This window comes from Virgibacillus chiguensis, assembly GCF_900129865.1.
GTDB lineage: Bacteria > Bacillota > Bacilli > Bacillales > Amphibacillaceae > Virgibacillus > Virgibacillus chiguensis.
In genome coordinates this window covers 1-57,671 of record NZ_FQXD01000002.1, presented here as the reverse complement: position 1 = coordinate 57,671, position 57,671 = coordinate 1, and the positions used below count along the sequence as shown (strand labels likewise).

58 protein-coding genes (1 of these 58 running past the window's edge) are annotated in these 57,671 nt (G+C 36.1%); 54 read left to right on the top strand and 4 right to left on the bottom strand.

The features are described from left to right. The 44 genes from BUB45_RS02745 to glnA all read left to right on the top strand — a co-directional run. Positions 1-928, top strand: partial view of a bifunctional riboflavin kinase/FAD synthetase gene (locus BUB45_RS02745; protein ID WP_073004996.1) — the 3' portion only. 38 nt of this gene lie to the left of the window's left edge; the window shows 928 of its 966 coding nt (coding positions 39-966); its start codon lies beyond the left edge, outside the window; the stop codon is at positions 926-928. Positions 929-1,128: 200 nt separating this feature from the next. Beyond that, positions 1,129-1,398: a 30S ribosomal protein S15 gene (gene rpsO / locus BUB45_RS02740; RefSeq protein ID WP_073004994.1), complete on the top strand. Its 270-nt coding sequence runs from the start codon at positions 1,129-1,131 to the stop codon at positions 1,396-1,398. Between the two features lie 370 nt (positions 1,399-1,768). After that, positions 1,769-3,883 carry a polyribonucleotide nucleotidyltransferase gene (pnp, locus tag BUB45_RS02735; RefSeq protein WP_073004992.1) on the top strand — a complete coding sequence of 705 codons (2,115 nt, stop codon included), beginning with the start codon at positions 1,769-1,771 and terminating at the stop codon, positions 3,881-3,883. A gap of 518 nt (positions 3,884-4,401) precedes the next feature. After that, the gene (locus BUB45_RS02730; RefSeq protein WP_073004990.1) at positions 4,402-5,349 is read left to right on the top strand and encodes a polysaccharide deacetylase family protein; all 948 of its coding nucleotides are present in this window, start codon (positions 4,402-4,404) and stop codon (positions 5,347-5,349) included. A gap of 33 nt (positions 5,350-5,382) precedes the next feature. Continuing rightward, positions 5,383-6,603 carry a M16 family metallopeptidase gene (locus tag BUB45_RS02725; RefSeq protein WP_073004988.1) on the top strand — a complete coding sequence of 407 codons (1,221 nt, stop codon included), beginning with the start codon at positions 5,383-5,385 and terminating at the stop codon, positions 6,601-6,603. Positions 6,604-6,758: 155 nt separating this feature from the next. Beyond that, a complete protein-coding gene (locus BUB45_RS02720; RefSeq protein ID WP_073004986.1) occupies positions 6,759-7,001 on the top strand; it encodes a YlmC/YmxH family sporulation protein in 243 nt (80 codons plus the stop codon). An 806-nt stretch (positions 7,002-7,807) separates the two neighbouring features. Next, entirely contained in the window at positions 7,808-8,686 is an 879-nt protein-coding gene (gene dpaA, locus BUB45_RS02715) for a dipicolinic acid synthetase subunit A (protein WP_073004984.1), read from the top strand. Positions 8,687-8,830: 144 nt separating this feature from the next. Beyond that, positions 8,831-9,421 carry a dipicolinate synthase subunit B gene (gene dpaB, locus BUB45_RS02710; RefSeq protein WP_073004982.1) on the top strand — a complete coding sequence of 197 codons (591 nt, stop codon included), beginning with the start codon at positions 8,831-8,833 and terminating at the stop codon, positions 9,419-9,421. Between the two features lie 62 nt (positions 9,422-9,483). Continuing rightward, positions 9,484-10,536: an aspartate-semialdehyde dehydrogenase gene (asd, locus tag BUB45_RS02705; RefSeq protein ID WP_073004980.1), complete on the top strand. Its 1,053-nt coding sequence runs from the start codon at positions 9,484-9,486 to the stop codon at positions 10,534-10,536. Between the two features lie 10 nt (positions 10,537-10,546). Then, positions 10,547-11,773 carry an aspartate kinase gene (gene dapG / locus BUB45_RS02700; protein WP_073004979.1) on the top strand — a complete coding sequence of 409 codons (1,227 nt, stop codon included), beginning with the start codon at positions 10,547-10,549 and terminating at the stop codon, positions 11,771-11,773. Positions 11,774-11,791: 18 nt separating this feature from the next. Next, positions 11,792-12,667, top strand: coding sequence for a 4-hydroxy-tetrahydrodipicolinate synthase (gene dapA, locus BUB45_RS02695; RefSeq protein WP_073004977.1), 876 nt, complete (start codon positions 11,792-11,794; stop codon positions 12,665-12,667). Positions 12,668-12,993: 326 nt separating this feature from the next. Next, positions 12,994-13,722: a ClpP family protease gene (locus tag BUB45_RS02690; protein WP_073004975.1), complete on the top strand. Its 729-nt coding sequence runs from the start codon at positions 12,994-12,996 to the stop codon at positions 13,720-13,722. Next, entirely contained in the window at positions 13,719-13,937 is a 219-nt protein-coding gene (locus tag BUB45_RS02685; protein ID WP_073004973.1) for a YlzJ-like family protein, read from the top strand. Before BUB45_RS02690 ends, BUB45_RS02685 begins: the two co-directional genes overlap by 4 nt. Before the next feature lie 605 nt (positions 13,938-14,542). Further along, positions 14,543-16,813: an FtsK/SpoIIIE family DNA translocase gene (locus BUB45_RS02680; RefSeq protein ID WP_073004971.1), complete on the top strand. Its 2,271-nt coding sequence runs from the start codon at positions 14,543-14,545 to the stop codon at positions 16,811-16,813. 450 nt (positions 16,814-17,263) lie between these two features. Then, on the top strand, positions 17,264-17,989 hold the full coding sequence (locus BUB45_RS02675) for a GntR family transcriptional regulator (protein ID WP_073004969.1): 726 nt from the start codon (positions 17,264-17,266) through the stop codon (positions 17,987-17,989). A gap of 114 nt (positions 17,990-18,103) precedes the next feature. Next, positions 18,104-19,216 carry a BMP family lipoprotein gene (locus BUB45_RS02670; RefSeq protein ID WP_073004967.1) on the top strand — a complete coding sequence of 371 codons (1,113 nt, stop codon included), beginning with the start codon at positions 18,104-18,106 and terminating at the stop codon, positions 19,214-19,216. A 167-nt stretch (positions 19,217-19,383) separates the two neighbouring features. After that, positions 19,384-20,895 (top strand): ABC transporter ATP-binding protein, encoded by a 1,512-nt coding sequence (locus BUB45_RS02665; RefSeq protein ID WP_073005700.1) that lies wholly within the window; start codon positions 19,384-19,386, stop codon positions 20,893-20,895. Beyond that, positions 20,892-21,938 (top strand): ABC transporter permease, encoded by a 1,047-nt coding sequence (locus BUB45_RS02660; protein ID WP_280157303.1) that lies wholly within the window; start codon positions 20,892-20,894, stop codon positions 21,936-21,938. Before BUB45_RS02665 ends, BUB45_RS02660 begins: the two co-directional genes overlap by 4 nt. A gap of 9 nt (positions 21,939-21,947) precedes the next feature. Further along, positions 21,948-22,898 carry an ABC transporter permease gene (locus tag BUB45_RS02655; protein WP_073005698.1) on the top strand — a complete coding sequence of 317 codons (951 nt, stop codon included), beginning with the start codon at positions 21,948-21,950 and terminating at the stop codon, positions 22,896-22,898. A gap of 378 nt (positions 22,899-23,276) precedes the next feature. Further along, the gene (yfmF, locus tag BUB45_RS02650) at positions 23,277-24,581 is read left to right on the top strand and encodes an EF-P 5-aminopentanol modification-associated protein YfmF (RefSeq protein ID WP_073004954.1); all 1,305 of its coding nucleotides are present in this window, start codon (positions 23,277-23,279) and stop codon (positions 24,579-24,581) included. Then, the gene (yfmH, locus tag BUB45_RS02645) at positions 24,574-25,857 is read left to right on the top strand and encodes an EF-P 5-aminopentanol modification-associated protein YfmH (RefSeq protein ID WP_073004952.1); all 1,284 of its coding nucleotides are present in this window, start codon (positions 24,574-24,576) and stop codon (positions 25,855-25,857) included. Before yfmF ends, yfmH begins: the two co-directional genes overlap by 8 nt. Positions 25,858-25,863: 6 nt before the next feature. After that, positions 25,864-26,577, top strand: a complete 714-nt coding sequence (gene ymfI / locus BUB45_RS02640) for an elongation factor P 5-aminopentanone reductase (RefSeq protein WP_073004950.1) — start codon at positions 25,864-25,866, stop codon at positions 26,575-26,577. A 78-nt stretch (positions 26,578-26,655) separates the two neighbouring features. After that, positions 26,656-26,910, top strand: coding sequence for a DUF3243 domain-containing protein (locus BUB45_RS02635; protein WP_073004948.1), 255 nt, complete (start codon positions 26,656-26,658; stop codon positions 26,908-26,910). Positions 26,911-27,870: 960 nt separating this feature from the next. Next, the gene (locus BUB45_RS02630) at positions 27,871-28,662 is read left to right on the top strand and encodes a YmfK family protein (RefSeq protein WP_073004946.1); all 792 of its coding nucleotides are present in this window, start codon (positions 27,871-27,873) and stop codon (positions 28,660-28,662) included. 5 nt (positions 28,663-28,667) lie between these two features. Then, complete coding sequence (locus BUB45_RS02625) at positions 28,668-29,591, top strand: helix-turn-helix domain-containing protein (protein WP_244527644.1); 924 nt, start codon at positions 28,668-28,670, stop codon at positions 29,589-29,591. A 148-nt stretch (positions 29,592-29,739) separates the two neighbouring features. After that, positions 29,740-30,318 carry a CDP-diacylglycerol--glycerol-3-phosphate 3-phosphatidyltransferase gene (gene pgsA, locus BUB45_RS02620; protein ID WP_073004943.1) on the top strand — a complete coding sequence of 193 codons (579 nt, stop codon included), beginning with the start codon at positions 29,740-29,742 and terminating at the stop codon, positions 30,316-30,318. Then, the gene (locus tag BUB45_RS02615; RefSeq protein WP_073004941.1) at positions 30,315-31,562 is read left to right on the top strand and encodes a competence/damage-inducible protein A; all 1,248 of its coding nucleotides are present in this window, start codon (positions 30,315-30,317) and stop codon (positions 31,560-31,562) included. Before pgsA ends, BUB45_RS02615 begins: the two co-directional genes overlap by 4 nt. A gap of 175 nt (positions 31,563-31,737) precedes the next feature. Then, positions 31,738-32,778 (top strand): recombinase RecA, encoded by a 1,041-nt coding sequence (gene recA, locus BUB45_RS02610; RefSeq protein ID WP_073004940.1) that lies wholly within the window; start codon positions 31,738-31,740, stop codon positions 32,776-32,778. A gap of 420 nt (positions 32,779-33,198) precedes the next feature. Beyond that, the gene (gene rny / locus BUB45_RS02605; RefSeq protein WP_073004938.1) at positions 33,199-34,761 is read left to right on the top strand and encodes a ribonuclease Y; all 1,563 of its coding nucleotides are present in this window, start codon (positions 33,199-33,201) and stop codon (positions 34,759-34,761) included. A gap of 90 nt (positions 34,762-34,851) precedes the next feature. After that, complete coding sequence (locus BUB45_RS02600; RefSeq protein WP_073004936.1) at positions 34,852-35,646, top strand: TIGR00282 family metallophosphoesterase; 795 nt, start codon at positions 34,852-34,854, stop codon at positions 35,644-35,646. Between the two features lie 227 nt (positions 35,647-35,873). After that, positions 35,874-36,134, top strand: a complete 261-nt coding sequence (locus BUB45_RS02595; protein WP_073004934.1) for a stage V sporulation protein S — start codon at positions 35,874-35,876, stop codon at positions 36,132-36,134. A gap of 353 nt (positions 36,135-36,487) precedes the next feature. Then, positions 36,488-38,065, top strand: coding sequence for a tRNA (N6-isopentenyl adenosine(37)-C2)-methylthiotransferase MiaB (gene miaB, locus BUB45_RS02590; protein ID WP_073004932.1), 1,578 nt, complete (start codon positions 36,488-36,490; stop codon positions 38,063-38,065). Positions 38,066-38,067: 2 nt separating this feature from the next. Further along, positions 38,068-38,496, top strand: coding sequence for a YlbF/YmcA family competence regulator (locus tag BUB45_RS02585; RefSeq protein ID WP_073004930.1), 429 nt, complete (start codon positions 38,068-38,070; stop codon positions 38,494-38,496). Between the two features lie 247 nt (positions 38,497-38,743). Continuing rightward, entirely contained in the window at positions 38,744-39,307 is a 564-nt protein-coding gene (locus BUB45_RS02580; RefSeq protein ID WP_073004920.1) for an outer spore coat protein CotE, read from the top strand. Between the two features lie 245 nt (positions 39,308-39,552). After that, positions 39,553-42,144: a DNA mismatch repair protein MutS gene (gene mutS, locus BUB45_RS02575; RefSeq protein WP_073004918.1), complete on the top strand. Its 2,592-nt coding sequence runs from the start codon at positions 39,553-39,555 to the stop codon at positions 42,142-42,144. Between the two features lie 88 nt (positions 42,145-42,232). Further along, entirely contained in the window at positions 42,233-44,131 is a 1,899-nt protein-coding gene (gene mutL, locus BUB45_RS02570; protein ID WP_073004916.1) for a DNA mismatch repair endonuclease MutL, read from the top strand. A 59-nt stretch (positions 44,132-44,190) separates the two neighbouring features. Beyond that, positions 44,191-44,637, top strand: a complete 447-nt coding sequence (locus BUB45_RS02565; RefSeq protein WP_073005696.1) for a Dps family protein — start codon at positions 44,191-44,193, stop codon at positions 44,635-44,637. A gap of 23 nt (positions 44,638-44,660) precedes the next feature. After that, entirely contained in the window at positions 44,661-45,593 is a 933-nt protein-coding gene (gene miaA, locus BUB45_RS02560) for a tRNA (adenosine(37)-N6)-dimethylallyltransferase MiaA (protein ID WP_073004914.1), read from the top strand. Positions 45,594-45,636: 43 nt separating this feature from the next. Continuing rightward, complete coding sequence (gene hfq, locus BUB45_RS02555) at positions 45,637-45,861, top strand: RNA chaperone Hfq (RefSeq protein WP_073004912.1); 225 nt, start codon at positions 45,637-45,639, stop codon at positions 45,859-45,861. A 210-nt stretch (positions 45,862-46,071) separates the two neighbouring features. Next, positions 46,072-46,998 (top strand): AAA family ATPase, encoded by a 927-nt coding sequence (locus BUB45_RS02550; protein ID WP_073004910.1) that lies wholly within the window; start codon positions 46,072-46,074, stop codon positions 46,996-46,998. 332 nt (positions 46,999-47,330) lie between these two features. Then, positions 47,331-48,563, top strand: a complete 1,233-nt coding sequence (hflX, locus tag BUB45_RS02545; protein WP_073004908.1) for a GTPase HflX — start codon at positions 47,331-47,333, stop codon at positions 48,561-48,563. 4 nt (positions 48,564-48,567) lie between these two features. Continuing rightward, entirely contained in the window at positions 48,568-49,806 is a 1,239-nt protein-coding gene (locus tag BUB45_RS02540) for a methionine gamma-lyase family protein (protein WP_073004907.1), read from the top strand. 259 nt (positions 49,807-50,065) lie between these two features. Beyond that, on the top strand, positions 50,066-50,437 hold the full coding sequence (locus BUB45_RS02535) for a MerR family transcriptional regulator (RefSeq protein ID WP_371413738.1): 372 nt from the start codon (positions 50,066-50,068) through the stop codon (positions 50,435-50,437). Positions 50,438-50,788: 351 nt separating this feature from the next. Then, entirely contained in the window at positions 50,789-52,126 is a 1,338-nt protein-coding gene (gene glnA / locus BUB45_RS02530) for a type I glutamate--ammonia ligase (protein WP_073004903.1), read from the top strand. Between the two features lie 113 nt (positions 52,127-52,239). On the opposite strand, the gene BUB45_RS02525 is transcribed toward glnA, so the two are convergent. From BUB45_RS02525 to BUB45_RS02515, 3 genes are read right to left on the bottom strand one after another with little or no spacing between them, the layout of a single operon-like run. Continuing rightward, positions 52,240-53,388: a tyrosine-type recombinase/integrase gene (locus BUB45_RS02525; RefSeq protein ID WP_073004901.1), complete on the bottom strand. Its 1,149-nt coding sequence runs from the start codon at positions 53,386-53,388 to the stop codon at positions 52,240-52,242. A 29-nt stretch (positions 53,389-53,417) separates the two neighbouring features. Then, positions 53,418-53,876, bottom strand: coding sequence for an ImmA/IrrE family metallo-endopeptidase (locus BUB45_RS02520; protein WP_073004899.1), 459 nt, complete (start codon positions 53,874-53,876; stop codon positions 53,418-53,420). An 11-nt stretch (positions 53,877-53,887) separates the two neighbouring features. Next, on the bottom strand, positions 53,888-54,220 hold the full coding sequence (locus BUB45_RS02515; RefSeq protein ID WP_073004897.1) for a helix-turn-helix transcriptional regulator: 333 nt from the start codon (positions 54,218-54,220) through the stop codon (positions 53,888-53,890). Between the two features lie 194 nt (positions 54,221-54,414). Here BUB45_RS02515 and BUB45_RS02510 point away from each other — a divergent pair, with 194 nt between their 5' ends. The 4 genes from BUB45_RS02510 to BUB45_RS02495 all read left to right on the top strand — a co-directional run bounded on the left by BUB45_RS02510 (position 54,415) and on the right by BUB45_RS02495 (position 55,522). Then, entirely contained in the window at positions 54,415-54,627 is a 213-nt protein-coding gene (locus tag BUB45_RS02510) for a helix-turn-helix transcriptional regulator (protein WP_073004895.1), read from the top strand. A gap of 28 nt (positions 54,628-54,655) precedes the next feature. After that, the gene (locus tag BUB45_RS02505; protein ID WP_073004883.1) at positions 54,656-54,919 is read left to right on the top strand and encodes a group-specific protein; all 264 of its coding nucleotides are present in this window, start codon (positions 54,656-54,658) and stop codon (positions 54,917-54,919) included. Between the two features lie 6 nt (positions 54,920-54,925). Beyond that, positions 54,926-55,147: a hypothetical protein gene (locus tag BUB45_RS02500; RefSeq protein ID WP_073004881.1), complete on the top strand. Its 222-nt coding sequence runs from the start codon at positions 54,926-54,928 to the stop codon at positions 55,145-55,147. Positions 55,148-55,282: 135 nt separating this feature from the next. Then, positions 55,283-55,522 (top strand): hypothetical protein, encoded by a 240-nt coding sequence (locus BUB45_RS02495; protein WP_073004879.1) that lies wholly within the window; start codon positions 55,283-55,285, stop codon positions 55,520-55,522. Here the strand turns inward: BUB45_RS02495 and BUB45_RS02490 are convergent. Next, the gene (locus BUB45_RS02490; RefSeq protein ID WP_073004877.1) at positions 55,519-56,013 is read right to left on the bottom strand and encodes a hypothetical protein; all 495 of its coding nucleotides are present in this window, start codon (positions 56,011-56,013) and stop codon (positions 55,519-55,521) included. The genes BUB45_RS02495 and BUB45_RS02490 overlap by 4 nt on opposite strands. A gap of 62 nt (positions 56,014-56,075) precedes the next feature. Here BUB45_RS02490 and BUB45_RS02485 point away from each other — a divergent pair, with 62 nt between their 5' ends. From BUB45_RS02485 to BUB45_RS02470, 6 genes are all read left to right on the top strand, one after another. Beyond that, a complete protein-coding gene (locus tag BUB45_RS02485) occupies positions 56,076-56,336 on the top strand; it encodes a hypothetical protein (RefSeq protein WP_073004875.1) in 261 nt (86 codons plus the stop codon). A gap of 102 nt (positions 56,337-56,438) precedes the next feature. Continuing rightward, positions 56,439-56,612: a hypothetical protein gene (locus tag BUB45_RS19730; protein ID WP_170861693.1), complete on the top strand. Its 174-nt coding sequence runs from the start codon at positions 56,439-56,441 to the stop codon at positions 56,610-56,612. Next, positions 56,593-56,751 carry a hypothetical protein gene (locus BUB45_RS19725; RefSeq protein WP_170861692.1) on the top strand — a complete coding sequence of 53 codons (159 nt, stop codon included), beginning with the start codon at positions 56,593-56,595 and terminating at the stop codon, positions 56,749-56,751. Before BUB45_RS19730 ends, BUB45_RS19725 begins: the two co-directional genes overlap by 20 nt. Positions 56,752-56,763: 12 nt before the next feature. Next, on the top strand, positions 56,764-57,027 hold the full coding sequence (locus BUB45_RS02480) for a hypothetical protein (RefSeq protein ID WP_073004873.1): 264 nt from the start codon (positions 56,764-56,766) through the stop codon (positions 57,025-57,027). Next, entirely contained in the window at positions 57,024-57,221 is a 198-nt protein-coding gene (locus BUB45_RS02475; RefSeq protein WP_073004872.1) for a DUF7167 family protein, read from the top strand. Before BUB45_RS02480 ends, BUB45_RS02475 begins: the two co-directional genes overlap by 4 nt. Continuing rightward, positions 57,221-57,586, top strand: a complete 366-nt coding sequence (locus BUB45_RS02470) for a hypothetical protein (protein WP_073004870.1) — start codon at positions 57,221-57,223, stop codon at positions 57,584-57,586. Before BUB45_RS02475 ends, BUB45_RS02470 begins: the two co-directional genes overlap by 1 nt. Positions 57,587-57,671: the final 85 nt, after the last annotated feature.

Here is a 57,671-nt window from a genome sequence, read left to right as displayed (position 1 = left end):
ATTAGAAGAACTTCCCGAAACAGTTGCAGCCATTGGTTTTTTTGATGGAATACATAAAGGACATCAACATGTTATTAAAACAGCTATAAACGAAGCGAAGAATAGAAATATGGAAAGTGCGGTTATTACGTTTTATCCTCATCCCTCTGTCGTATTACGAAAAGAGAAGCAGCAAGTTAAATACATTACACCACTACGCGAAAAACAAGAAATTTTAAAACGATTAGGTGTAGATAAATTATACATTATTACTTTTAATTCCGAGTTAGCTGCACTTCAACCAGAAGCATTTATTAACCACTTTATAAAAGGGCTCCATATAAAGCATCTTGTTGCTGGATTTGATTTTTCTTATGGTCATAAAGGGAGCGGGAATATAGATACAATACACGACCATGCAAGAGGGGCCTTCACTTTTACGAAGGTAGATAAAGTCCAATGTGATAATGAAAAAATTAGTTCAACAAGAATTCGTAAGTTACTTTCTTCGGGTGAAGTTGAAAAAGCAAATATATTACTCGGTAGACCGTTACTTGTTGATGGACTTGTTGTGAAAGGTGCACAACGTGGGAAGCAAATGGAGTACCCAACTGCTAATGTGATGACAAACCAAGAGGCTTTACTACCCAAACCGGGGATTTACGCAGTCAAAATATTTTATAAACAGGAAAAATATGAGGGAATGGCAAGCCTAGGATTTAATCCTACTTTTGAAGATAACTTGAAAGAACCGATTCTTGAAGTTCACATATTTGATTATAATAATGAGCTTTATGGAGAGGAGCTATTAATTGAGTTTCATTCTTTTGTTCGTGATGAAATAAAGTTTGATGGAATGAACGATTTAAAAGTTCAAATTGCTCAGGACGAAAAACAAATTCGGCAATTATTCGCCAACCATCATAATGATTTGTCTAAATGTGAATAACAAGGATACAATGATAAGTTACTCTATTTCATAGTTATAAATGCCTGACGATTAAATACTATAAGTAAAGTATTATTTTTTACTTGCTTTTTCAAAGAAAGAAATGTAAGATGAAAATATTGAACCATTGCTTGGCAAAACGTAACTCCGACGTTTGCTAGGGAATTGGGGATTTCAAATGTAATTAGGAGGTGAACCAATTGGCTATTTCACAAGAACGTAAAAATGAAATTATTAATGAATACAAGGTTCATGACAGCGATACTGGTTCTCCAGAAGTACAAATTGCTGTACTAACGGAAGAAATCACTACGTTAAACGAACATCTACGTGTTCATAAAAAAGACCATCATTCACGTCGTGGATTATTGAAAATGGTTGGTAAACGCCGTAACTTATTAAATTACCTACGTAATAAAGATGTTACACGTTACCGTGAATTAATTAAAAAGCTCGGTTTACGCCGATAAGAAAAAAGCAGGAGAGATCCTGCTTTTTTCTGTGGCTATGACATTGCGAAAACTTTTTTACTATAGGAAAGTATATGTTTTTTCGATTTTTCGCCATAAAACGTGGCGACAGGCAAAGTCTTTCTAATATTGAAAGCGAAGGCAAGAGATACTATTGAATATAATGAAATTAAGATAATTACGGAAGCATGTAATGGCTTGTACTTTTCTTACTAGTATTCGATGTATATAATAGAACCGAGATGGTTGTTTATGGTATATGTACATAAAAATTGGTCAACCCTTGATTTAGGCTACATAAAATTTACAATCATGCTTTTAAACTATAAAATGGATAGTATCATGCAATTTGAAAGGAGAACATGAACTAATGGCAGAAGAAAAACAACAATTCTCTATAGAGGTAGCTGGCAAAACATTTACCGTCGAAACTGGAGAATTAGCAAAACAAGCAAGTGGTGCTTGTATGATTCATTATGGAGATACAGCTGTTTTATCTGTAGCAACAGCTTCAAGTGAACCTAAGGATCTTCCGTTTTTTCCTTTGACAGTTAACTATGAAGAACGGTTATACGCAGTAGGTAAAATACCAGGAGGGTTTATTAAAAGAGAAGGTAGGCCAAGTGAAAAAGCCATTCTATCTTCACGTCTTATTGACCGACCGATTCGACCTTTATTTCCTGATGGGTATCGAAATGAAGTTCAAGTGATTAGTACGGTAATGAGTGTTGATCAAGATTGTCCTTCAGAAATAGCAGCAATGATTGGTTCTTCAATTGCTTTATGCATTTCTGACATTCCATTTGCCGAACCAATTGCAGGAGTGAACGTAGGTCGAGTAGATGGGAAATTTATCATTAACCCTACGGTAGAGCAAGAGGAAAAAAGTGACATTGAATTAACCGTTGCTGGAACAAAAGACGCCATTAATATGGTAGAAGCAGGTGCTGATGAAGTTCCTGAAGAAGTCATGTTAGAAGCAATTATGTTTGGACATCAGGAAATCATCCGATTAGTAGAGTTCCAAGAGCAAATTATGAGAACAGTAGGAAAGAAAAAACAAGCACCTACTTTATTTGATGTAGATCAAGCATTAAGTTCAGAAGTGGAGGCAAAAGCAAAAGATAAGTTAGTAAAGGCTATTCAGGTTAAAGAGAAGCATGCTCGGGAAGAAGCGATTTCTGCGGTTAAAGAAGACGTGCTAGCTGCTTATGAAGAAGATGACGACACAAGCAAGCAAGTAAAAACGATTCTTGATCAAATAGTAAAAGCTGAGGTACGTCGGTTAATTACGAAAGAAAAAATTCGTCCTGATGGTAGACAAATTGATGAGATACGCCCGTTATCATCCCGAATACATGTATTGCCACGTACGCACGGATCCGGTTTATTTACTAGAGGTCAAACGCAAGCATTAAGCGTTTGTACACTTGGAGCTTTAGGGGATGTGCAAATTTTAGACGGTCTTGATTTAGAGGAATCTAAACGTTTTATGCATCATTATAATTTCCCTGCATATAGTGTGGGAGAAACAGGGCCAATGAGAGGACCTGGTCGAAGAGAAATTGGTCATGGAGCATTAGGAGAACGAGCATTAGAGAAAGTAGTTCCATCTGAAAAAGATTTCCCATATACCATTCGCCTAGTATCAGAAGTGTTAGAATCAAATGGATCAACTTCACAAGCAAGTATTTGTGCTAGCACGCTTGCGATGATGGACGCTGGTGTTCCGATTAAAGCACCTGTAGCAGGTATTGCGATGGGGCTTGTTAAATCAGGAGACGATTATTCCATTCTTTCTGATATTCAAGGTATGGAGGATGCTCTTGGCGATATGGACTTTAAAGTTGCTGGAACGGCTAAAGGTGTTACTGCATTGCAAATGGACATTAAGATAGATGGCTTATCTAAAGAAATTTTAGAAGAAGCATTACACCAAGCGAAAAAAGGAAGAATGCATATTCTTGAATCGATGCTTGCTACAATTGAAAAGCCGAAAGACAATCTTTCAGAATACGCACCAAAAATTTTAACGATGGAAATTAATCCAGACAAAATTCGTGACGTCATTGGTCCAAGCGGAAAGCAAATTAATCAAATCATTGATGAAACAGGTGTAAAAATCGATATTGAGCAAGATGGAAGTGTGTTTATTTCATCTACCGAAGCAGCGATGAATGAAAAAGCGAAGAAAATCATTGAGGACTTAGTACGTGAAGTTGAAGTTGGACAATTATATTTAGGAAAAGTAAAACGAATTGAAAAATTCGGCGCATTCGTTGAATTATTTAAAGGTAAAGACGGTTTGGTTCACATTTCTGAATTGGCTGAAGAACGTACAAATAAAGTAGAAGATGTCGTTTCTATTGGTGATGAAATTTTAGTAAAAGTAAAAGAAATTGACAATCAAGGAAGAGTAAACTTGTCTCGAAAAGCAGTTTTAAAAGAAGAACGGGAAAGAAAAGAAGCTGCAAAAAATCAGTAGTTCCATGCAGTAAACAAGAAGCTGGCAACCCAGTTTCTTTTTTTATAGTAGGCTCTAAAATAGATGTTGGGGTTTTGGAACATGATCTAAAAATACCCCAACAACCCAAACATTGTTAGGGCACAGTGGTGAAAAAACGCAGCTGATCGCCAAGACTTTATAACGCAGGCTGAGCTTTTCTAATTTATTTTACATAAACAAAGCGACGTTGTTTTATATAATCAATCTATAAAGCAAAACGAAGGTTTATCACCATGCTGTAAGCCTTTTTTTGCTTATACGATAAATGCCAATTTTTTGCTTTTTATTATATTGATGAATAAAACGTTTTTCGCCCCTTCCCCTTCCCCTTCCCCTTTTACATTACCTTACCGTTCATGACGAAAAATAGGGGAGAAGTGGATCGATGATAGGAATACTTGAATAAACCTAGCAAAAATGGAAGTAATCAAAAGTCGCTATCATAACTTGTCCCTTACTATCATATAAGTAAGGATATAAGGGAGGGGTACGTAAGGATGCGGCGATATCGAAATTTACTTCATGTTGTTGTGTTTATTATTATAGTAGGGCTTACCTTTGATATGAATAAAAATCCATTTACTCCAGTCGAATCACCTGTTATAGTTCAAACTGCCAAAACAACTGACTCACTATACGAAGAAATTAAACAAAAAGCAAAAGAATATGATGAGCCTGCACAAAATGCATATATTGACAAAGTTTGGAAAAAGACACCTGGGAGAAATGGTTTAACTGTAAATGTAGAAAAATCATATACAAAAATGAAACGTAAAGATGAAGGTTTTCAAGAATCGCTGTTAGTATTCGATCAAATTACTCCCGAAGTTGGTTTAAAAGATTTACCTGCATCTCCAATTTATCGAGGGCATCCCGAAAAAAAAATGGTGTCATTTTTAATTAATGTATCGTGGGGAGAAGAATATATCCCTAACATCCTTTCGATTTTAAAAGACAATGGGGTAAAAGCATCTTTCTTTATTGAAGGGAAATGGGCAAAAAACAATGCTGAATTAGTCAAAATGATTGCAGAACAAGGTCATCTTATTGGAAATCATGCATATAATCATCCAGATATGGCGAAGTTATCCAATCAAAACATCGTCGATCAGATCGTACAAACAAACGATATTATAAAAGCGATAACTGGTTCAACTCCAAAGTGGTTTGCACCTCCAAGTGGTAGCTATAATAATCACGTAGTGGAAGTTAGCCATCATCTTAAAATGGAAACAGTACTATGGACGGTTGATACAATTGATTGGAAGAACCCCTCTGTTTCTGTTATGCTTAACCGAGTGAATGAAAGAATTCACCCTGGAGCCACAATTTTAATGCACCCTACAGAAGCAACTGAAAGAGGATTGCAGCAATTAATATCGTCTATTAAAGAAAAAGACTATAAATTAAATACGATAGAAAAATTGGTAGAAACGAAGCGATAATTTGTGTCGCTTTATATTTTAGGAGGATATGCTTTGATAGAAAAACACACTTGTAAAAATGGTTTACGTGTTGTACTAGAGAAAGTTCCTGCAGTTCGTTCTGTCACGATAGGGATATGGATCCTAACGGGTTCACGTCATGAACATGCTGAAATAAACGGTATCTCCCATTTCTTAGAACATATGTTTTTTAAAGGTACGAAAACGCGAACTGCACAGGATATTGCAGAAGAATTTGATGCGATTGGTGGCCAAGTAAATGCATTTACATCAAAAGAATACACATGCTTATATGCCAAAGTTGTTGATACATATAAGTATAAAGCATTAGATATTTTAGCAGATATGTATTTCCACTCCCAATTTCAAGAAGAAGAAATGGAAAAAGAAAAAAAAGTCGTCTACGAGGAAATTAAAATGTATGAAGATACTCCAGATGATTTAGTGCATGATCTGCTTGCTCAGGCAGCATATGGTAGCCATCCATTAGGGTTACCCATTCTAGGGACGGAAGAAAAGTTAGCTACGTTCACATCTAAAATGTTAGAAGATTATATACATTTAAGGTATACACCAGATAATGTGGTTATCTCAGTTGCAGGTAATGTAGATACTTCTTTTATTCAAACAGTTGAAACGTATTTTGGGAGCTACACATTTACAAAGTCATCTAAAACCCTTGCTAAACCAACCTTTCTTGGTGAAAAGATGGAGCGTTATAAAGATACGGAGCAGGTTCATTTGTGTTTAGGATACAACGGATTAGCAGTCCATGAAGCCGCTATTTATAGCTTGATCATTATGAATAATGTGTTAGGCGGAAGCATGAGTTCTAGATTGTTTCAAGATGTTAGAGAGAAAAAAGGATTAGCCTATTCCGTTTTCTCTTATCATTCTTCTTTTATGGATAGCGGACTACTAACCATATACGCCGGCACCGCAAAAAATCAATCGGAGCAATTACTTCACGTCATACAAGAAACAATTGATAAATTTATTACGAAGGGTTTATCTGATAAAGAATTACAAAGTAGTAAGGAGCAATTAAAAGGAAGTTTGCTTTTAAGTCTGGAAAGTACAACTAGTCGCATGAGCAGAAATGGGAAAAACGAGTTGATTTTAAAAGAACATTATACATTAGATGAATTAGTAGAAATGATTGATGATGTGAACCATACTGAAATTCAGCAGGTTATGGATATTGTTTTTCAACAACCACCATCTATTGCATTAATATCTCCAAAAGGAAATTAGGGTTATCTTTTCACACGAGCAAACAGGAAAGTATATTACTATATATTTGTAGCTTATTCTATAAAAATTTATCCTGCCCTATTGTGTAAAAACCTATGAAATCATAGGTTTTTTGCATATAGACTTTACAAATAATAAAAGTAGGAGGGAATGAATTGAGGTATAAAGAAATAAGTGGAAAAGAAATTGTAAACGTACAAGAAGGAGCAAGGTTAGGTGTATTGGGACAAACAGATTTAGAAATTAATGAAACTACTGGTCAAATTGAAGCTTTTATTATTCCAAATTACAAATGGTTTGGTTTAAAAAAGGAAGCGGAAGAAACCAAAATTCGCTGGAATGCAATTAAAAAAGTGGGCGAGGATATGATTATTATCGATACAGAGAAAAGTATATGACACTTTACCAATACTACAAGTTGAGGAATTGGAAGATACGGTCTGACAAGTATAAGCGAGATATCACAGCAGCTAAATCCTCATCTTTGTAAGAGACCTTTAGGTCGTATCCCCTTGCTATACTAAAACATGATTTAGGATGAAAACTTCTTCCACATTGATTTTTTTAAACAGTGCTAAATCAAACGTTGCTGCCTTCCAAATTGGAAGCGGCTTTTTTATTTGCACAGGAAATTATAACGTAAGGTGCTTATGGATAACGAAATAACCGAATAGTCACTTCGTCCAGCAATGAGGTGATTTCACGCAATCGCTCTAGATAAGTCCTCATCGATTCGTCGCTAAGAGGAAGGCTGACTAGAAACAGACTTGCCGCCCGACGTGGGCATACTCTTGTTTTAGTGGCATGGTGCCTAAATTTTTAGTTGATTTGTTCCACTCGCTACGTTGCTAAACGGGCGCCCCGATCCTTTGTTCTTTACCACACAATTGAAATCCATCTTGGTTACTATTTGCGCCAATACAAAGTGCTGTAAGATTCTACCTCAGAAATACAGCATACCTTTTTTGTAAAGCTCTTCTTGTATTATTCATATGTATTTATAATACATGCTTAGAAAATGTATTGATTTTCCATAAAATGGTGGTATTAACTTTTATATAGTAGTCTTTCCTAAATAGGATTTTGCTTCTTAAATTTGTGTATAGTAATTCTTTTCATAAAATGTAATCACTAACTCGATCTCCATACATAAGCTATAAAGAAATGTGAATGAAAATGGTACGTTTGGAGGGTCTTTACAAACATGAACCGAACAATTGCAATAGTCGGCGGAGACGCCCGTTATTTAGAATTAATTCGCCAACTCCAAGCATTAACAGATACAACACTTTTGCTTATTGGGTTTGATAAATTAGAGCAAGGATTCACAGGCTTAAAACAATTGGCTATTGATGAAGTCACACCAAGCGAATTAGACGCGGTTATCTTACCTATAACTGGTACGGATTCTAATGGGATAGTAGAACCTGTTTTTTCAGAAAAAAAAATCCATCTCTCTACAAATTGGTTCCAACAATTAAAAAAATCGACAATTGTATTTTCTGGAATAGCCAATGCCTATTTGAAAAATGCGATAAAAAAAGCAAATATAAAGTTAGTTCCTCTGTTAGACCGAGATGATGTTGCTATATATAACTCCATTCCAACGGCAGAAGGTACGATTATGATGGCCATTGAACATACAGATTTCACGATCCATTCCTCCTGTGTCGTTGTAGTTGGGTTTGGCAGAGTGGGACATACGGTTGCAAATAAATTTTCTTCTTTAGGTGCAAAAGTATCTGTTAGCGCCACCCACATGAAAGATTTAGCAAGAGTAACTGAAATGGGTTTAACAGCAATCCCACTAGATCAATTAGCGCTTCATATGCAAGCATGCGATTTACTCATTAACACTATCCCGGCTCCTGTCATTGGAAAAGAGGAGATGAAGCATCTTCCATCGCATGCAGTTATCATTGACCTGGCTTCAAATCCTGGAGGAACTGATTTTACGTATGCAAAACAGCGTGGTATTAAAGCCATGTTGGCGCGCAGTTTACCAAGTATAGTTGCACCTAAAACTGCAGGGAAAATATTAGCAAATGTTATAAAACAAGAAATCATTCAAAATCCGTATTAAACAATTAACTGTTTGAGTTTTTGAAAGTAATTTCAGTGCTAGATAAAACGAGGGAAAAGATTCATTTACCAGCTTTAATGGCAATCTTTTGTAAAGATAGAAATCATGCCCAATAAATATTAATTTTCATAGGAGGTACGATTAATGCGTTTAAAAGGTAAGAGAATTGGTTTTGGCTTAACAGGTTCCCATTGCACATATGATCAAGTTTTTCCACAAATGGAGAAATTAATGGCGCTTGGTGCTGAAGTTGTTCCAATTGTAACATACACAGTAAGAACGACCGACACGAAGTTCGGTGATGCACAGGACCATATCGAAAAAATTCAAACCATTACTGGGAAAGAAATTATAACTACGATGCCTGAGGCAGAACCGCTGGGGCCTAAAATGCCATTAGATTGTATGGTCATTGCTCCGTTAACCGGAAATTCCTTGAGCAAACTTGCCAATGCTTTAACAGACTCCCCCGTTTTAATGGCAGCTAAGGCAACAATGCGTAATCAACAACCTGTAGTAGTGGGCGTTTCTACAAATGATGCACTTGGTTTAAATGGAGTTAATCTAATGCGTTTAATGGCTAGTAAGTTTATTTACTTTGTTCCGTATGGGCAAGATGATCCTTATTTAAAGCCAAACTCACTTGTTGCAAAAATGGAATTAATACCAGAGACTATTGAATCTGCGCTTGAATTTAAACAACTACAACCAGTTATTGTTCCTCATCGAAGCTAATCTGTGATAAAATGATAAGCTAGAAGTCTAATAATCTAGTTTTGGAAAGGAGCAATAAATTCATGTCGCAAAAATCAGCCTATAATGTAGCTGTGGTTGGAGCAACAGGCGCAGTTGGTCATAAAATACTTGAATTATTACAAGAGAAAGATTTTCCAATAAATAAATTGAAGCTTTTATCTTCCAAACGATCTGCTGGTTCTAAACAGGTTTTTAACCAAGAGGAAATCATTGTTGAAGAAGCAGTACCTGAAAGCTTTGAAGGCGTTGATATTGCTTTGTTTTCAGCTGGTGGTTCAGTTTCTAAAAAGCTCGCTCCAGAAGCTGTAAAACGCGGTGCAGTAGTAATTGATAACACGAGCGCCTTTCGTATGGATGAGTCTGTGCCACTTGTAGTTCCTGAAGTCAACAAAGAAGACTTAAGAGATCACCAAGGAATTATTGCCAATCCAAATTGCTCTACCATTCAAATGGTGGCAGCGTTAGAGCCACTAAAAGCTAAATTTGGTTTAAGACGTATTATCGTATCCACTTATCAAGCTGTTTCAGGTGCTGGTAATGAAGCATGCGATGAGTTAGCGAATCAGTCAAAAACTTATTTGTCTAATGAAGAAATGAAAGCAACTATTCTCCCTGTTAAGGGAGATGAAAAGCATTTTCCAATTGCATTTAATGCACTACCGCAAATTGATCTTTTTCAAGAGAATGGTTATACTCTTGAAGAATTAAAAATGATTAATGAAACGAAAAAAATTATGCATGCACCAGACCTTTCAGTAGCTGCAACTTGTGTACGCTTGCCATTTTTTACGTCTCATGCAGAAAGTGTATATATCGAAGTTGAGAGAGAAGATGTAATGGTAAAAGACATTTGGGAAGTGTTACAGCATGCAGAGGGGGTCGTGTTGCAGGATAATCCAAAAGAGCAGATTTATCCAACACCTTTAGCTGCAGAGGGTAAACAAGATGTATTTGTTGGTAGAGTTCGCAAGGATTTAGACAATAGACACGGGTTCCATCTATGGATTGTATCTGATAATTTATTAAAAGGTGCAGCTTGGAATACGGTACAAATCGCCCAAGAATTAATTCAAAATAATTGGTTGCAACGATAGAGGTGTACGAATGGAAATACTCATTCAAAAATTCGGTGGTACTTCGGTACAATCACAAGAAAACCGAGACCATGTAATTAAACATATAAAAGATGCTTTAGTAAAAGAATATAAACTTGTAGTTGTCGTTTCTGCATTAGGCAGAAAACCTGATCCTTATGCTACAGATACGCTACTCAGTCTGGTGGATTTTCCGGCGAATAAAAATGCTTCACGAGAATTGGATATGCTCATGTCGTGCGGTGAGATTATTTCATCCGTTGTACTTTCTAATGAATTACAAAAGCAACATATTGCTGCAACGGCTCTAACTGGCTCACAAGCAGGATTCATTACAACAGATGACTTTACAGAAGCAAAAATCAAAGAAGTAAAGCCAGAACGAATTTTGCAAGAATTAGAAACGCATGATGTGGTAGTTGTCGCAGGTTTTCAAGGAACTACAACATCTGGTGACATTACGACAATAGGACGTGGTGGAAGTGATACAACAGCTTCAGCATTAGGTGTTGCTTTATCAGCTGAGCGGATTGAAATATTCACAGATGTAAATGGTATTATGACTGCTGATCCACGGGTGGTTGAAACAGCAAGACCACTTGATGTAGTTACGTATTCTGAAATTTGTAATTTGGCATATCAAGGAGCAAAGGTCATTCATCCCCGAGCAGTAGAAATTGCTATGCAAGGAAAAATTCCCATGCGTGTGCGTTCTACCTACTCCAAAGATGAAGGAACGCTTGTTACGTCTTCACGTGTAGAAGGGATGGACATTATTGATCGATTAATTACTGGCATTGCACATATGGATGCTATAACCCAGATTCAAGTACAAACGAAAGAGGCAGCATTTGGGATGCAGTCAGATGTATTTAAAGCAATGGCTGAAGCGGGGATTTCTGTTGATTTTATTACTATTTCACCTACAGGGGTGATCTATACTGTACCAAATGCTTACACAGAAAAGGCTGTACACATATTAAACACGCTTGGATTTGAACATGAAATTACTGAGAACTGTGCAAAGGTTTCAGCTGTAGGAGCGGGCATGACTGGTGTTCCTGGTGTTGCTGCAAAAATTGTGCAAGCATTGACTGATGCGAATGTGCAAATTCTGCAGTCTGCAGACAGCCATACAACCATTTGGGTACTCGTACATGAAAAAGATTTAAAAGCCGCAGTAAATGCATTGCATGAAGCTTTTGAATTGAGTCACGTATTTAACTCCGCACATTGAATAGAAAAGGTGATTAGAATGAACTTTGGTAAAGTGTTAACTGCAATGGTCACACCCTTTGATTTAAATGGAAATATTGATTATACGCAGACAGATGCACTTATTGAACACTTGTTGCAAAATGGTACACAGGGTTTAGTCATTGCAGGAACAACAGGTGAATCACCAACTTTAACTACCGAAGAAAAAGTGAGCCTGTTTAAACATGTCGTTGGTCAAGTAAATAAACGCGTTCCTGTTATTGCAGGGACTGGAGGGAATAATACGCAAGCTTCGATAGATTTAACCAAGGAAGCAGAACGTTGTGGTGTGGATGCGGTGATGCTTGTAGCGCCGTATTACAATAAACCAGATCAACGTAGTCTATTTGCACATTTCAAAACTGTAGCTCAAAGCACATCGCTACCTGTGATGCTCTATAATATACCAGGAAGATCGATTGTAAATTTAACCACGGAGACAACTGTAGCGTTAAGTAAAATCGATAATATTGTTTCTGTTAAGGAAGCTAGTGGAGATCTTGATCAAGTGTCTCAAATAATTGAGCTAACAGATGATTCGTTCTCTGTATATAGTGGTGACGATAGTATGACATTACCAATATTGTCTGTTGGAGGCACAGGTGTTATTTCGGTAGCTTCTCATCTGATAGGAAATGAAATGAAGCAAATGATTCAATTGTTTGAAGAAGGAAGTACAGGTCAAGCAGCTAAGCTTCATCGTCAATTGTTGCCTGTTATGAAAGGGTTATTTATGGCTCCTTCTCCTTCCCCTGTAAAAGCTGCCCTTCGCATAAAAGGAATAGAAGTTGGTGGTTTGCGTTTGCCACTACTTGAACTATCGCAGCAGGATAAAGATGAATTAACAACGATCTTAGAAAATACCGGTATATAATGCCGGTATTTTTTTATACTATATAGGAAAGTATACAGTTTTAAGGTTTAAAACTATAGCCCCTGTCATAAAAGATTTGTCGGTAAGCCAAGTTTTTTCTAAGATAGCATAAATAATACCCATAGTTATGAAATTGGTTGGTAAATAAATGTTCACCTATTTCATTTAATAAACTGTCCTCAAGTGTTTATTTTGTCTAACTGGTAAGGTGAAAAAATTTTTAATGGAATAAGAACATAGTAATATTTCCTTCTTCCTGCATGATTATCGGATGTTACGATCATACTATGAGAGGAATAACTTGTTAATGAGGAGTGTGTAAGTAAATGGATAAACAGCCAGAAAAAAAGGGCGATCAAACGCAAGATAATAATTCCTCTGCTTTAGTCCAAAAAATTCAACAACTAGGACAATCTAATGTACCACAAGCGCCAGATTCAAATATACATGTGCTTTCCATTATCGGACAAGTAGAAGGACATGTACAACTCCCACCACAAAACAAAACAACAAAATATGAGCATTTATTGCCACAATTAGTTGCTATTGAACAGAATCCGAAAATTGAAGGTTTAGTTATTTTATTAAATACGGTTGGTGGTGATGTCGAAGCGGGATTAGCCTTATCTGAAATGATTACTTCTATATCTAAACCTACAGTCTCGATTGTGCTCGGAGGAGGCCACTCCATTGGGGTGCCTATAGCTGTTGCTACGGATTATTCTTTCATTGCACCGACTGCTACGATGACGATACATCCAATTCGTTTAACAGGTTTAGTTATCGGTGTACCGCAGACGTTTGAGTATTTGGATGAAATGCAAAATCGTGTGGTCGATTTTGTCGTAAATCATTCTAATATAACAGAGGAAAAATTTAAAGATTTAATGTTTGCAAAAGGTAATTTAACACGTGATATCGGTACAAATGTTGTTGGAAAAGCAGCAGTAGAATATGGCTTAATTGATGGTGTTGGCGGCGTTAAGGAAGCAATGAAAAAAATAAATGAATTGATTAAGCAAAATGGCGATCACGAACAGCAGGTGATGCAATGATTATTTATACACCGCTATCAAAAGAAGATATTTTTTATACTTCCCAAGAATACACGGAAAGACAAATGATTTCATACAATGGTAAGCCACTATATTGTGAAAAGAGAGCAGATGGATCATTAGAAATTGTTAAATTATTATCAACCGATCCTAAGGATTTTTTAAATCATGAGTTTTCCCCCGGTACGATTATTTCTCAGATGAATGAAAACTGAATATTATATAACTGCTTTTAATCTTTAGGTTGAGGGCAGTTTTTTATTCGTCTAGGAAATTATCGGAAATTATAAAATTTTGCAGCTGTGGATAAACTAACTAAGTTATTTAGCCACGTTCGGTTCTAGCGCCCAGCAAGAGACGACTTCACTCCATTGCCCTAATCTAAGTCATCATTGGTTCGTTCTAAATAGGAAGGCCAACTAAAGACGGGCTTGCCGGAGGGCGCCGGCATATTCCTGTTGAAGGAGCATGATTCCTAAGACTTCAGTTGATCAGTTCCAGTCGATACGTTGCTAAACGGGCGCCCCGAGCCTTTGTGCGTTTAAATTGTTCGTTCTAGTTTCACTGTCACTCTAGTGTCAGTATGATATACTAAATAGAGGTAATTGCTTTTAATATTGAAGTAGATACGCTAAAATATGAAAGTTGAATATTTCAGCTATACATATATGATAATAAATATTTTATAATTCGGGTGGAATTTTTTAGCGTAAATGAGACTCAATTTGACTATGACATTATTCCATTCCATTGATAAGCAAAAGTGTTTAAATGAATGTTACCATCTAATTAAATTGCCAAAAATGATTGAGGTGAAAGTATGGCAAGAAAGAAAAAAAGACGCAGCAGCAAATTAAAAAAACAATTAAAACTAGAGCTAATAGGTCTCTTATTTATTTTCTTAGGCATTTTTGGAAGTGGAGCTAGTGCGATAAGTGATGGAGCTATACCAGGCGGGCTTGAGCACTTATTTCGCTTTTTCTTAGGAATTTGGTATTTTGTTGCATCGGTTTTCTTATTAGTAACAGGTATTAAATTAGTGGTAAAACGGAAATTACCTAACTTTGCAACAAAAAAAATGGTTGGCTTTTATATTATATTTGGTGGTGTACTACTTATGACACACACCCAAATGTTTGATGAAATAATCGCTTCGAATCAGCAAATCTCTATTCTAGGATCTACTTGGGAAAATTACTCTAATTATATTGACAACCAATTATCATCCGAATATTTGGGGGGAGGAATGGCTGGGGCTTTATTGCTTACCTTTTCCTACTATTTATTTTCCTTAACAGGTGCTAAAATTGTAGCTGTTTTTTCCATCATTATTGGTATTATTTTTATGACTGATTTATCGGTAGGCGATCTATTTTCTAAAATGTGGAAGTGGCTGGCAAGCAAAGTAAAAAACGTGCAAGATACATGGAGACAAAAACAAACTGCAAAACGTTCGATAAAAGAAAATGAACCTAAAATTGAACAAAACGGCGAGGAGGTTACTGAGCATGTTATCTCAGAACCTGTTATTCAAGACTTTACAGATCATACGGCATTAAGTGAACAAATTCCAGAAGAAACGGAACTGACGTCTATGGTTCAACAAGAGGAGAAAGTGAATGATAGCTTAGATAATATGCCGATGACGGAAGTAGAAAACTATGAGTATATTCTTCCTTCTATGCAGTTATTGGCAGAGCCAACAAACAATTCGCAACAACAGGAAAAATCGCAAATTCAAGCGACGGTTAGAAAGTTAGAGAGTACGTTTACTAGTTTTGGAGTAAAAGCACGTGTTACGAAAGTGCATGTAGGTCCAGCGGTAACTAAATATGAAATATATCCAGAAGCTGGTGTAAAGGTAAGTAAAATAGTTAATTTACATGATGATTTGGCACTAGCTCTAGCTGCAAAAGACTTACGGATAGAAGCACCCATTCCAGGGAAATCAGCGGTCGGAATCGAAGTACCAAATCAAGAAGTAGCTATGGTGTCGTTACGAGAAGTGCTAGAGAGTATCGCACAAAAACAATCTTCTAAACTACTATTTGCTCTTGGCAGAGATATATCCGGAGAAGCAATCGTTGGCGAATTGAATAAAATGCCACATTTACTTATCGCAGGTGCTACAGGAAGCGGGAAAAGTGTCTGTGTAAATGGGATAATTACTACGATTTTAATGCGTGCTAAACCTCATGAAGTGAAGATGATGATGATTGACCCGAAGAAAGTTGAATTAAATGTGTATAACGGTATTCCACATTTACTTGCTCCCGTTGTAACGGATCCGAAAAAAGCTTCTCGAGCTCTACAAAAAGTAGTTGCAGAGATGGAGCGACGATATGAACTTTTTTCTGATACAGGAACACGTAATATTGAAGGATACAATGAATATATTAGAAAACATAACCAACATGCTGAAGATCCAGAGCCGAATCTTCCATACATCGTCGTGTTAGTAGATGAATTAGCAGACTTAATGATGGTAGCTTCAAGTGATGTGGAAGATGCAATTACTCGATTAGCTCAAATGGCACGTGCTGCGGGAATTCATCTCATTATTGCCACCCAGCGGCCATCTGTAGACGTTATTACGGGGGTAATTAAGGCGAATATTCCTTCTAGAATTGCCTTTAGTGTCTCTTCAGCAACAGACTCTAGAACCATCTTGGATAGTGGCGGAGCAGAAAAGTTATTGGGAAGAGGGGATATGTTGTTTATCCCGGTTGGATCTTCTAAGCCAACTCGTGTACAAGGTGCTTTTCTGTCTGATGAAGAAGTTGAACGTGTAGTAGACCACTGTATTGAACAGCAAAAGGCGTCTTATCAAGAAGAAATGATTCCAGAAGAAGTCAATGAGGTTGCAGAAGAAGTAGACGATGAATTGTATGATGATGCTGTTCAATTAATCACTGAAATGCAAAGCGCTAGTGTATCTATGTTACAGCGCCGCTTTAGAATTGGTTATACGAGAGCAGCAAGACTAATCGATGCCATGGAACAAAGAGGTATTGTAGGACCGTATGAGGGGAGTAAGCCACGTACAGTTCTTATCAGTCAAATAGCTGAAGAACATACTTCTTCACATTAATGTTGAAATAAAGCCTTATAAGTAAATTTTTTAACGCAAGGGCTTGCTGAAATTGCCATTGTGCTTTTATGCACTATAACTATAGGAAAGTATTAAAATTTAGAGTTTATAGCGTAAGCAATAACTTGGTTATCGTCATAATTACTTTGGCGATAGCCAAGTTTTGCTAAGGAGCTGTTTGTAATGAACAAGTGATTGGTTTTACAAGTTGCTGTTCAAAGAATTGCACGTAGAAGAAAAATCAATGCTTTTCAATGACATAATTCTATGTTCCACAGAATCATTAACCTTTAGTACACACGCCATTTATTTTTTAGTTTTATATAATTGTTGAATTTTGATGAAAAGGTATTTCTTTCTAAATCTATTCATGCTATGATGAAATTATAAACTAGTAGAATGTCAGAGGTCAGATATCTAATCGGGAATACAGTTTTGGGGTGATGAAGTTTGTCTATTAAGCATGATTCAAGGCACTTATATTTACAAGTTATTGATCAAATAAAAAAAGATATTCATAATGGCACGTACAAGGAGAATGAAAAGCTCCCATCAGAATTTCAATTATCCAAGGTGCTAGGGGTTTCTCGTGCAACTTTAAGAGAAGCACTCCGAATATTAGAAGAAGATAATATTGTTACTAGGAAACACGGTGTTGGTACATTTGTAAACCCTAAGCCTGTATTTTCTTCTGGTATTGAACAACTTACAAGTGTTACATACATGATTGAGCAATCAGGGAAAAAAGCCGGAACAGAATATTTATTCACAGATATAAGAGAAGCAACGGACAAGGAAAAGAGTCGATTTGCTCCTCATGTTGTAGAGCAATTAGTTGAAATTGAGCGCGTTCGTACAGCCAACGGGGAACCAGTTGTATTTTGCGTTGATAAAATTCCTGAAAAGATCATTCCGGTAGAAAGTATCCAACAAGCAGATTCCTTTTTTAAATTAATGGAGGATTACGCTAATAAAAGGGTTGCCTATGCCGTGACATATATTGAGCCAATTGGTTATCATGAACGCATTTATAAGACTTTAAACTGCCATAAAGGACAAACATTATTGTTGCTTAGGCAAATGCACTATACTTCCGAAGATGAAGCGGTTTTATACTCAGCAAACTATTTTCGCTCCGATATGTTTAGCTTTCATGTTTTACGTAAACGTACGTAAAACGACGTTCGCAATAAAATGGAAGCGATTTCAAAAAAACAAGGAGGTGGTGCGCTCGAATATAGTGTGATAAATCGTTGTCGGAAACAAAAAATAAAAGAGGGGGCTATTATTTTGAAAAGTAGAAAGCTTATTTTAATACTAACAATTTTTATTAGTTTTGGTTTAGTTTTAGCTGCGTGTGGTGGTTCTAATAATGAAGATAAATCAAGTGGTGGAAATGATGGTAAAAAAACAGAAGAAAACGAAGGGTCTACGGATTATTCCGTCGCAATGGTAACAGATGAAGGGGGAGTTGATGACAAATCATTTAACCAATCGTCTTGGGAAGGGCTACAAGCATGGGGAGAAGAACATGGACTATCAAAAGGAAACGGTTATGATTATGCACAGTCTAATGATGAGTCAGATTATTTGCCAAACCTTACTCGTTTAACAAGAGATGGCTATAACTTGATTTTTGGTGTTGGATATTTACTAGAAGATGCGATCTCAAAAGTAGCAGAACAAAATCCTGATACAAATTTTTCCATTGTCGATACCGTTGTGGAAGCTCCTAATGTTGCAAGCATTACATTTGCGGAGAATGAAGGATCATTTTTAGCAGGTGTTGCAGCTGCTAAAAAAACCAAAACAAACAAGCTTGGTTTTGTCGGCGGCATGGATTCTGATTTGATAACTAAATTTGAAGTTGGATTCGTTGCAGGTGCAAAATCTGTTAATCCAGATATTGAAGTGGACATTCAATATGTTGGTGATTTTAGTTCAGCTGATGATGCAAAGCTAATTGCTACAAGGATGTATGGTGACGATAGAGACATTATTTATCATGCAGCAGGTGCAGCTGGAAATGGCGTATTTAATCAAGCAAAAGATATGAAAAAGAACGATCCTAATAATGAAATTTGGGTGATTGGTGTAGATCGCGATCAGCATGAAGAAGGGAAAATAGGTGAAGATAATGTAACACTTACATCTATGGTAAAGCGAGTGGACGTATCTGTTCAAGAAGTAAGTAATCTGGGTTTAAATGGGGATTTCCCAGGCGGTGAAATATTGGAATTCGCTTTAAAAGACGATGGTGTCTATCTTGCTGACACAAATGAGGAGGCTTACACAGAAGAAATTGCTTCAGCTGTTGATGAGTGGAAAGAAAAAATCATTAACGAAGAAGTAGATGTACCGCAAACGCGAAAAGATCTAGAAGAATTTGAAAAGTCGTTGTAAAAAAAGAGGCTGGAGTCAGCCAGCCTCTTTAATCTTTAAGAAATATAAGTCTAGACAATGAAATGTTGAATCCTACTCGAAAGATGATGAATAGCAAGCTCAGGCTCTTAAGGAGAAACTGTTTTTGTAGTAAAGGAGTGATGTAGTTGGAAGATTATGTGATCGAAATGCTGCATATAAGAAAAGAATTTCCGGGAGTAGTTGCTAATGATGATGTAACCATCCAATTAAAGCGCGGAGAGGTCCATGCCTTATTGGGGGAAAATGGTGCAGGAAAATCAACCTTGATGAACGTCCTCTTTGGGTTATATCAACCTGAGGAAGGAGAAATTCGAGTGAAGGGTAAAAAAGTATCGATCACCGATCCTAATATTGCTAACAATTTAGGAATCGGTATGGTGCATCAACATTTTATGTTAGTCGAACCGTTTACTGTTACCCAAAATATTATTCTCGGTATTGAACCAACAAACAAAGGGAAAATTAATTTAAAGCAAGCAGAGCGAGAAGTGCAAGAATTGTCTGATCAGTATGGTCTTCGAGTAGATGCAACGGCAAAGATAAGTGATATTTCTGTAGGTATGCAGCAACGTGTGGAGATTTTAAAGACGCTTTATCGTGGAGCAGATGTGCTTATATTCGATGAGCCAACTGCTGTTTTAACACCGCAAGAGATTGCTGAGTTAATGGAAATATTTCGAACTTTACTTGCAGAAGGAAAATCTATCATTTTAATTACGCATAAACTAAAAGAAATTATGGAAATTTGTGATCGCTGTACCGTCATTCGAAAAGGTAAAGGTATTGGTACCGTAAACGTAGCAGAAACAACTGTTACAGAGTTGGCTTCTTTAATGGTTGGTAGAGATATATCTTTTCAAACGAACAAACAACCAGCTGAACCTAAACAAACCGTTCTGAAAATTGATAATCTATTTGTAAAAGATAGCAGAAAAGTAGACATGATAAAAGGGCTAAATTTAAACGTACGTGCTGGAGAAATTGTAGGTATTGCAGGTATTGATGGGAATGGACAGAGTGAATTAATTGAAGCAATTACTGGTCTTCGCAAAGCGCATAGCGGGAGTGTTATTATAAATGAAAAACCAATTACAAATCTGTCTCCTCGTAAAGTAACAGAAAGCGGTGTCGGCCATATACCTCAAGATAGACATAAATTTGGGCTTGTGTTAAACTATTCTGTTGCTGAAAATCTCGTTTTACAAACTTATTATAAACGACCATATTCTAAATTCAAAGTATTAAATTATAAGCAAATTTTGCAAAAAGCAGAACAGCTAATAGAGGAGTATGATGTTCGCACACCTTCTCCGCACACAAAAGCGCGTGCGTTGTCTGGTGGTAATCAACAAAAAGCTATAATAGCTAGAGAAGTTGATAGATCTCCTGATTTATTAATCGCTGCTCAGCCGACACGAGGTTTAGATGTTGGGGCAATTGAATTCATTCACCAAAAGCTCATAGAAGAGCGAAATAAAGGAAAAGCAATTTTATTAGTTTCTTTTGAATTAGATGAAATTCTAGACGTTAGCGATCGAATCGCTGTTATTTATGATGGGGGAATTGTAGCAGATGTAAAGCCAGAAGAAACAAGTGAACAGGAATTAGGCTTATTAATGGCTGGGAGCGGTCATGTAAAGGATGGTGAAGAATCGTGATGGAAAATAAATGGTTTAACATCCTTGTACCAATTATTTCTGTTCTCATTGGTCTTTTTGCTGGGGCTTTGATTATGTTGTTTTTCGGCTATAATCCTATACAAGGTTACATTGCTTTATTTAAAGGAGCATTCGGTGATTTATATTTTTTTGGTGAGACTATTCGCCAGACAACGCCTTACATATTTACAGGCTTAGCCGTTGCATTTGCATTTCGCGCTGGCTTATTTAACATTGGGGCTGAAGGGCAAGTCATTGTTGGGTGGTTAGCAGCTGTTTGGGTAGGCACAACAATAGACGCTCCGATGTATATTCACCTACCACTAGCTTTACTTGTGGCCGCAATTGCTGGAGCGCTATGGGGATTTATTCCCGGCTTGCTAAAAGCAGGATTGGGAGTACACGAAGTAATCATAACGATTATGCTAAACTATATTGCCCTTTATAGTTCTAATGCCATCATCCGCAGCATTTTAACGGAAAACGCAGATAAAACAGATATGGTTGCTCCGACTGCCTCGTTAGCTTCTGAATGGTTAGCAAATACCACTTATTTTTCCAGAATGCACTATGGCATATTCATAGCAATACTAGCAGCAGTTGCCATGTGGTTTATCATTGAACGGACAAAACTCGGTTTTGAACTAAAGTCTGTAGGCTATAACAAACATGCTTCGAAGTATGCAGGTATGAGTGTAAAACGTAATATTATTTTGGCTATGGTTATTTCTGGCTTATTTGCTGGATTAGCAGGTTCTATGGAGGGGTTAGGTACGTACGGTAATATGACTGCGAGTTCTGGTTTCTCCAATATCGGTTTTGATGGAATTGCTGTAGCACTTTTAGGGGCAAATAATGCATTTGGTGTTGTTCTTGCAGCATTCTTATTTGGAGCTTTAAAAGTAGGGGCGTTAAATATGCCAACCCAAGCTGGAGTTCCAAATGAGCTGGTAGATATTATCATTGCTCTAATTATATTCTTCGTCGCCTCAAGCTATCTCATTCGCTGGATAATATTACGGTTTAAAAGGGAGGGAAAATAATTGAGTTTTATGGAATTATTACAATCTGTAATCCCAACTGCGCTTTTTTATTCAGCTCCACTTATTTTTACTGCTTTAGGCGGAGTATTTAGTGAACGCTCAGGAGTCGTTAATATTGGCTTGGAAGGTTTAATGGTGATGGGAGCATTTGTCGGTATAGTGTTCAATCTCACCTTTGCTGACGTATTCGGTGCTTGGACGCCATGGGTATCTATTCTTGTTGCTATGGGTGTTGGTGCTATCTTTGCCATCATTCATGCCTTAGCTTCCGTCACTTTTTATGCCGATCAAGTAGTTAGTGGTGTAGCAATTAACTTTTTAGCTTTAGGAGTAGGCATTTTCTTAACAAAGCAGTGGTATGATAAAGGTCAAACAGATATGGTGACGCAACCATTTTATACAACAGATATTCCTGTTTTAGCAGATATTCCTTTAATTGGATCTGTTTTCTTTCAAGGAATTTACCCAACCTCCTATGTAGCTATCTTCCTTGCTTTCGTGTCGTGGTATATTTTATACAAAACACCGTTTGGATTACGTCTACGTGCAGTAGGTGAACATCCGATGGCTGCTGACACAAATGGTATTAATGTTTATAAGATGCGTTACATCGCTGTAATTATTTCTGGTGCCATGGGTGGCTTAGGTGGATCAGTATTTGCTTTAACGATTGCTTTCAATTTCTCGCATGCAACAATTGTAGGACAAGGATTTATGGCTCTAGCAGCCGTTATATTTGGAAAATGGCACCCGCTCGGTGCAATGGGCGCTGCTTTGTTTTTTGGGTTCGCTCAAAGCTTAAGTGTTATTGGTGGAGGTATTCCGCTTTTAGAAGATGTGCCGCAAGTATTTTTACTTATAGCGCCTTACGTATTAACTATTTTAGCATTAGCTGGTTTTATCGGTCGTGCAGAAGCACCAAAAGCAAATGGAGTGCCTTATATTAAGGGGAATCGCTAAAAACTTGCTTGCTCATATCCTTTAATAAATACAAGCATAGTTGTAACGCCACAAAGAAATTCATGCGGGTGAATATTTTAATTAATATTATAGGAAGCCATCATGGTTTGCTCAAGACCCCAACCCACCGTCTATCATGAAAAGAACTTGAAGGCGGTGTATTCATACAAAAATATAAAATTTTTATGGATTATAGTATAAGCGAAACCACGGCTATCGCCATAATGAATTGGTGATAGCTAAGTTTTTTCAAAAAGGTAAAAAGCAAGCTCTGTTTGTGTAAAAAAAGTCGCAAGCGAGTTTTTTTTGCTTTATAATGGATGACGAATGATAAATGTGAGCAGAATAAATGAAAAGTCTATATAAGGGAGGATTACCATGCAAGAAATTCAGGAAAACATAAAAGATATTAACGGCTTTAATGTTCATTATATTCCTAATCAAAAGTATAAAACATTGACTGTTGTTTTAAAGCTGCGTGCACCTTTAGATAGGGACACGATTACCAAAAGAGCTTTGTTGCCATATGTACTAAAACAAGGTACGAAACAATACCCATCTAAACAAGAACTGCAAATAAAGTTAGATGACTTATACGGAGCTTCTCTTTCTATAGACGGCGCCAAAAAAGGAGAAAACCATATTATTAGTGTGCGACTAGATATTGCCAATCAGAAGTTTTTAGCAGGAGATTCTTCTGTATTCGAGGAAGGCTTACAGTTGCTTTATGATGTTTTATTTAATCCAAATGTTGATGACCAAGGCTTTAATAAGTCTATATTCACACGAGAGAAGGAGACCTTAAAACAAAAAAACCTGAGCTTAAAAGATGACAAGATGAGTTACGCTAACCTTCGTTTAATTGATGAAATGTGTAAAGGCGAGCCTTATGCAATTCATGTGCATGGTTATTTAGATGACTTGGAAAAAATAACTCCAGTTTCTCTTTTTTCTTACTACCAACAAGTAGTTGCAAACGATCAAATTGATATTTATGTGCAAGGAGATCTTTCAGAGGAAAATATGGAAAAGACGATAAAGAAAGTTTTTCAACAAGCAAACAAAAATCAACCAAGATTAAAGCATAAGGATTTAAATGAACGCCATGTTAGCAAAACAGATGTTATACCAAAAGAAATTGTGGAAACAGATAAGGTTCAGCAAGCAAAATTACATATTGGTTATCGCACAAACGTTACGTTTGGAGAGCCTGCTTATTATGCTCTTCATGTGCTAAATGGGATTTTCGGTGGATTTCCAAGTTCAAAATTGTTTATTAATGTTCGAGAAAAGAATAGTCTTGCTTATTATGCTGCTTCTCGTATGGAAAGCCATAAAGGATTATTGTTTGTTTTTAGTGGTATTGCTCCAGAAGATTTTGAAAAGGCAAGAGACATTATAAAAAAACAGATGGAAGCAATGAAGCAAGGGGACTTTACATCGCAAAATATTGCGGAAGCTAAAGCTGTTATTACTAACCAACTATTAGAGACATTCGACAGTCCACAAGGAACAATTGAATTTTTATATCAACAAGTTTTAGCAAACAAAAAAATTACTCCTCTTCATTTTGTAGAACAATTGAATAAGGTGACAAAAGAAGAGATTGTTGCTGTTGCTAAACGCTTGCAAGAAGACACAACTTATTTATTAACAGCAGAGAAAGGAGATAGTCATGAATAAGCACATATATAGTGATATTGATGAAACGCTATATACGGAGAAATTAGCTAATGGATTAACCGTATTTTTATTACCGAAACCAGAACTAGCAAAAACACATGCTTTGTTTACGACGAACTATGGTTCCATTGATTTGCATTTTGCGCCTATAGGTAAAGATGAAGTAATTACTGTTCCAGAAGGAGTAGCTCACTTCTTAGAACATAAGCTCTTTGAAAGTGAAGAAGGGGATGTATTTCATGACTTTTCTAAACAAGGCGCTTCTGCGAACGCTTATACTTCATTTACGAAAACAGCGTATCTTTTCACAGCCACTGATCAAATTGAGAAAAATGTAGAAACACTTATTGATTTTGTGCAACATCCTTATTTTACAGATGAATCCGTAGAGAAAGAAAAGGGGATTATTGCTCAAGAAATAAGGATGTATGATGATCAGCCTGATTGGCAAGCTTTTATGGGCACGATTAAAGCAATGTTTCAAAATCACCCAATTAATGTAGACATTGCAGGGACAGTTGAATCGATCTACCAAATCACAAAAGAAGATTTATATACATGCTACCATACCTTTTATCATCCTGAGAATATGGTTTTATTTATTGCTGGAAACTTTGACCCCGAAAAAATGGGGCAGTTAATTAGAGAGAATCAAGACAAAAAACAGTTTGCCAAGATGGAGCAGTTAAAACGGAAGTTCCCGAATGAGCCAAATGAGGTAGCAGAGCGAGAAAAGCGAATAACTATGCCTGTCTCGATTCCTAAATGTACGCTAGGAATAAAACGTGTTAATCAGCAACTGTCTAAAGATGAGCTTCTAATAGAAGATTTACTTCAGGATATGTTATTGGACTATTATTTTTCAAAAGGCGGACCATTTTACGAGGAACTTTATAATGAAAATCTAATTGATGATAGTTTCTTTTTTGAATCAAATATTGATCGAGATTTTGGATATGTATTAATTGGTAGTAATACGAAAGACCCAAAACAGTTTTCCGAACGATTAAAATCCATGTTACTTGGTATCCAGGAAGCGAATCTAAATGTAGAAACATTCCAGCGTATAAAGAAGAAGAAAATAGGTCAGCTGCTACGTATGATGAACCGCTTAGAGAACATAGCAAACGCTTATACACATTACCATATGCTAGGTATTGACTTCTTTACATTACTTTCAGTTGTTCGAGAGTTAACGTTGGAGGATGCGAAGCAGTTTATGTATTCTTGGATAGAGGAAGAACGGTTATCAGTTTGTACGATCGATGCGGAGTAAGCTGCAATGAAAAGAAACATTCTTCTAATAGGGGCTAGTGGAGATATCGGTTCAGCAATAGCTGAACAATTATTACAACATGGTTACCAATTAATACTCCATTATTATACAAACAAACGAGTCATTGATGAACTCTGTGACGCATATCCTGAATCTATTTTAGCGACGTATCAAACAGACTTAAGTAAAAATAGATCTTGTGAACAGTTGATGCAAAGTTTATCCTTCTCTATTGATGGAGTAGTCTTTGCAAGCGGGAAAGCACATTACGGTTTGTTTCAAGATACTAACGAGGAAACGATGGATGCTATGATTCAGTTACATGTTAAATCGCCTTGGCTTATTACTAAACACCTTCTTCCGGATATGATTGCAAAACAGGCAGGTTTCATTCTATTTATAACGTCGATTTGGGGAGAACAAGGTGCCAGTAACGAAGTCGTTTATTCTGCAGTGAAAGGTGCACAAAATAGCTTTGTTAAAGCACTTGCAAAAGAAGTTGCACCTTCTGGGATTTCGGTTAACGCCATTAGCCCAGGTTATATTGAAACAAAGATGAATCATCATTTATGTAACGAAGAAAGAAAATCCATTTTATCTGAAATTCCAATGAACAGGGCGGGTAAGCCAGAAGAAATTGCTTCTGTAGTAACTTTTCTATTAGATAGTGAAAAGAGCTATATACAAGGCGCAATTTTAGATGTAACAGGCGGTTGGTAACTTTTCTTCTATCCAATATGTATAATCTTTAAAATCTCTCAAATACTATGCATGTATATATTGGAAGGAGGAAAAAAGATGTCCGTTCTAGATAATTTTGATTCATGGAAAAGCTTTTTAGCCAATAAGCTTACACAAGCACAACAACAAGGAATGAGTAATGAAACAGTTCAAAATATTGCTCATGAGATTGGTGATTATTTAGCACAGCACGTTGATGCTAAAAACAAAGAAGAGGCTGTACTACGTGACTTATGGAATTCAGCTTCTGATGAAGAACAGCAAGTATTAGCTAATACGATGATTAAATATGTTCAAAACCAAGGAAACTAAATGTAACATGTGAACAGTCTATATGAAATTTCAATGGTCTGCCACGCTTCGTTAATGTAGCGTGGCAGACTTTATTGGCCAAATAGGTGTACGATACTTATTTATTTTACGAAGACAGGATGCACATATAAGATTTTTGTTTATCTTGAATCTACGAAGGTGTGAACTGGAAAGTCTAAGCGGAAGATAGCAGCACCTAAATTCCTTTTTCGTAAGATATCTTTAAATCATACCTTTTTGGGCTGCTAAATAATCGGCGGGGGATGAAAGAAAACCTTACTGAATGGAAGCAGCATTTTATAAAAAAATTATTTTGTCAATCACCAATGGTTCTGTTAAGATAAATATGATATAGTTTACCTCTAACCTTTTCACGTACGAAAAAATGCTTTATGATATAATTATATAAACTGTAATGATTAATAATTTAAAATGCATTAAAGTTTATTGCATGTGGTTTAAGTACAATGAAAGGCTATCTAAGTGTTTTTATACTTGGAGTTTTTTATAGTCTAGGAATTTATAAAATTTTGCAGTTGTGGATAAACTAACTAAGTTATTTAGCCACGTCCGGCTCCAGCGCCCAGCAATTAGGCGACTTCACTCTATTGCCTTACGATAAGTCATCATCGGTTCGTTCTAAATAGGAAGGCCGACTAAAGACGGGCTTGCCGGAGGGTGCCGACATACTCCTGTTGCAGGAGCATGATTCCTAAAACTTTCGTTGATTCGTTCCAGTCGCTACGTTGCTAACCGGGCGCTTGCGCTTTTGTTCATTAAGACTTAAGGGTTGGTAATATTCAGTAGATAATCAAATATATTTATTGTACATAGCTTAGTTTTATTTTCTAATAACTATTTTAATTTTATAGAATAAGAGCCTCTGCCATTAATACTTCTAGAGTAATCAAGTATTTCTATAAACAGTTGAAAACCTTATTATTTATAAAGGAGCATTTTATGACGAGAACAGAATGGTATCTTGAATACGAAATTCAAATTAACCGACCAGGCTTGCTTGGTGATATATCGTCTTTACTTGGGATGCTAAGAATTAATATTATTATGATTAATGGGGTCGAGGACGCAAAGCGTGGTATGCTACTCTTATCTAAATATGACGAAAATATAACACGACTCAAGTCAATTTTACAAACGATGGAAACCATTAAAGTAACCAAGTTAAGACAGCCAAAACTTAGAGATAAAATGGCTGTACGCCATGGTAGATACATATATCGGGATGTAGACGATCATAAAACAATTCGTTTTATTCGCGATGACTTAGGCTTGCTTGTTGATTTTATGGCAGAGTTGTATAAAAAAGATGGTCATAAATTAATAGGGATCCGTGGTATGCCAAGAGTAGGGAAAACAGAATCGGTAGTAGCTGCAAGTGTGTGTGCAAACAAACGTTGGTTATTTGTTTCCAGTACCTTATTAAGGCAAACAGTGCGGAGCAAGCTTATTGAAGGTGAGTATAATCCCGATAATGTTTATATTATTGATGGCATTGTATCCACTCGGCGTGCAAACGAGCAGCATTGGCAGTTGATTAGAGAAGTAATGCAGCTACCTGCTGTCAAAGTAGTAGAACATCCAGATGCGTTTGTACAAATGACAGAATATAAAATAGAGGATTTTGATTACATTATTGAACTAAGAAGTCATGAAGAAGAAGAAATTACGTATGAGCCTGTTGAATCAAGACAGTTCAGTCAAGAAAATGAATTTTCAATGTTTGATTTCTAAAATGGATGGTGTTGGAAATGCAAATCGGAGCAAGACTAAAAGAAGCAAGGGAAGCTCAGAATCTTTCTTTAGAAGAGCTACAAGAAATTACAAAAATTCAAAAGCGATATTTACTAGCAATTGAAGAAGGGAACTTGCAAATTCTTCCAGGTAAATTTTATGCTAGAGCTTTTATGAAAGAATATGCAAATGCTGTTGGATTGGACCCAAATGAACTGATGGAAGAATATAAAGAAGAAGTGCCGAAAACAGAGGAGCCTACAGAAGAACAATACTCACGTATACAACGTTCACGTAAAAGTCAGGAAAAAAGTACATCTATTTTTTCCTTATTTCCTACAATAATTGTTGGCTTACTTATTATTGGTATTATTGCGGTCGCTATTTTCTTTATTGTCCAGAACATGTCTGGAACAGAAAGTAAAGATCCTGTGAATCAGGATGATGGAAAAGGCAATGATATTGTAATTAAAGACGATAGTGGTGGCGATGAAGCTAATCAAAATACTGTAGATGAAGATCAAGATAATGAAGATCAAGATGGTAATGATGAAAATTCAGAAGAAACAAATGAAAAAGCAAAAGAGCCTGAATTTACTGTAATAGAAGAAGGAACAGGTAATACACCAGAATCAACAGTTGCATTCTCTTATACAGGTGATAAAGTAAAAGCTACATTAGAAGCTTCAGACGATACTTGGCTTGGTGTGAAGGATGATGAAGAAGATGTCCTTTTTGAGGAAAATATGTTTAATTCCGAGCAGTCGCCACTTGAATTAGACCTTACTGGTAAAAAACGCGTATTCTTTAAAATTGGCAATGCATCTGTGCTAACCATTACAATAAATGGTAAAGAAATGGAATATCCTGTTGATCCAAGTAACGTAAGACAAAATATTTGGGTGGAACTAAAACAAGAAGCTGAATAAATATCATCGACCCTTCCTTTCAACTTTTTGGGAAGGGTCAATCATTTTATACTAAACTATAATTTTTTAGGGTTGACAATAAGAAAAATAACGGCTTTTTTCGTCATAAAGATTTGGAGGAGCCAAGTTTTTCGAAGGAGGAATTGTAATGAACTTACCAAATAAGCTAACATTATCACGTATTTTTTTAATTCCTATTTTCATCATTCTTATGAGTGTTCCATTTTCATGGGGAAGCTGGCAAATAGGAGAAACAGCATTGCCAATATCTCATTTCATTTCTGCTTTATTGTTTATAATTGCAGCTGGAACGGATTGGGTGGATGGTTATTACGCAAGAAAATATAACCTTGTTACAAATTTAGGGAAGTTTCTTGATCCACTTGCAGACAAACTGCTTGTATCCGCCGCTTTTATTATATTAGTAGAAATGGGAGTTGCCCCAGCATGGGTCGTTATTCTTATTATTAGTCGTGAATTTGCAGTTACAGGGCTTCGCCTTGTTGCTTCTGGAGAAGGTATAGTACTAGCAGCTGGTAATATGGGGAAAATAAAAACAGCAACGCAAATGGTCGCTATCACTGTTTTGTTATTACATAATTTTCCGTTTTCATATATAAGCTTTCCTTTTGGGGAAATCATGCTATATATAAGTTTATTCTTTACAATATTATCTGGCATAGACTACTTTATTAAAAATTGGCATGTGATGAGGGATTCGAAATGAGTAAGGAATTACAAGCTGAAATAATTGCTGTTGGTACTGAACTTTTACTTGGACAAATTGCAAATACAAACGCTCAATGGCTCTCTGAGCAGTTAGCTAACCAAGGTGTTAACACGTACCACCATACAGTTGTTGGGGACAATTTACAACGTGTACGTGAAACATTTGAAATGGCTCAAAAACGTTCAAATATTGTTATTGTTACTGGTGGTCTGGGACCAACAGAAGATGATTTAACAAGGGAAGCATTTCAGCAATTGAGTACTATTCCTCTAGTGGAGCATGAACCATCCATGTGTAAAATACGAGCATATTTTGAAAAGCAGCAGGCAGTGATGACTCCAAATAATCCAAAACAAGCGAGAGTATTTGAAGGAGCAACAGTTTGGATGAACCCTGTAGGAATGGCTCCTGGAATGAAGTTAACATATGATGGTTGCACATGGGTTTTTCTCCCGGGTGTTCCAAAAGAAATGAAAGCTTTAGTAAGAGAATACATGATTCCATCCATACAAAAACTTCTGGGTAAAAAAGAGATCATTAAATCTGTTTTACTGAAATTTACTGGTATTGGTGAATCAAAGCTGGAACATGAACTACAGGATATTATTCACGAACAAACAAATCCTACAATTGCTCCTCTTGCGCAAGAAGAAGGTATTGTTATTCGATTAACAGCCAAAAGTGATTCGCTTCAAAAGGCAGATCAGCTGTTACAAGAAACGAAAGTGAAAATTTTTTCACGTGTAGGGCAATACGCGTATGGTGAAGATCATGAAACATTAGAAGGAAAAGTTGTGGATTTATTATTAGCGAAGCAATATACGGTTGCAGCTGCAGAAAGTTTGACTGGCGGAGCGTTTGCAGAAAAAATCACGACTGTCCCTGGTTCATCAAATGTTTTTCAAGGTAGCATGGTTACTTATACAAATACAGCAAAACAAAATACGTTACATGTGCCAAAAGAGATTTTAGAAACAAATGGAGCAGTTAGCGAAGAATGTGCTGAAGCAATGGCAAAGCAAGCAGCTGCTAAATTCTCATCTACTATAGGAATAGCTTTTACTGGTGTGGCTGGCCCCACTGAGATGGAAGGAAAGCTAGTTGGTACAGTCTATATTTCTATTTATAACGACAATGGTACATTTGTTACTAGGAAGTTTTTATTCCCAGGAGACAGGAATGCTATTCGAAGAAAAACAGTTCTTAAAGGGTTTGAACTACTATATCAAACACTAAAATAGTATTTTGCTGTAGAGTGGTGTGGCTTGTTTTGTTTTTATAATTTCATAAAAGCCTATAATTTAATTTTGTAGTTGTTTTTCAATTTAATGATGAGAACATTTATTCGTCTTTTTGCTTGGCAATTAAACGAAAAGCATGTATGATATTAGTAGATGATTAAAGGAGGGCGACGTTTTGAGTGATAAGAAACAAGCTTTAGATGCAGCGTTAAAACAAATAGAGAAGCAGTTTGGAAAAGGTTCCATTATGAAATTAGGGGAGCAAGCTGAACAAAGAATCGCAACGATACCTAGCGGTTCCTTAGCTTTAGATGTAGCACTTGGAATTGGTGGGTACCCAAGAGGGAGAGTTGTTGAAATATATGGGCCAGAATCTTCTGGTAAAACGACCGTAGCTTTACACGCTATAGCAGAAGCGCAGCAACAGGGAGGACAAGCAGCATTTATAGATGCAGAGCATGCACTTGATCCAACATATGCTCGTGCTTTAGGCGTGAATATTGAAGAGTTATTACTCTCACAACCAGATACAGGAGAACAAGCTTTAGAAATTGCAGAAGCCCTAGTTCGTAGTGGCGCTGTTGACATTATTGTTATTGATTCCGTTGCTGCACTCGTTCCGAAAGCTGAAATTGAAGGTGAAATGGGAGATTCGCATGTTGGGCTTCAAGCTCGTTTAATGTCACAGGCATTAAGAAAACTATCTGGTGCTATTAACAAATCGAAGACTACGGCTATTTTTATTAATCAAATTCGTGAAAAAGTGGGGGTTATGTTTGGTAATCCGGAAACGACTCCTGGAGGTCGTGCGCTAAAATTTTACTCATCTGTACGCCTTGAAGTTCGCCGTGCTGAGTCGTTGAAGCAAGGAAATGATATGGTAGGAAACAAGGCAAGAATTAAAGTTGTAAAAAACAAAGTGGCACCGCCATTTAAACAAGCAGAAGTAGATATAATGTATGGAGAAGGTATTTCTAAAGAGGGCGAAATACTAGACATTGGTTCTAGCTTAGATATTGTTCAAAAAAGTGGTGCTTGGTACTCTTATAATGAAGAAAGACTTGGCCAAGGACGTGAAAATGCCAAGCAGTTTTTGAAAGAAAACACAGATATGCAGGCTGAAATTCACGCATTAATTAGGCAGCATTATAATTTGGATGATCAACCAGACGAAGAAGAAACAAAAGAGTTTAATCAAGAAAGTTTAGATGTGTAATCTACTAACCACCTTTTGCTAAATGCAAGAGGTGGTTTTGATTTTTATTTTCCTATAACAGGAGGGTAGCATAAACCGCAAAGAGAACATTTTAATGCTATGACAAAAGTTCTATTTAATTAATTCTTAACCTCTTGAACTATTTAACCAAAAGCTACTAAAACATCTATTACGTAGCGATATGTACACTTCTCAAGACAATAGTAATCGCAATAGCTAGTTGTATGTTTCATAGCATTATTTACCAACATATTGTATGAAGTTGTGACGTTTCCTTGACATTCTCTCCATACACAATTAAAATTAAATTTGTATAAATTTATCATCTATATGATATATTATATGGTTATTTAACGCATTGAAACTTTTACATGCCGACAATAATTGATGTACAACTTTATAGCAAGAGGAGGTGAAATCATGGACAGTCTAATGCTCATCTCCATTTTGCTTGTAATCCTAATCGTCGGTATTGTTGTTGGTTATCTGATTCGTAAGTCTATTGCTGAAGCAAAAATTTCGAGTGCCGAAACGCTTGCTAAACAAATCGTTGATGAAGCACACCGGAATGCAGAAGCTTCAAAGAAAGAAGCCCTTCTTGAAGCGAAGGATGAAAATCATAAACTTCGGCAGCAAACAGAAGATGAACTTCGAGAGAGAAGAAACGAAGTACAAAAACAAGAAAATCGTCTGATGCATAAAGAAGAAAATTTGGACAAGAAAAGTGAATCGTTAGATCAGCGAGAACTTAATTTAGAAAAAAGAGAACAGTCGTTAGCAGACAAACAACAACAAATTGAAGAAATGGAAAGCAAAGTGGAAGCTATGATACAAGAGCAGCAAACTGAGCTTGAACGCATTTCAGGGTATACAACAGACCAGGCTAGACAAATTATTTTAGAGCGTGTAGAACAAGAAGTTGCTCATGAATCTGCTCTAATTATTAAAGAGGCAGAAAATCGTGCGAAAGAAGAAGCAGATAAAAAAGCTAAAAGCATCCTATCGTTAGCTCTGCAGCGTTGTGCTGCTGACCACGTTGCTGAAACCACAGTATCGGTTGTAAACCTTCCTAATGACGAGATGAAAGGGCGTATCATTGGGCGAGAAGGAAGAAATATAAGAACCTTAGAAACGTTAACAGGAATTGACTTGATTATTGATGATACTCCAGAAGCAGTTATACTATCAGGATTCGATCCTATACGAAGAGAAACAGCTCGTTTGGCCTTAGAAAAACTCGTTCAGGACGGACGTATCCACCCCGCTCGCATTGAAGAGATGGTCGATAAAGCAAGGCGTGATGTGGATAATCATATTCGAGAAATTGGTGAAGAGACAACGTTTGAGGTGGGAGTGCACGGCTTACATCCAGACTTAATTAAAATTCTTGGACGTTTGAAATATCGGACAAGCTATGGACAAAATGTGTTAAAACATTCCACGGAAGTAGCTTATCTAGCTGGTTTGCTTGCTGCTGAACTTGATGAAGATGAAATGTTGGCAAGAAGAGCTGGACTGCTTCATGATATAGGGAAAGCCATTGATCATGAGGTAGAAGGAAGTCACGTGGAAATTGGTAAAGAACTTGCTGTGAAGTACAAAGAGCATGAAGTTGTTATCAATTCTATTGCTTCACACCATGGCGATGAAGAACCTACTTCCATTATTTCAGTGCTTGTAGCTGCTGCTGACGCATTATCTGCGGCGAGGCCTGGAGCAAGAAGTGAAACGTTGGAAAATTATATTAAACGTTTAGAAAAACTGGAGGAAATTTCCGAGTCGTTTGTAGGTGTAGAAAAATCATTTGCCATTCAAGCTGGAAGAGAGATTCGAATTATGGTAAAACCAGATGAAATTGACGACGTAGAATCCGTTCGAATTGCAAGAGATATTCGTAAGAAAATTGAAGGCGAACTGGACTACCCTGGACATATTAAGGTTACAGTAATTCGAGAAACTCGAGCAGTGGAATATGCTAAATAAAAAGTGGTCTTCGGACTGCTTTTTATTTTTGACATTCATTAATGAATATGAAAAACTAGTGATACGAAAATAGATAGGATGAGACAAGCAATGAAAATATTATTTATTGGCGATGTTGTTGGTTCTCCTGGCAGAGACATGGTCCAATATTATTTGCCAAAATTAAAAGAAAAGTATCGACCTAGCCTTACGATAGTAAATGGTGAAAATGCTGCTTCAGGTAAAGGGATTACAGAAAAGATTTATAAGCAGCTACTAGGATGGGGCGCGCAAGTAGTTACAATGGGAAATCATACATGGGATAAAAAGGAAATCTATGATTTCATTGATAACGCAAACAAAATGATTCGTCCAGCAAATTTTCCAACTAACAATCCGGGTAAAGGCATCGTATATGTAAATATTAATGGAATTGAAGTTGCTGTGATTAGTTTGCAAGGAAGAACTTTTTTGCCACCAATTCATGACCCTTTTTCCGTAGCAGATGGATTAATAAAAGAAGCAAAGCAACGTACAAACATTATATTTGTTGATTTTCATGGAGAGGCAACAAGTGAGAAACAAGCATTTGGATGGTATGTGGATGGACGAGTGAGCGCTGTTATTGGCACACATACGCATACACAAACAGCGGATGAGCGTATTTTACCAAATGGTACAGCGTATCTGTCAGATGTTGGCATGACAGGACCTTACGATGGTATTTTGGGAATGGAAAGAGAAGCTGTTATTCAACGCTTTTTAACATCTATGCCAGTTCGTTTTGAAGTACCAAAACAGGGTAGGGCGCAATTAAATGGTTGTGTTGTAACCATTGATACGAAAACAGGAAAAGCCCATAAAATCGAGCGTATTCTAATTAATGAAGATCATCCATTTATGTAAGGTTAGTATGTCGCATTTTCCATAAATAAAATGCATAGGGTCATAACAATATTGGTTTGTTTCTATTCAAGCTAGAATTATGAGGATAAACTGTAATTGAAAAAATGTTAAAGATAGTTTATTTGAATGTTAAGAATTATTAATGCATAATAAGGGTAATAAGCTAACATCTCCAAGAATATAGTATAAGTAGAACTAGAATAGTTTAAATGAAGGAGGTACTAGTGGTGGAAGTATTAAAAGTGTCAGCAAAATCAAATCCAAATTCAGTAGCAGGTGCACTTGCGAATGTGTTAAGAGAACGTGGCTCAGCGGAGATTCAGGCTATTGGAGCTGGTGCATTAAACCAGGCTGTTAAAGCGGTAGCGATTGCTAGAGGATTTGTTGCACCAAGTGGGGTTGATCTTATTTGTATTCCAGCTTTTACAGATATTTTAATTGATGAAGAAGAGCGTACAGCAATTAAATTAATTGTAGAGCCCAGATAATTTTTAATATGAGATATTTTAATTAAGTGTTGCGTACTTACGCAACACTATTTTTATTACAAAAATTTGTAGTCATTGGTCTATATAAATTTATGTTCCGTAGATTGAAGTGAGAGAGAATTCAGAAAAAATGGGGTATACAAATCTCTTATAAGTTATTGGCAAGCAGCTAAAATTCTTTTGTCTAAATCTTCCTAACCAATAGATAACTGGAATCTCAAAAGGCCAACTGTTGTTTATTTCGAATATAGCATTTATAATAAATGAATGTAAACAAATAAGTCATCTGATAAAGTGAGTATTCATGACCATAAAAGGTTATTGTGGTTTACACAAAATGAAAGGAGATCATTATGAACGAGCAACAGCGTAAGCAACAAGCACAAATTAAGGAAACAAATCCAACGGACGTAAAATCCAGTATGGATAATATGGAGCGTATTAAAAACACTTCTAGTGAAGATTTAATTTCCAAGTATTTCAAAACAACTTATGAACCACCAAATCTAAATAAAGCACGTAAACGTGGAAGAGATAAAGTGAATGTCCATTACGATTTTTCTATTCCCGAAGACATGGAAAATATCGGGGAAGGGAAGAAGTTTTTAATTCGTACATATGGTTGCCAAATGAATGAGCATGATACGGAAGTAATGGCTGGAATTCTTACCGAAATGGGTTATATATCTACTTCTGAAACAAATGCTGCTGATATTATTTTGTTGAATACTTGTGCAATTAGAGAAAATGCTGAGAATAAAGTATTTGGTGAAATTGGACATTTAAAAGCGTTAAAACGAGAAAAGCCAGATTTAATCCTTGGTGTTTGCGGTTGCATGTCCCAAGAAGAGTCTGTGGTAAATCGGATATTGAAGAAACACCAGCATGTGGATTTGATTTTTGGTACTCATAATATACATCGGTTACCACATCTTGTGAAAGAAGCAATGTTTGGTAAAGAAAAAATTGTTGAAGTGTGGTCTAAAGAAGGCGACGTCATTGAGAACCTTCCAAAAGCACGAAAAGGAAAAATAAAAGCATGGGTTAACATTATGTACGGTTGTGATAAGTTCTGTACGTATTGTATTGTACCAATGACGCGTGGAAAAGAACGAAGTCGCCTTCCAGAAGATATCATCCAAGAAGTTCGACATTTAGCTGCTCAAGGTTATAAAGAGGTAACCTTATTAGGGCAAAACGTAAATGCTTACGGAAAAGATTTAGACGGCATGACATACGGTTTAGGTGATTTAATGGATGAACTTCGCAAAATTGATATCCCAAGAATTCGTTTTACGACATCTCATCCTAGAGATTTTGATGATCGCTTAATTGAAGTATTGGCAAAAGGAGGAAATCTGTTAGATCATATTCATTTGCCAGTCCAGTCAGGCAGTAGTGAAATTTTGAAGAAAATGAATCGGAAATATACGAGAGAATCGTATTTAGAACTCGTTAGGAAAATTCGTGCAGCGATGCCGAATGCAACGTTAACGACAGATATTATTGTTGGATTTCCAAATGAAACGGAAGAGCAGTTTGAAGAAACGATGACTCTAATGGAAGAAGTGGGTTTCGAAGCAGCTTATACCTTTATTTATTCACCACGTGAAGGGACTCCTGCAGCTAGGAAGAAAGATAATGTTCCAGAAGAGGTAAAAAAGCAACGACTATATCGCTTAAATGAGCTTGTCAATAGGCAGTCTGCTGCGTCTATGAAAACGTATCAGGATCAAGTCGTAAAAGTACTTGTAGAGGGTGAAAGCAAAAAAGATCCAGAAGTTCTAGCGGGGTATACGGAAAGAAATAAACTCGTTAACTTTAAAGGACCAAAGTCTGCAATTGGGCAGATTGTAGACGTAAAAATTACAGAAGCTAAAACATGGTCTTTAGACGGTGTTATGATTGAAAATACAATAGGGGTGGAATAACAATGGCAGAGTATACACGTAAACAGGTGCTGGATGAAGCGAAAAAACTTGCGAATATGTTAGCAAACACAGAAGAAATTGAACATTTTAAGCAAGTGGAAGCGAAAATTAATGAAAATAAAAAAGTACAACAATTAATAACAAAGATTAAAGCATTACAAAAGCAAGCTGTTAATTTACAAGCTTATGAAAAACATGAAGCTCTAAAAAAAGTAGAGGAACAACTGGATATTTTTCAATCAGAAATTGATGGAATTCCTGTTGTACAGGAGTTTAAAGAAATACAAGTTGTTGTTAATGATGTTTTACAGTTAATTACTGCTACCATTGCAAGAGAAGTTACCAATCAAGTAATTGAATCTACAGGTGGAGATGTTTTAACTGGAGAAACAGGTTCGAAAATAAGAACAAAATTAGGTTGTAGCCATTAGTAAATAAGTTTTAATCCGTCCGTGGGTTGCTAGTGAAAAATGTAAAGTACTGTTATCTGTTACTTGATTTCTACAGCCACTGCACTTAAAACGTCCAACTAGAGTTTTATCTCTCAGTTAAAGCGACAAGTTGGTGTTAACGCTGTTCGTTTTTTCTTACTTCCTTTTCTATTTTTCTTTTCATTATGCACTTTAGGTATTTGTCTTGCATAAACTGACTATGAAAAAAGAGGAGGTATAGGTAATTATGTCTTTTTTAGATAAAGAATATAGAGAGATCATAACGAAAGCGGTTTGTGGCAAAGGTCGTAAGTTCTCACAAGCAACCCATTCCGTTACACCATCACATAGACCTTCAAGTATTTTAGGTTGTTGGGTTATTAACCATTTGTATAATGCAAAGAAAAAATCACAAGATACTGTAGAGATAAATGGAAGTTATGAAATTAACATTTGGTATTCGTATAATGACAACACAAAAACAGAAGCTATTACCGAGAGGGTTACCTACAGCGATAAAGTACCATTATCGATAAAAGATGAAAACTGCTTAAATGATGACTTTGATGTAATAGCCAAAGTTGTTCAACAGCCGAATTGCTTAAATTGTACAATTGAAAACAAAGGGCATAAAATAGTAGTAGAGATTGAAAGGGAATTTATTGTCCAGATTATCGGCGATACAAAAGTTGCGGTTCGTGTGGATCCAAAGCGTGAATATGTTGATGATGACGAAGATGAAGTTTGGGATGTAGAACTTACAGATGACGAATTGGAAGAAGTAGAACCAGATTTCTTAAATAAAGATTAACCGGATTACGAGGAGAAACCTTCCTCGTAATTTTTTTTCGATATAGAAAAGTGTAAAAATTTGGCTCTATCGTATAAGCAAAATGACGTCGTTTCATCGCCGTAAAGGCTGTCTCGGTCTTAATGATATGCAACCTTTTTTCAGGTTTATACGATTAAAGACTCTTACTTGAATGATCGAAAGTACTGCTAATTGTATGCTATAATGACATAAGAATAATTTACGGTTTTTTTGGAGGAACAAACATGGCAAAACAAACACCAATGATGAAGCAATATTTAAATATAAAAAAATCTTATAAGGATGCGTTCTTGTTTTTTCGCTTAGGTGATTTTTATGAACTGTTTTTTGAGGATGCTATTCAAGCCGCAAGAGAGTTAGAAATAACGCTGACAAAACGGGATTCGAACAGTCCTAATCCTGTTCCAATGTGCGGGGTTCCTTATCATTCCGCGGAGAATTACATCAAGATTTTAATCGAAAAAGGCTATAAAGTTGCAATTTGTGAGCAAGTAGAAGACCCTAAAACAGCTAAAGGTGTAGTAAAACGGGAAGTGATTCAATTAATTACACCTGGGACGGTTATGGAAAAAGCTATGTTAAATGAAAAAGAAAACAATTATATTGCCAGTTTGTCTCATTTTGATAGTAGCTATGTAATAGTATATAGTGATTTGTCGACAGGTGAAAACCAACTGGCTTTAATTGAACATGGGTGGGACGGGGTAATTCATGAATTATATAATCAACCGATTAAAGAAATTGTTGTTTCCTCTAAATTGCCCGAGGAATTACAAAAGCAGTTAAAATCGAGGCTACATGTTACCTTATCTTATCAGGATGAAGTGACCTTTAATGCAGAATACCGTAGTTTATGTGAAAACATTGATGATGAAAGACTATTAACAGCTTTTAGCAGAATACTAAATTATGTTCAACACACACAAAAGCGTTCGCTTGATCATATGCAACAAGCACAAGTTATTGCACTACAACATCACTTATCATTAGATATGTATTCAAAGCGGAATTTAGAACTTACGGAAACGTTAATGAAAAAAGAAAAGTATGGTAGTTTACTATGGGTCCTCGATAAAACCGTTACAGCTATGGGATCGAGAATGTTAAAAAAATGGTTAGAGCGCCCACTTTTAAACGCGCAGGAAATTGAAAAACGGCTTCAAATTGTTGAAGGCTTTTATGCACAGTTTATGGAACGAGATGCAATAAGAGAAACGTTAAAATCGGTATATGATTTAGAAAGGCTTGCGGGACGAATTGCTTTTGGTAATGTCAATGCACGTGATTTACAACAACTAAAGAGTTCGCTACAAAGGATTCCAGTTCTGAAACAACTTTTACAACAATTCTCTCAGCCGGAACTTTATAAATTAGCAGACCAGTTATATATAGAACCCAAAATCATAGATATACTGGAGGCAAGTATCGTAGACGATCCGCCGATTTCGATTAAAGAAGGCGGCATTATTAAAGACGGTTATAACGAGCAATTAGATACATATAGAGATGCATCAAGAAATGGAAAGCAGTGGATTGCTGAACTGGAACAAAAAGAAAAACAAGCAACCGGTATTAAATCATTAAAAATCGGTTATAACCGTGTGTTTGGATATTATATTGAGGTAACGAAAGCTAACTTGCATTTACTTCCTGAAGGGCGTTATGAAAGAAAACAAACATTAACAAATGCAGAGAGATATATTACACCAGAATTAAAGGAAAAAGAGCAGCTTATATTAGAAGCAGAAGAAAAGAGCGTCGAATTGGAATATCAACTTTTTATTGGAATTCGTGAACAAATTAAAGTTTTCATCCCAGAATTGCAACGTTTAGCTGAACAAGTAAGTTATGTAGATGTGCTACAAGGGTTTGCAACTGTGAGTGAATCTAACAATTATGTTCGCCCTACATTTGATAAACAAAAGTTAGAAATTAAACAGAGTAGGCACCCAGTGATTGAGCAAGTGATGGATGATGGCACTTTTGTACCTAATGATATCACTTTAGATGCACAAAATCATATTTTGCTAATAACAGGGCCGAACATGTCAGGGAAAAGCACTTATATGCGTCAATTGGCATTAACTGTTATTATGGGACAAATAGGTTGTTTTGTACCTTGTGAATCGGCTCAACTTTTAATTTTTGACCAAATCTTCACGCGAATTGGTGCGGCAGATGATTTAGTTGCTGGTCAAAGTACATTTATGGTGGAAATGCTCGAAGCAAATCACGCGATCACTAATGCGACTGAGCAAAGCTTGATTTTATTTGATGAAATTGGGAGAGGGACAAGCACATATGATGGGATGGCTTTAGCGCAGGCGATCATTGAATATATTCATAATCATATCCAAGCAAAAACGCTATTCTCAACACATTATCACGAACTAACAGATCTAGCTAATACGTTATCTCACTTAAAAAATGTTCATGTTAGAGCGGAAGAGCATGAAGGAAATGTTGTATTTCTCCATCAAATTAAAGAAGGACCTGCTGACGAAAGTTACGGTATCCATGTAGCTAAGCTTGCAAACTTACCTAATAGTTTAATTACTCGGGCTAGTGAAATTTTAAAAGAACTAGAAGGAAACATGGAGGCTAAATCTGAAGTCAAAGTGAAGGCGGAACAAGCTGCTTCTGTTGAGGGTACAGGACAATTGTCTTTCTTTACTGAAGAAGAGAAGCTAGTTTCTAAACATAAAAGTCAATATGAAAAAGTGGTACAAGAGTTAAAAGACATAGATTTATTCGCTTTAACCCCTCTAGAAGCGATGAATATGTTATATCAACTGCAAAAAAAGGCACGAAAATAAATCATGTGATAGATTGACATTTTTAACCGATCTCAAAAAAACATATACGATGGAACAAACGAAATTTGCAGTAAAAGGAGTTATTTGCATGCGAATTATACAAATGCCGGATTCTCTTGCTAATAAAATTGCAGCAGGTGAAGTTGTTGAGCGTCCTGCATCCGTTGTGAAAGAGCTCGTTGAAAATAGCATTGATGCAAACAGCACGTGGGTAAAAGTTGAGATAAAAGAAGCGGGTTTACAAGTTATTAAAGTAACTGACAATGGCGACGGGATGTTAGAAGAAGATTGTGAAACAGCATTCTTGAGGCATGCAACAAGCAAAATAAAGAATGAGACAGATTTATTTCACGTTCGAACCCTTGGTTTTCGTGGCGAGGCGCTTGCAAGTATAGCTTCTGTCAGCAAACTAACGGTTCAAACTTCTACAGGAGAACACGCTGGCACTCATTTAACTTTAGAAGGCGGTAAACTAATTGATAAACAGAAATCAGCTGCACGAAAAGGGACAGAAATTACAGTATCGGAGTTATTTTTTAATACGCCTGCACGTCTAAAATATATGAAAACCATTCATACCGAGTTAGGGCATATTACAGATCTGTTAAATCGTTTGGCTTTGTCGCATCCAGAAATAAGATTTGACGTCACACATAATGGAAAGAACATCTTTAAAACAGCAGGAACAGGTGATGTATTACAAGTTATTTCTCAAGTATATGGAATGAATGTAGCAAAGCATATGTTACCTGTTAAGCACGAAACACTCGACTTTTCTATTAGTGGATTTATTGCTAAACCAGAAGTGACGAGATCCTCTAGAAACTATATGTCAACCATCATTAATGGAAGATATATAAAAAGCATTGCATTAAATAAAGCGATTATCCAAGGCTATCATACACTGTTGCCTATTGGACGTTCACCTATTGTTGTTCTTTCTATACAAATGGATCCTATTCTGGTAGATGTTAATGTCCATCCCACTAAATTAGAAGTGCGTTTTAGTAAGGATAAAGAATTATTTCAAGCAATTGACCAAACCATTAAAGACACATTTCGGGGAGCAACCTTAATTCCTGAAATGGAACGGAAATCTGTACCTAAATCAAAGTCCATACAACATAGTTTTGATTTTACACCATCTAGCTCAGAACTAGAACAGTGGAATTACCCGGCTGGCGTTCGTGAACCAGTTGTTGAAAACATTTCATCTAAAGGGCTAAATGAAGCTGCTAGGGAGCAAGAAAGTGATCATATCGAGTATACTGACAACGAAATGGAGCTAACCGCCGTAGAGCGTGCAAGTGAATTCCAGCAAGTAAAAGACTATATAGATAGAAATAGGTGCACAGATACAGGTAAGAACATAGTAGAACAAGAGAAAAACGAGAAAGTTGAACCACGTGTTCCTATTATGTATCCAATTGGACAGTTGCAAGGCACATACATTTTGGCGCAAAATGAAAATGGGTTGTACATGATTGATCAGCATGCTGCTCAAGAGCGAGTGAAATATGAATTTTTCAAACAAAAACTCGGTCAGCCTATGAATAATTTGCAGCAATTACTAATTCCATTAACATTTGAATTTTCTAAAGAAGAAGCAATTTGGGTGGAGGCGTATAAAGAAACATTACAAGCAGCAGGACTTTTTTTCGAACCATTTGGTCAGCAAACGTATGTTATTCGTTCACACCCCAGCTGGTTCCCTGCTGGACAAGAAGAAGCAATTATTCGGGAAATGGTTGAACAGCTAATGAAAGATGAGAAGATTGATGTGGAAAAGATTCGAGAAGAAGCAGCCATTTTAATGTCCTGTAAACGCTCTATTAAAGCTAACCATTATTTAAATGATGAAGAAATGACACAATTACTTGAACATTTACGGCAAACTACCGACCCATTTACTTGTCCGCATGGAAGACCTATTATCGTTCATTTTTCCACTTATGAATTAGAAAAAATGTTTAAACGTGTGATGTGAAAATGTATAATTTCGCTTTTAGTTTATCATACTATGGAAAACTGGAAGAGGTGTGTATGGTGGAAAATCAACAGCTTGTAAATTTTCTTAATCAACTACTGTCTAATCAATTTGTTCTTTATGTGAAACTGCACCGATACCATTGGTTTATTCAAGGAAGCTATTTTTTAACTCTCCATCAGCAGTTTGAACATATGTACTTGAAGGTAGCTCATAATATTGATGAGATAGCTGAGCGTATACTAATGATAGATGGCAAACCTTTAGCTACGATGGTAAAATATTTGAAAGAATCAACTATAGAAGAAGCAACTGCAGATGATGAAGAACAAGAAATAATGCAGCAGTTGCTGCAAGATTTGCTGCAAATAATAATGGAAATTAAGACACAAGGACTACCAAAAGCTGTAGAGTTAAATGACAGCCCAACAGAAGACTTACTTATTGGTATACAAGGAGCATTTGAAAAATATACTTGGATGCTTAGAGCTTATTTAAAACAGTAACGTGTGTATATAGGGGAATACGAATGAAAAAAAAACTTATTGCTATCGTAGGTCCAACTGCGGTAGGTAAAACAAAACTTAGTATTGAAATAGCTAAACATTATAATGGTGAGATTATTAGCGGAGATTCTATGCAAATCTATAAAGGAATGGATATTGGGACTGCAAAAGTGACAAAGGATGAAATGAAAAACATTCCACATTATATGATTAATATAAAACGTCCCGATGAATCGTTCTCTGTGGCTGATTTTAAACAGCATGTAGACCATTACATAGAAATAATAGCAGCCAAGAACAAGTTACCCATATTAGTTGGTGGAAGTGGTTTATATGTGCAGGCTGCCCTCTATAACTATAACTTTACAGCGTATCAGCGTAATAACGAGTTGGTTAAAAAATTAAATAAAGAAATAGAGTTAAATGGTATCCACTCTTTGTATGAAAGGTTGAAGAAAGTTGATCCACAACAGGCAAAAAAAATTCATCCAAACAACTATCGGCGTGTTGTGCGTGCGTTAGAAATCTATGAAACAACAGGAAAACGAATGTCAGAATACCAGCAACAACAAAGTGGAAAGTCACCGTATGATTATAAAATCATAGGATTGGAAATGGACCGTGAAAAATTATATGATCGGATTAATAAGCGTGTAGATGATATGATAGAAAAAGGTCTGGTAGAAGAAGCTTATCGATTGTATAGCCATGGCTATGCTAAGGAACAATCAATGCAGGCAATCGGTTATAAAGAATTTCTCCCTTATTTCAAAAACGAAATATCTTTAACTGAAGCTATTGCAACTTTAAAGCAAAATTCTAGAAGATATGCTAAAAGGCAATATACTTGGTTTCGCAATAAAATGGATGTATCTTGGTATGATGTTTCTAGTGTGTCCATTGATGAAAAATTAAGAAATATTTTAGATGATCTTGCAGGATTTATTCAAAGCTAGGTCGAACTAATTATAGTATAGATAGAAATGAGGAGGAAGTATAATGGCTCAATCTGTAAATATTCAGGACCAATACTTAAATCAGCTTCGTAAAAACCGTATAGCTGTCACAATTTTTTTAACGAATGGGTTTCAATTAAGAGGTGTTATTAAAGGATTCGACAATTTCACGGTTTTAATTGAAACAGATGGTAAACAGCAATTAATTTTTAAACATGCTATTTCTACCTTTTCACCAGCTAAAAATGTCGAGCTGGAGAAGGAATAACTATAAAAAACGGATGCATATGTGCATTCGTTTTTTTATGCTATAGGGAAATATCAGTTTTAAGGTTTATAGTATAAGAAAAAAATTATGTTTCGCCATAAAAAATTGGCGATAAGCTGATTTTTTAAATGGTATTTTTAAATAAAAAATAGGCAAATGTCACACCTTTTAGATTATGGCGTATACTAAATATTACTGAGGGGTGATGACATGGAAACACAATTTATAAGTAATCGAAATGGGCAAGTAAATATCATTTTAAAGGAAAAAAACACCTCGCATTTGACATATACAGATAAAAAAGCAATGAACAAAAAAAACAACCCATTTAATTATATTGATGAGGCATTTGCATCGTTTGTGGGTATGAAGCAGCTTAAGAAACGAATCAAAGAAATATATGCAACGGTCGTCATCAATGAAAAGCGAAAGCAGTTTGGGTTAGTAAATCATCAACAAGTATTGCATATGCTATTTAAGGGTAATCCGGGCACAGGAAAAACAACGGTAGCTAGAAGGTTGGCTAAGCTATACTATGATATGAATTTATTATCTAAAGGTCATTTTATTGAAGCTGAACGGGCGGATTTAGTAGGAGAATATATTGGTCAGACAGCGCAAAAAACCCGTTCCATTATACAAAAATCCCAAGGTGGCGTTTTGTTTATTGATGAAGCCTATTCGCTTGCGCGTGGTGGCGAGAAAGATTTTGGTAAAGAAGCAATTGATACTTTAGTAAAACACATGGAAGATTACCAACATGATTTTGTGCTAATTCTTGCAGGTTACCCCCACGAAATGGACCGATTCTTAACGCTAAACCCTGGCTTAGAATCTAGGTTTCCATTTATATTAGATTTTCGTGATTATGAAGCTGGAGAATTGCTTTCAATTGCTAAACGCATGGCGGCAGATCGGGAGTATCAACTTACCAAAGATGCTGAAACGGAATTAAAGGCGCATTTATTAAAAAAAATACGCACAAATAATCGTAACTTTTCCAATGCACGTTATGTACGTAACGTGGTAGAGAGTGCTATTCGTATGCATGCAGTTAGATTGTTGGAGAATGAGCACTTTACTGCAGATGATCTTATTTACTTAACAATTCAAGATTTGCAGTTAAAACTAAATTAGTATGCTGTTTATATGCATATAAAAGGATGCATGTTTATATAGCCAAATATTTTTGTTGAAAACCTACACATTTAATTGAATAGTGATTTTTTTCACATAAAATTTAATGAAGGCTAAGATTGATTGGCTTAATTAGGTGCTGCTGTTAGTTCCTCAGATATTTAAGGTGAGATCTATGCAGCGCCTTTCATGTTGTATAGGAAAGGTATCTTTACCTTGTTATACAGTTGCATTCATGAAGAGTTGCAGAAGATGTTTAATTTTGGGGATTTGCTTAAGATTTGTTATGATAGTTGGTAAAGAATTGCATGAAGAAAAGAGGTTCTGTTTGATTGAATGAAAAAGTAATTATTATTGCAGTAAAGCAACCGAAACAAACCAATCATCATTTTGAATCTTCCCTAGCCGAATTAAATTCATTGAGTAATACTGCTGGTGGAGATGTTGTTCAAATATTTACCCAAAATAGAAATAACATTCACCCTGGTACATATATTGGCTCTGGAAAATTAGAAGAAGTAAATGCTTCTATTCAGGAAGATCAAGTGGATTTAGTCATTGCAAATGATGAATTATCACCCATCCAACTTCGAAATATGAGTCAAGCTTTCGGAGTTCGAACGATTGATCGTAGCCAATTGATTTTAGATATTTTTGCGCAACGTGCTAGAACAAAAGAAGGAAAATTACAAGTTGAATTAGCTCAACTAGAGTATTTATTACCTAGGTTAAGAGGGCAAGGGACAGCGTTGTCAAGATTAGGAGGTGGGATTGGAACAAGAGGCCCTGGTGAAACAAAATTGGAGACAGATCAGCGGCATATTCGTAGACGTATCCATGATATAAAGCAGCGTTTACAAACGGTCGCTAAGCAAAGGAAACAATATCGTAAGCGAAGAAAGACAAATGGCGTCTTACAAATTGCAATTGTTGGTTATACAAATGCAGGAAAGTCAACGCTTTTTAACCAACTCACAAATAGTACTTCATTAGAGGAAGATCAATTGTTTGCCACACTTGACCCGTTAACGAGGCAAATTCAACTTCCATCAGGAATGAATGTACTTGTTACGGATACCGTTGGATTCCTACAAGATTTGCCGACTTCTTTAATTGCCGCTTTTAAATCAACATTAGAGGAAGTAAAAGAAGCTAATTTTCTTATTCATTTGGTTGATGGTTCCCATCCTGATTTAAATCAGCAACAGGATACTGTTTTGCGGTTATTACAAGAACTTCATGCTGATACGATTCCAATGCTTACGGTTTATAATAAGAAAGATAAATGGGTGCAAGGTGTTATACCAATGAACCATCCTTATATGTTTATGAGTGCTTATCAGAGAGAAGATGTACAACAGTTACTACATAAACTGGAAGCCCTACTAAAAGCGGAGTGGTCATTTTATTCTCTAACACTAAGACCGGATCAGGGCAAGTTATTACAACAATTGGAACATGAGAGTATTATTGAATCAAAGATGTTTTCAGAAGATGAACAAGTATACAAATTAAACGGATATATGCGAAAAGGAATAGCGTTAAACCGACTTTTAGAGGAGTAACTACATGACAGATTTATTAGCAAGACAAGCGGAAGAAGATTGTAAACCACAATATACAAAGATCAACAACGTAGCTGAGAAAAATCAAAGACGTGTAATGCAAGCTTTTCGAAACAACTGTGTGAGTGATAGTCATTTTCAATCAACAAGCGGCTATGGATATGATGATAGGGGGCGAGAAGTGCTGGAAAGTGTTTATGCTGAAGTATTTGGAGGAGAAGATGCACTTGTAAGACCTCAAATAGTTTCTGGTACGCACGCTATTACAACGACTCTATTTGGTATACTGCGTCCTGGTGATGAACTATTGTATATTACTGGTAAGCCTTATGATACTTTAGAAGAAGTAATCGGTATTCGAGGTAAAGCTGAAGGGTCCTTACGTGATTTTCAAATTATTTATCAGCATGTTGATCTATTAAAGAACGGTAAGGTGAATTTTGAAGCTATTAAGCAAGCAATGAATAAAAAAACAAAAGTAATTGGCATACAACGCTCCAAAGGATATGATGATAGGCCTTCATTTACGCTAACTGAGATAGAGGAAATGGTGAATTTTGTGAAGTCTATTCTGCCTGATGTCATCGTGTTTGTTGACAACTGTTACGGCGAATTCGTTGAAGAGATGGAACCACTACATGTAGGAGCGGATGTTATTGCTGGGTCTTTAATTAAAAACCCCGGTGGCGGTATTGTTCGAGCGGGAGGCTATATTGTTGGAAAAGAATCACTTATTCACCAATGCGCCAACCGTCTAACTGCACCAGGGCTTGGAAAAGAGACTGGCGCAACATTTCACATGCTACAAGAAATGTTTCAAGGCTTTTTCCTCGCTCCTCATGTAGTTGGTGAAGCGCTTAAGGGAGCTGTTTTCACTTCAAGACTAATGGAATTGGCCGGCTACACAACATCGCCACATTACAAAGCAGAGCGTACAGATTTAATTCAATCGGTAACATTTCACAATAGAGAAAACATGATTATGTTTTGTCAAGCGATTCAAGAATATTCACCAGTAAATGCTTATGTGAAACCTTTTCCAAGCAAAATGCCTGGGTATGAGGACGAAGTAATTATGGCAGCAGGAACGTTTATCCAAGGTGCAAGTATTGAGTTGTCTGCGGATGGCCCGCTACGCCCTCCTTATGTAGCGTTTATTCAAGGTGGGCTAACGTATGCCCATGTAAAGATAGCCATTACAGAAGCATTAGAGAAGATCAGTAATATGACTTTAAATAATTAGTCGTTTAAACTTATCTTTGTGCGATTGATAACTAAACATTATTAATAATGAATCATATCGCTTCACCTTCAATAACGGGTGAAGCGATTAAGGTTTTAGGATGGAATAAAAAAAGAATCGTAGCATGTAAATTTTAAAAAGTGCTTTCATTAATGTTAGAAAACCTCACATGATATTGACATGTTAGGTTACATGACATATAATGAAAAAGTATTATGAATTAGGGGGTCATGAATTGAATGATAAAGATCGTCGTTCCATGCCTCTATTTGCAATCGGCATTGTAATGAAGCTTACCGAATTAACAGCTAGGCAAATAAGGTATTATGAAGAGCACAGTTTAATTCATCCAGAAAGAACTACTGGAAATCAGCGATTATTTTCGTTTAATGATGTTGATCGACTGCTTGAGATTAAAGATTATTTGGATAAGGGGTTAAATATTGCCGGCATTAAACTACTGTTGAATGAAGATGAAACGAAACAAGTTTCACAACTAAAAATGACTGAATCCTCACAGATATCTGACAAGGAGTTACGGAGGATTCTAAGGCAAGAATTAAATGAGCCAGGCGCTCATAAAAAAGCTAATTTGCGTCAAGGGGACCTTGCTAGGTTTTTTAGCCGTTAAACGTATCCTTATGCTAAAGTTACCCGTTATGTATCTTGCGCTATAGCTATATAAGTTTTTTAGTATAAGTAAACGAAGGCTTCACCGTAAAATTTGGCGATAAGCCAAGTTTTTATAAAAAGTAACTTTACAATTTGGTTCGTTTAGGGAAACAAATGGATATTAGTACGTGATGGAATAAAACGAACCAAACCAATTCAAAAGGTGAAATGTTAGAAGGTTGTAAATTAATAACAAATTTTTCTATGTAAGTCTAACAATGAATTGGTGGCGTATCATTTACATCGACGTTATTACTATCTATTTGTTTTCCTATTCAAATAAATAATTATTTAAATAGGAGGACAAAGTATGGGAAGCACTTATACAAGAGAAGATGTAGTAAGACGCATTAAAGAGGAAAACGTTCGTTTTATCCGTTTGCAGTTTACGGATATGTTGGGGAATATTAAAAACGTGGAGATTCCACTTAGTCAATTAGGTAAAGCTCTAGATAATAAGATGATGTTTGACGGCTCTTCCATTGAAGGCTTTGTACGCATTGAGGAGTCTGATATGTATTTGTACCCAGACTTGGATACGTTCGTAGTATTTCCTTGGACATCAGAAAAAGGAAAAGTAGCTCGCTTTATTTGTGATATTTATAAAACAGACGGCACTCCGTTTGAAGGGGATCCACGTTACAATTTAAAACGAAATTTAAAGAAAATGGAAGAGTTAGGTTTTGATGCTTTTAATATTGGGACTGAACCTGAATTTTTCCTCTTTAAGCTAGATGAAAAAGGCGAGCCCTCTATGGAATTAAACGATCACGGAGGCTATTTTGATCTTGCGCCAACAGACTTAGGGGAGAACTGCCGTAGAGACATCGTTCTTGAATTAGAAGAAATGGGTTTTGAAATTGAAGCTTCCCATCATGAAGTTGCACCTGGTCAACATGAAATTGATTTTAAATATTCAGATGCGGTAAAGCATGCAGATGATATCCAAACGTTTAAATTGGTTGTAAAAACAATTGCCCGTAAGCATAATTTGCACGCAACCTTTATGCCGAAACCATTATTTGGAGTGAATGGCTCCGGCATGCATGTGAATATGTCGTTATTTAAAAATGGAGAAAATGCATTTTATGATAAAGACGGTGATATGGGGTTAAGTAAGACAGCTTTTCAATTTATTTCTGGTATTATTAAACATGCTAGTAGCTTCACAGCGATTACAAACCCAACCGTTAATTCCTATAAACGTCTAGTTCCTGGTTATGAAGCTCCTAGTTATATTGCTTGGTCAGGTGCAAATCGAAGTTGTCTCATGCGGATTCCAAATTCTCGTGGTATTAGCACGCGTGTAGAAGCTCGTAGTGTGGATCCATCAGCAAATCCATATTTAGCACTTGCCTCTTTACTAGCAGCTGGCTTAGACGGTATCGAAAATGGAATGACTCCGCCACCAGCGGTTGATCGTAATATTTATGTGATGTCTAAAGAAGAACGTGAAGAAAATGGTGTTCACGATTTACCTAGTACTTTAGCAGACGCATTGGAAGAGTTAAAGAAAAGTGAAATTATTGTCAATTCCTTAGGTGAACACCTTTTCGAACACTTTGTTGAAGCAAAAGAAATCGAATGGGAAATGTTTAAAACACAAGTACACCCGTGGGAAAGAGAGCAATATTTAAGAACTTATTAATAGCGGAAGCCCTTGGCACTATTGGTGTCGAGGGTTTTTGTTTTGGTGGGTGTAAAGTTATTTAGCAACAAGTTATTATTTCACCCACGAAACACCCACAAAAAATTAGAAAATCATTTGCTGTTTAAAATATTGTTTATATATTTCTCAAATTGAGCTGTGTTTTTCTGATCCATCTTTTTAGAGATATGAGAATAAATATCTGAAGTAATCGTTATACTTCCATGTCCTAAGCGCTCTTGGATGTACTTCATTTCTGCACCTGCTTCTAATAGCATAACAGCATGCGTATGCCTAAGTGAATGGATAGGGAGTAGATTCATATCAGCCTGTTTTAAAATACGTCTAAATGCATTAAATAAACTTGATTTGGGCATATAATTCCCATCTTTTCTACACAAAACTAAATTATATTTATAGTAGTACTTGTTTTTTAAAAGTTTTTTATTCCTGTTCTGCCAAGTTGCGTGGTATCTTAAGTCATCTGCTATAGATTTGCTCATAGAAATAACTCTTTTTGAATTGTAATTCTTTGTATCCCCAAATAATTCTTCGTCTGTTTCTGCTTGGAAATCAAGACTTTTATTTATCTCTATGGTCATGTTTTTGAAATTAATATCAGACCATTTCAATGCAGCAGCCTCACCTTTTCTCATTCCTGTCTCGAGCAACAATTTAAAAAAGATCCAATATATATAACCGTATTCATAAGAATGCTCTAAAAACATAGGCACTTCTGAGGGCTCAATAAACTTAATTTCATCGTTGTTAGAATTCTTCCCTTTTATGACTGCTCCTTCACAGGGGTTAAAGGTTATTTTTTTATTTAACACAGCTCTCTTCATTGCTTCGTTAAATGCGTTGTGTATTCTTAAGCGAGTGTTTTTAGATAGTTTGTTGTCATATAATTTGTTTAGAAATTTTTGATATAGAGCGGGAGTTATTTCGTTAATATAGATGTTTTTAAAATATGGCTTAATGTGGTTGTTCACGCTGTTTTTTAAAGATAGCATTGTATTTTTTCTTACGTATCCTTCTTTATATTCTTTTAACCAAAAATCTAAATAATCTTTTAGTTGAATATTTAATTTTTCATACCCTTCTAATAAATTTCTTTCTACATCTTGAGCAGCTAGCCTTGCCTCAGGTTTCGTTTCAAAACCTCGCTTTGATCGTTCTACATATTTTTTAGTTATAGGATCTTTTACTTTGACTCGATATTCCCACTTTTTATCTTTGTGTTTTCTAAAACTAATTCCCATAAATATCACTCTCCAATAAAAGAAAATTCTTATAATTGTTTATGGATTGATAGTGGATCTAAAAATAAAACGTGAAGATCATCAATTCTAACAAACAACCCATATCTTTCTTTATAATAATTGAGGCTTTCTGTAAGGAATTGCTCAGTTACATTTAGTAATTCTGCTATTTCATATCTTGTACGGCAGCCTTGATTAAAAGCATACAAAAAACCATCGAGGGGTATAAGTTTTCTAAAAGCCCAACGTCTTGCTAGTTTTTCTTGTTTAATATTCATTATTTTTGATTGATCTATTATATCTCCTACTGTGTAATGGTGATGCCCTAATTCTTCCGCCAAAACGCAAGATTTTTCTGTAGAAGTTTCAATATTTGCATTAATTAAGATCTCGTTTTCACCATAGAGTCCTTTGAGGCGACCTGGTAAATATGTTTCTCTAATTACCACGTTTAATGATGCTGCTTCATCTTGTAATTGCTCGTACATAAAAACACCCCTTATTGCTTATCTCGCTTTGATCTTAAATATTCTTTAAACTTCTCAATCTCCTCTAATTCTTCTTCTGTCCATTCATCACCGTCATGATGGGCGGCGATTGTAATCGGAGTATTATCTTCTTTGTCAGATGCCATTCTTTCTAATTCTTCTGTAGTAATGCCTAATCCTTTACACACTTTAATAACATTGTTAACCGAAGCGTTACCTATACCTCTTTGTAGCATGGAACGTAATGTTGTGTATGGAATGTCTACACTTTCAGCAAATGCTTTTTTACTAGACCAGCTTTTATCTATCAGTTTCTCTACAACTTCTGTTCTTTTATCTTTCACTTTAACTCTACTCCTTTTATACGATTTTTCGTATTGTCTACTTAGATTATAGCAATATTTGTATAAAAGTAAATAGTTAAATGCGAAATTGAACACTTTTTTAGAATAAATGGTTGACTTAATACGAAATTGAGTATATTATTGAACCAAGATACGAAATTGAGTATCAAAAGTGTAAGGGAGGTTTATTTACTTTGTTAAGAACACTAAAGGCTGAAATGGTTAGACATAACGTAAAAGCAAAAGAGTTAGCTGAGTTGTTAGATGTTAGGGTTGCAACAATATACGACAAACTGAATGGCCATTATGATTTCTCATTAACAGAAGCAATAAAAATTAAGCGTTACTTTTTCCCTAATTACGAAATTGAGTACTTATTTGAGAAAGTAGAAGATCGCTCAGCTTAATCAACTTTTAAGTAAAGGAGAGATTTTAATGATTCAAGTCCATGTAGATGAAAAGGAAATTAAGAAATTATACCAGGATGCGATAGAAAAGCGTTTGAATGAATTAGATCAAGAAAAAGTTTTTTGGGACTCGTCTGATTTAAAACGTAGAACATCAATGAGTTGGAATACAATTCAGGACACCTTCTTTCATGATAAACGTTTTCCAAAAGTAAAGGTGGGAAGCAAGTGGTTTTATCCTGCTAAAGAAGCAGAGGCATTTCTAATTCAGTGGATGGAAGAAAGGAGGTAAACCAAAATGACGCAAGAAGAACTGCAATCGTTCCGTGATCGCTTTAACAACATCATGCAAGCACCTAAACGGATACGTAACAAACGGTTAGTTACTTTGATGGAGGATATGGAAAGGGCGTATAACATTCCGTTGTTGTATTCAGCAGCATATGCGTTCAACAACCCGGAAGTAATGAAGCTTTATAGGCAAGTTAGTTACGCTAGGGATTTTGAAGGAGGGAGATAAAAGTGAAGCTTATTGAATGGTTTAGAAAGAGACTGTGTCGCAAACAGCCTCAAACGAAACTCTACAATAGCGATGCAACGGCCAATAAAGAAACTGGTCGTAGGAAATATGAATAACATTAGGGAGGTAGTAGGAATGCAAAAACTTGAATACTTTTTGCCCACGTCAACGGAGATAAAAGAAATGAATAAAGAAGAATTTCGAGAATGGATATTTAAGGCTAGCGTAGAGATACCCAAAAGACAGGAAGAAAGAGATCCGCTTACTCACTTAAAGAAGCGAATCTCAAATATCTTAAAAAAAGATAATTTAACGGAAGTTGAAAGAGAAGAAAAAATCTTATTTGAGATCATTAGATTTTATCAAAAGAGTTAATCGTTAACCTCAATAAGTGATATCAGTTTCACTTCGGTGTTCTCAATATTTAAAAACGGTAATTCTATATTTTCGTTCAAAGATTTGGCATTTAAAAGATACGGGTTAATAGGTGTTTCATAACCTTCAAAATCTAAACTCTCAATAAAAGATTTTAATTCTTTAAAAAGTAGTGAGAGGTCGTCTACTCTTGCTAAGTAAAGTCCAGAGAAATCTGATTTAAAGTGATTCAAAAATTCTTTCCAGGTTTTTGTAACAAAAGAAGTAGATGGGTCTTCGTCAGAGTAAAAATATTCTTCATCTACTTGTCCAATCGAATCTACGTACAACTGATAAGGACAGCTATTAAAATTTACAAAGTCTCCGGCCCAAATAGTGCCGTTAATTTCTACTACAAGTTTTAAATTCTTATCGTACATTTCGAAGTTGGGTTGGTTAGCGATTCTTTTTAATAAAAAATCAAGTGCTTGAAATTGAATTATTGATTGCATTATATTACATCTCCCTTCTAGTAGATATTCTATCAAAAGTGAGGGAAAGAAAGGAGATCATTATGGCAAAACTTTCTATGTTTCTACCAAAAGATCAAGAAAAAGCGGACAAGCAGTTAGCTGTTTATGATTACAACTTTATGCATGCTGCCCGTTATGTGGCTCAAGGCGAATTCGAAAAAGCTGCAGTGCACCATCGTAACTTAGCAAATGCGCTAGAAGAGTTACAGCGTATGAAGAACAGTAGAAGTGCGACTGATGAAGCCAGGTCGTTATTGAATCAAATAGAAAAACAAGAAACGACCAGGAGGAATTGGTTTTGAATAAGCTACTTGATCCTGATGTGTTTTATCCTGTTTCTTTTGGGGTTGTGGTCGTTGGTAACTGGTTGATTCTGATTAATAGCCTTTAAGGAGGTGATAAGTATGTACGGGATATATAGTACCGCATCAAAAAAGTTTGTTTTTGGTATTAGAGAATCGAGCAAGGGAAAAGCTTGGAAAGCGTTAAAAGCGAAAATAGGCGACGATTCAAGAAAATGGCGGTTTGAAGCTAGAAAGATTAAAGGAGGTGAAAGAGTTGACTGTAAAGATTACTAAAATAACAGATTATTTTTTTGTAACATTAGAAACCAAAAGAGGTAGAAGGTATCACACAACTTATGCAAGTGAACCAACAACAGATGAAGTAATGGAAGATTTTAAAGAAAATAAATCTAGTTTTTATCACACGAACTAGGAGGGAAGTCGTTTGGAAAACTGTTTTGAAGATGAAACTGGCAAGTCTCCTGAAGAACTAACTCAGGAAGAATTCAATAATCTATCTGATGAATTGAAATGGCTTGCTTTTGAAAATGTAATAGAAATGTTTTACGGCATTTCAGGTGAGTTGGAACAGCAAAACAAACGGTATCGGAAAATATTTGAACAACTATATAACTTTGACGGGAATGTCCAGGAACATTCAGCATTGACTGATATGCTGTGCGGCGATGCATTGGAGGGTGAGGAATGACTGGTGACAAAAAAGTAATATTTACTGTAGGTCTTGGTTTCAGTGGTTGCCACGAAGAGCATGAATTTACGCTAGAAGAATTAGGATATGATCCTAATATTGATATTGATTTAGATAAGTTTTTAGAAGATCAGTGGAGAGAATGGAGAAATGACCGTTTAGACGGTACTTGGAGATTGGAGGATGAGGAATAATGCAAATAACACTCTTTGGAATGGATGTAGAAGAAAAGGTTCATAAGTTATTCGTAAATGACTTAAAAAGGGGCAGCGGATTTGAGAATGGCAAGAAAAGAATCTACGACCTATTCAAGCGGAATTTAACAAAATCTGAAACTATTAAATTACTAAAAGACGAATATGGCATTGGTGGTAGAAGTACGTTGGTTTATCCAGAAGGGTACAGGCAAGGACACGGTTCCAAAGGTATTGAGATCACTATAGAAACAGGGGAAGAAAAACAATTTACGTGGAGTCAAGTATACGATGAACTATTTAATTTGATTGAAACAGGCGAATATTTGGAGGGCGAGTTAGAAGAAGTACTTGAAGGGAGGTGATGAACGATTGTACACGTCGAAAGATTTCGCTATCAATCTAGCAGGTGCTTTGTTGGTAGTCTTAGGTATCATATTGGTTCTGTTT

Coding starts and splice junctions, on each gene's coding strand:
- glnA (WP_073004903.1), top strand. CDS start 50,789: ATGGGAAGCACTTATACAAGAGAAGATGTAGTAAGACGCATTAAAGAG.
- BUB45_RS19730 (WP_170861693.1), top strand. CDS start 56,439: ATGTACGGGATATATAGTACCGCATCAAAAAAGTTTGTTTTTGGTATT.
- BUB45_RS02540 (WP_073004907.1), top strand. CDS start 48,568: ATGACAGATTTATTAGCAAGACAAGCGGAAGAAGATTGTAAACCACAA.
- BUB45_RS02580 (WP_073004920.1), top strand. CDS start 38,744: ATGTCTTTTTTAGATAAAGAATATAGAGAGATCATAACGAAAGCGGTT.
- dpaB (WP_073004982.1), top strand. CDS start 8,831: ATGCGTTTAAAAGGTAAGAGAATTGGTTTTGGCTTAACAGGTTCCCAT.
- yfmF (WP_073004954.1), top strand. CDS start 23,277: ATGCAAGAAATTCAGGAAAACATAAAAGATATTAACGGCTTTAATGTT.
- miaA (WP_073004914.1), top strand. CDS start 44,661: ATGAAAAAAAAACTTATTGCTATCGTAGGTCCAACTGCGGTAGGTAAA.
- pnp (WP_073004992.1), top strand. CDS start 1,769: ATGGCAGAAGAAAAACAACAATTCTCTATAGAGGTAGCTGGCAAAACA.
- BUB45_RS02685 (WP_073004973.1), top strand. CDS start 13,719: ATGATTATTTATACACCGCTATCAAAAGAAGATATTTTTTATACTTCC.
- BUB45_RS02470 (WP_073004870.1), top strand. CDS start 57,221: ATGCAAATAACACTCTTTGGAATGGATGTAGAAGAAAAGGTTCATAAG.
- rny (WP_073004938.1), top strand. CDS start 33,199: ATGGACAGTCTAATGCTCATCTCCATTTTGCTTGTAATCCTAATCGTC.
- BUB45_RS02730 (WP_073004990.1), top strand. CDS start 4,402: ATGCGGCGATATCGAAATTTACTTCATGTTGTTGTGTTTATTATTATA.
- BUB45_RS02665 (WP_073005700.1), top strand. CDS start 19,384: ATGCTGCATATAAGAAAAGAATTTCCGGGAGTAGTTGCTAATGATGAT.
- BUB45_RS02690 (WP_073004975.1), top strand. CDS start 12,994: ATGGATAAACAGCCAGAAAAAAAGGGCGATCAAACGCAAGATAATAAT.
- BUB45_RS02535 (WP_371413738.1), top strand. CDS start 50,066: ATGCCTCTATTTGCAATCGGCATTGTAATGAAGCTTACCGAATTAACA.
- BUB45_RS02500 (WP_073004881.1), top strand. CDS start 54,926: ATGACGCAAGAAGAACTGCAATCGTTCCGTGATCGCTTTAACAACATC.
- asd (WP_073004980.1), top strand. CDS start 9,484: ATGTCGCAAAAATCAGCCTATAATGTAGCTGTGGTTGGAGCAACAGGC.
- BUB45_RS02490 (WP_073004877.1), bottom strand. CDS start 56,013: ATGCAATCAATAATTCAATTTCAAGCACTTGATTTTTTATTAAAAAGA.
- BUB45_RS02615 (WP_073004941.1), top strand. CDS start 30,315: ATGAGTAAGGAATTACAAGCTGAAATAATTGCTGTTGGTACTGAACTT.
- BUB45_RS02520 (WP_073004899.1), bottom strand. CDS start 53,876: ATGTACGAGCAATTACAAGATGAAGCAGCATCATTAAACGTGGTAATT.
- ymfI (WP_073004950.1), top strand. CDS start 25,864: ATGAAAAGAAACATTCTTCTAATAGGGGCTAGTGGAGATATCGGTTCA.
- BUB45_RS02635 (WP_073004948.1), top strand. CDS start 26,656: ATGTCCGTTCTAGATAATTTTGATTCATGGAAAAGCTTTTTAGCCAAT.
- dpaA (WP_073004984.1), top strand. CDS start 7,808: ATGAACCGAACAATTGCAATAGTCGGCGGAGACGCCCGTTATTTAGAA.
- BUB45_RS02655 (WP_073005698.1), top strand. CDS start 21,948: ATGGAATTATTACAATCTGTAATCCCAACTGCGCTTTTTTATTCAGCT.
- miaB (WP_073004932.1), top strand. CDS start 36,488: ATGAACGAGCAACAGCGTAAGCAACAAGCACAAATTAAGGAAACAAAT.
- BUB45_RS02505 (WP_073004883.1), top strand. CDS start 54,656: ATGATTCAAGTCCATGTAGATGAAAAGGAAATTAAGAAATTATACCAG.
- BUB45_RS02585 (WP_073004930.1), top strand. CDS start 38,068: ATGGCAGAGTATACACGTAAACAGGTGCTGGATGAAGCGAAAAAACTT.
- mutL (WP_073004916.1), top strand. CDS start 42,233: ATGCGAATTATACAAATGCCGGATTCTCTTGCTAATAAAATTGCAGCA.
- BUB45_RS02630 (WP_073004946.1), top strand. CDS start 27,871: ATGACGAGAACAGAATGGTATCTTGAATACGAAATTCAAATTAACCGA.
- BUB45_RS02495 (WP_073004879.1), top strand. CDS start 55,283: ATGCAAAAACTTGAATACTTTTTGCCCACGTCAACGGAGATAAAAGAA.
- mutS (WP_073004918.1), top strand. CDS start 39,553: ATGGCAAAACAAACACCAATGATGAAGCAATATTTAAATATAAAAAAA.
- BUB45_RS02550 (WP_073004910.1), top strand. CDS start 46,072: ATGGAAACACAATTTATAAGTAATCGAAATGGGCAAGTAAATATCATT.
- dapG (WP_073004979.1), top strand. CDS start 10,547: ATGGAAATACTCATTCAAAAATTCGGTGGTACTTCGGTACAATCACAA.
- BUB45_RS02475 (WP_073004872.1), top strand. CDS start 57,024: ATGACTGGTGACAAAAAAGTAATATTTACTGTAGGTCTTGGTTTCAGT.
- hfq (WP_073004912.1), top strand. CDS start 45,637: ATGGCTCAATCTGTAAATATTCAGGACCAATACTTAAATCAGCTTCGT.
- BUB45_RS02625 (WP_244527644.1), top strand. CDS start 28,668: ATGGTGTTGGAAATGCAAATCGGAGCAAGACTAAAAGAAGCAAGGGAA.
- BUB45_RS02485 (WP_073004875.1), top strand. CDS start 56,076: ATGGCAAAACTTTCTATGTTTCTACCAAAAGATCAAGAAAAAGCGGAC.
- dapA (WP_073004977.1), top strand. CDS start 11,792: ATGAACTTTGGTAAAGTGTTAACTGCAATGGTCACACCCTTTGATTTA.
- BUB45_RS02525 (WP_073004901.1), bottom strand. CDS start 53,388: ATGGGAATTAGTTTTAGAAAACACAAAGATAAAAAGTGGGAATATCGA.
- yfmH (WP_073004952.1), top strand. CDS start 24,574: ATGAATAAGCACATATATAGTGATATTGATGAAACGCTATATACGGAG.
- BUB45_RS02600 (WP_073004936.1), top strand. CDS start 34,852: ATGAAAATATTATTTATTGGCGATGTTGTTGGTTCTCCTGGCAGAGAC.
- BUB45_RS02680 (WP_073004971.1), top strand. CDS start 14,543: ATGGCAAGAAAGAAAAAAAGACGCAGCAGCAAATTAAAAAAACAATTA.
- pgsA (WP_073004943.1), top strand. CDS start 29,740: ATGAACTTACCAAATAAGCTAACATTATCACGTATTTTTTTAATTCCT.